At 50.3% G+C, this 57,671-nt stretch carries 57 protein-coding genes, 1 rRNA gene and 1 riboswitch (1 of these 59 running past the window's edge); of the genes, 2 read left to right on the forward strand and 56 right to left on the reverse strand.

What is annotated here, in order from left to right; translation table 11 throughout:
• The 38 genes from PAEVO_RS33060 to pth form a co-directional block, all read right to left on the reverse strand.
• Nucleotides 1-104: ribosomal RNA gene (locus PAEVO_RS33060) — 16S ribosomal RNA — on the reverse strand; the annotation flags it as partial.
• Nucleotides 105-480: 376 nt separating this feature from the next.
• Nucleotides 481-1,017 (reverse strand): hypothetical protein, encoded by a 537-nt coding sequence (locus tag PAEVO_RS33065; RefSeq protein ID WP_100541626.1) that lies wholly within the window; start codon nucleotides 1,015-1,017, stop codon nucleotides 481-483.
• Nucleotides 1,018-1,169: 152 nt separating this feature from the next.
• Nucleotides 1,170-2,681 carry a lysine--tRNA ligase gene (lysS, locus tag PAEVO_RS33070; RefSeq protein ID WP_100541627.1) on the reverse strand — a complete coding sequence of 504 codons (1,512 nt, stop codon included), beginning with the start codon at nucleotides 2,679-2,681 and terminating at the stop codon, nucleotides 1,170-1,172.
• A gap of 226 nt (nucleotides 2,682-2,907) precedes the next feature.
• Nucleotides 2,908-3,384: a transcription elongation factor GreA gene (gene greA, locus PAEVO_RS33075; RefSeq protein WP_009591919.1), complete on the reverse strand. Its 477-nt coding sequence runs from the start codon at nucleotides 3,382-3,384 to the stop codon at nucleotides 2,908-2,910.
• 210 nt (nucleotides 3,385-3,594) lie between these two features.
• Nucleotides 3,595-4,626 (reverse strand): tRNA dihydrouridine synthase DusB, encoded by a 1,032-nt coding sequence (dusB, locus tag PAEVO_RS33080; protein ID WP_100541628.1) that lies wholly within the window; start codon nucleotides 4,624-4,626, stop codon nucleotides 3,595-3,597.
• Nucleotides 4,627-4,838: 212 nt separating this feature from the next.
• Entirely contained in the window at nucleotides 4,839-5,045 is a 207-nt protein-coding gene (locus PAEVO_RS33085) for a helix-turn-helix domain-containing protein (protein ID WP_076326682.1), read from the reverse strand.
• The gene (folK, locus tag PAEVO_RS33090) at nucleotides 4,997-5,545 is read right to left on the reverse strand and encodes a 2-amino-4-hydroxy-6-hydroxymethyldihydropteridine diphosphokinase (RefSeq protein WP_100541629.1); all 549 of its coding nucleotides are present in this window, start codon (nucleotides 5,543-5,545) and stop codon (nucleotides 4,997-4,999) included. The genes PAEVO_RS33085 and folK overlap by 49 nt, the downstream gene beginning before the upstream one ends.
• 7 nt (nucleotides 5,546-5,552) lie before the next feature.
• On the reverse strand, nucleotides 5,553-5,915 hold the full coding sequence (gene folB, locus PAEVO_RS33095) for a dihydroneopterin aldolase (protein ID WP_006207454.1): 363 nt from the start codon (nucleotides 5,913-5,915) through the stop codon (nucleotides 5,553-5,555).
• Between the two features lie 37 nt (nucleotides 5,916-5,952).
• Nucleotides 5,953-6,813: a dihydropteroate synthase gene (gene folP, locus PAEVO_RS33100; RefSeq protein ID WP_100541630.1), complete on the reverse strand. Its 861-nt coding sequence runs from the start codon at nucleotides 6,811-6,813 to the stop codon at nucleotides 5,953-5,955.
• Entirely contained in the window at nucleotides 6,810-7,697 is an 888-nt protein-coding gene (locus PAEVO_RS33105) for an aminotransferase class IV (protein WP_100541631.1), read from the reverse strand. Before PAEVO_RS33105 ends, folP begins: the two co-directional genes overlap by 4 nt.
• A complete protein-coding gene (pabA, locus tag PAEVO_RS33110) occupies nucleotides 7,694-8,275 on the reverse strand; it encodes an aminodeoxychorismate/anthranilate synthase component II (RefSeq protein WP_100541632.1) in 582 nt (193 codons plus the stop codon). The genes PAEVO_RS33105 and pabA overlap by 4 nt, the downstream gene beginning before the upstream one ends.
• A gap of 1 nt (nucleotide 8,276) precedes the next feature.
• On the reverse strand, nucleotides 8,277-9,941 hold the full coding sequence (locus PAEVO_RS33115) for an anthranilate synthase component I family protein (protein WP_100541633.1): 1,665 nt from the start codon (nucleotides 9,939-9,941) through the stop codon (nucleotides 8,277-8,279).
• A 262-nt stretch (nucleotides 9,942-10,203) separates the two neighbouring features.
• Nucleotides 10,204-11,139 carry a cysteine synthase A gene (cysK, locus tag PAEVO_RS33120; RefSeq protein WP_071221062.1) on the reverse strand — a complete coding sequence of 312 codons (936 nt, stop codon included), beginning with the start codon at nucleotides 11,137-11,139 and terminating at the stop codon, nucleotides 10,204-10,206.
• 421 nt (nucleotides 11,140-11,560) lie between these two features.
• A complete protein-coding gene (locus PAEVO_RS33125) occupies nucleotides 11,561-12,496 on the reverse strand; it encodes a peptidylprolyl isomerase (RefSeq protein WP_100541634.1) in 936 nt (311 codons plus the stop codon).
• A 20-nt stretch (nucleotides 12,497-12,516) separates the two neighbouring features.
• Nucleotides 12,517-13,401: an Hsp33 family molecular chaperone HslO gene (gene hslO, locus PAEVO_RS33130; protein ID WP_100541635.1), complete on the reverse strand. Its 885-nt coding sequence runs from the start codon at nucleotides 13,399-13,401 to the stop codon at nucleotides 12,517-12,519.
• 57 nt (nucleotides 13,402-13,458) lie between these two features.
• Nucleotides 13,459-14,223: a type III pantothenate kinase gene (locus tag PAEVO_RS33135; RefSeq protein WP_009591942.1), complete on the reverse strand. Its 765-nt coding sequence runs from the start codon at nucleotides 14,221-14,223 to the stop codon at nucleotides 13,459-13,461.
• Nucleotides 14,220-15,095 (reverse strand): carboxylating nicotinate-nucleotide diphosphorylase, encoded by an 876-nt coding sequence (gene nadC, locus PAEVO_RS33140; RefSeq protein WP_098741234.1) that lies wholly within the window; start codon nucleotides 15,093-15,095, stop codon nucleotides 14,220-14,222. The genes PAEVO_RS33135 and nadC overlap by 4 nt, the downstream gene beginning before the upstream one ends.
• Entirely contained in the window at nucleotides 15,085-16,701 is a 1,617-nt protein-coding gene (nadB, locus tag PAEVO_RS33145; protein ID WP_100541636.1) for an L-aspartate oxidase, read from the reverse strand. Before nadB ends, nadC begins: the two co-directional genes overlap by 11 nt.
• Nucleotides 16,702-16,739: 38 nt before the next feature.
• Nucleotides 16,740-17,678, reverse strand: coding sequence for a quinolinate synthase NadA (nadA, locus tag PAEVO_RS33150; RefSeq protein ID WP_100541637.1), 939 nt, complete (start codon nucleotides 17,676-17,678; stop codon nucleotides 16,740-16,742).
• A 229-nt stretch (nucleotides 17,679-17,907) separates the two neighbouring features.
• Nucleotides 17,908-19,983, reverse strand: a complete 2,076-nt coding sequence (ftsH, locus tag PAEVO_RS33155; protein WP_100541638.1) for an ATP-dependent zinc metalloprotease FtsH — start codon at nucleotides 19,981-19,983, stop codon at nucleotides 17,908-17,910.
• A 99-nt stretch (nucleotides 19,984-20,082) separates the two neighbouring features.
• Nucleotides 20,083-20,622 (reverse strand): hypoxanthine phosphoribosyltransferase, encoded by a 540-nt coding sequence (gene hpt / locus PAEVO_RS33160; RefSeq protein ID WP_071221070.1) that lies wholly within the window; start codon nucleotides 20,620-20,622, stop codon nucleotides 20,083-20,085.
• Between the two features lie 68 nt (nucleotides 20,623-20,690).
• Entirely contained in the window at nucleotides 20,691-22,121 is a 1,431-nt protein-coding gene (gene tilS / locus PAEVO_RS33165) for a tRNA lysidine(34) synthetase TilS (protein WP_100541639.1), read from the reverse strand.
• A 445-nt stretch (nucleotides 22,122-22,566) separates the two neighbouring features.
• Nucleotides 22,567-23,487 carry a protein kinase domain-containing protein gene (locus PAEVO_RS33170; RefSeq protein ID WP_100541640.1) on the reverse strand — a complete coding sequence of 307 codons (921 nt, stop codon included), beginning with the start codon at nucleotides 23,485-23,487 and terminating at the stop codon, nucleotides 22,567-22,569.
• A complete protein-coding gene (locus PAEVO_RS33175; RefSeq protein ID WP_100541641.1) occupies nucleotides 23,471-24,211 on the reverse strand; it encodes a vWA domain-containing protein in 741 nt (246 codons plus the stop codon). Before PAEVO_RS33175 ends, PAEVO_RS33170 begins: the two co-directional genes overlap by 17 nt.
• A 166-nt stretch (nucleotides 24,212-24,377) precedes the next feature.
• Nucleotides 24,378-26,888: a stage II sporulation protein E gene (gene spoIIE / locus PAEVO_RS33180; protein WP_100541642.1), complete on the reverse strand. Its 2,511-nt coding sequence runs from the start codon at nucleotides 26,886-26,888 to the stop codon at nucleotides 24,378-24,380.
• 344 nt (nucleotides 26,889-27,232) lie between these two features.
• The gene (locus tag PAEVO_RS33185; protein ID WP_006207435.1) at nucleotides 27,233-27,724 is read right to left on the reverse strand and encodes a S1 domain-containing RNA-binding protein; all 492 of its coding nucleotides are present in this window, start codon (nucleotides 27,722-27,724) and stop codon (nucleotides 27,233-27,235) included.
• Nucleotides 27,725-27,838: 114 nt separating this feature from the next.
• Nucleotides 27,839-28,189, reverse strand: coding sequence for an FtsB family cell division protein (locus tag PAEVO_RS33190; protein WP_098741227.1), 351 nt, complete (start codon nucleotides 28,187-28,189; stop codon nucleotides 27,839-27,841).
• Nucleotides 28,190-28,200: 11 nt separating this feature from the next.
• Nucleotides 28,201-28,770 carry a spore cortex biosynthesis protein YabQ gene (gene yabQ / locus PAEVO_RS33195; protein WP_100541643.1) on the reverse strand — a complete coding sequence of 190 codons (570 nt, stop codon included), beginning with the start codon at nucleotides 28,768-28,770 and terminating at the stop codon, nucleotides 28,201-28,203.
• Nucleotides 28,767-29,048 (reverse strand): sporulation protein YabP, encoded by a 282-nt coding sequence (yabP, locus tag PAEVO_RS33200; RefSeq protein WP_009591926.1) that lies wholly within the window; start codon nucleotides 29,046-29,048, stop codon nucleotides 28,767-28,769. Before yabP ends, yabQ begins: the two co-directional genes overlap by 4 nt.
• Nucleotides 29,049-29,265: 217 nt before the next feature.
• Complete coding sequence (locus PAEVO_RS33205) at nucleotides 29,266-29,544, reverse strand: RNA-binding S4 domain-containing protein (RefSeq protein WP_076326537.1); 279 nt, start codon at nucleotides 29,542-29,544, stop codon at nucleotides 29,266-29,268.
• Nucleotides 29,544-29,816: an HU family DNA-binding protein gene (locus PAEVO_RS33210; RefSeq protein WP_009591918.1), complete on the reverse strand. Its 273-nt coding sequence runs from the start codon at nucleotides 29,814-29,816 to the stop codon at nucleotides 29,544-29,546. Before PAEVO_RS33210 ends, PAEVO_RS33205 begins: the two co-directional genes overlap by 1 nt.
• A gap of 166 nt (nucleotides 29,817-29,982) precedes the next feature.
• Complete coding sequence (yabN, locus tag PAEVO_RS33215; protein ID WP_100541644.1) at nucleotides 29,983-31,497, reverse strand: bifunctional methyltransferase/pyrophosphohydrolase YabN; 1,515 nt, start codon at nucleotides 31,495-31,497, stop codon at nucleotides 29,983-29,985.
• Between the two features lie 94 nt (nucleotides 31,498-31,591).
• A complete protein-coding gene (locus PAEVO_RS33220; RefSeq protein ID WP_100541645.1) occupies nucleotides 31,592-33,271 on the reverse strand; it encodes a putative polysaccharide biosynthesis protein in 1,680 nt (559 codons plus the stop codon).
• A gap of 198 nt (nucleotides 33,272-33,469) precedes the next feature.
• Nucleotides 33,470-34,012 (reverse strand): stage V sporulation protein T, encoded by a 543-nt coding sequence (gene spoVT / locus PAEVO_RS33225; RefSeq protein WP_100541646.1) that lies wholly within the window; start codon nucleotides 34,010-34,012, stop codon nucleotides 33,470-33,472.
• A 328-nt stretch (nucleotides 34,013-34,340) separates the two neighbouring features.
• The gene (locus tag PAEVO_RS33230) at nucleotides 34,341-35,426 is read right to left on the reverse strand and encodes a peptidylprolyl isomerase (RefSeq protein WP_100541647.1); all 1,086 of its coding nucleotides are present in this window, start codon (nucleotides 35,424-35,426) and stop codon (nucleotides 34,341-34,343) included.
• Nucleotides 35,410-38,937, reverse strand: a complete 3,528-nt coding sequence (gene mfd, locus PAEVO_RS33235; RefSeq protein WP_100541648.1) for a transcription-repair coupling factor — start codon at nucleotides 38,935-38,937, stop codon at nucleotides 35,410-35,412. Before mfd ends, PAEVO_RS33230 begins: the two co-directional genes overlap by 17 nt.
• Before the next feature lie 186 nt (nucleotides 38,938-39,123).
• Nucleotides 39,124-39,354 carry an anti-sigma-F factor Fin family protein gene (locus PAEVO_RS33240; RefSeq protein WP_100541649.1) on the reverse strand — a complete coding sequence of 77 codons (231 nt, stop codon included), beginning with the start codon at nucleotides 39,352-39,354 and terminating at the stop codon, nucleotides 39,124-39,126.
• 125 nt (nucleotides 39,355-39,479) lie between these two features.
• Entirely contained in the window at nucleotides 39,480-40,043 is a 564-nt protein-coding gene (pth, locus tag PAEVO_RS33245) for an aminoacyl-tRNA hydrolase (RefSeq protein WP_100541650.1), read from the reverse strand.
• 107 nt (nucleotides 40,044-40,150) lie between these two features.
• Between pth and PAEVO_RS33250 the strand changes: the two genes are divergently transcribed.
• Nucleotides 40,151-40,351: a hypothetical protein gene (locus tag PAEVO_RS33250; protein WP_071221084.1), complete on the forward strand. Its 201-nt coding sequence runs from the start codon at nucleotides 40,151-40,153 to the stop codon at nucleotides 40,349-40,351.
• A gap of 157 nt (nucleotides 40,352-40,508) precedes the next feature.
• On the opposite strand, the gene PAEVO_RS33255 is transcribed toward PAEVO_RS33250, so the two are convergent.
• From PAEVO_RS33255 to PAEVO_RS33315, 13 genes are all read right to left on the reverse strand, one after another.
• Nucleotides 40,509-41,462: a ribose-phosphate diphosphokinase gene (locus tag PAEVO_RS33255; protein WP_006207421.1), complete on the reverse strand. Its 954-nt coding sequence runs from the start codon at nucleotides 41,460-41,462 to the stop codon at nucleotides 40,509-40,511.
• An 81-nt stretch (nucleotides 41,463-41,543) separates the two neighbouring features.
• Nucleotides 41,544-42,938 (reverse strand): bifunctional UDP-N-acetylglucosamine diphosphorylase/glucosamine-1-phosphate N-acetyltransferase GlmU, encoded by a 1,395-nt coding sequence (gene glmU / locus PAEVO_RS33260; RefSeq protein WP_100541651.1) that lies wholly within the window; start codon nucleotides 42,936-42,938, stop codon nucleotides 41,544-41,546.
• 110 nt (nucleotides 42,939-43,048) lie between these two features.
• Nucleotides 43,049-43,333, reverse strand: a complete 285-nt coding sequence (gene spoVG, locus PAEVO_RS33265; protein ID WP_006207419.1) for a septation regulator SpoVG — start codon at nucleotides 43,331-43,333, stop codon at nucleotides 43,049-43,051.
• Between the two features lie 186 nt (nucleotides 43,334-43,519).
• Complete coding sequence (gene purR / locus PAEVO_RS33270; protein WP_100541652.1) at nucleotides 43,520-44,344, reverse strand: pur operon repressor; 825 nt, start codon at nucleotides 44,342-44,344, stop codon at nucleotides 43,520-43,522.
• Nucleotides 44,345-44,453: 109 nt separating this feature from the next.
• Nucleotides 44,454-45,308: a 4-(cytidine 5'-diphospho)-2-C-methyl-D-erythritol kinase gene (gene ispE, locus PAEVO_RS33275; protein WP_100541653.1), complete on the reverse strand. Its 855-nt coding sequence runs from the start codon at nucleotides 45,306-45,308 to the stop codon at nucleotides 44,454-44,456.
• A 179-nt stretch (nucleotides 45,309-45,487) separates the two neighbouring features.
• A complete protein-coding gene (locus PAEVO_RS33280; RefSeq protein WP_009591920.1) occupies nucleotides 45,488-45,670 on the reverse strand; it encodes a small, acid-soluble spore protein, alpha/beta type in 183 nt (60 codons plus the stop codon).
• Between the two features lie 229 nt (nucleotides 45,671-45,899).
• Nucleotides 45,900-46,175 (reverse strand): biofilm formation stimulator Veg, encoded by a 276-nt coding sequence (gene veg, locus PAEVO_RS33285; protein ID WP_006207415.1) that lies wholly within the window; start codon nucleotides 46,173-46,175, stop codon nucleotides 45,900-45,902.
• A 289-nt stretch (nucleotides 46,176-46,464) separates the two neighbouring features.
• Complete coding sequence (gene yabG, locus PAEVO_RS33290) at nucleotides 46,465-47,367, reverse strand: sporulation peptidase YabG (RefSeq protein WP_100541654.1); 903 nt, start codon at nucleotides 47,365-47,367, stop codon at nucleotides 46,465-46,467.
• A 113-nt stretch (nucleotides 47,368-47,480) separates the two neighbouring features.
• Entirely contained in the window at nucleotides 47,481-48,365 is an 885-nt protein-coding gene (gene rsmA / locus PAEVO_RS33295; RefSeq protein WP_100541655.1) for a 16S rRNA (adenine(1518)-N(6)/adenine(1519)-N(6))-dimethyltransferase RsmA, read from the reverse strand.
• On the reverse strand, nucleotides 48,362-48,913 hold the full coding sequence (gene rnmV / locus PAEVO_RS33300; RefSeq protein WP_100541656.1) for a ribonuclease M5: 552 nt from the start codon (nucleotides 48,911-48,913) through the stop codon (nucleotides 48,362-48,364). Before rnmV ends, rsmA begins: the two co-directional genes overlap by 4 nt.
• Nucleotides 48,914-49,099: 186 nt before the next feature.
• Nucleotides 49,100-50,287, reverse strand: coding sequence for a 3D domain-containing protein (locus PAEVO_RS33305; RefSeq protein WP_100541657.1), 1,188 nt, complete (start codon nucleotides 50,285-50,287; stop codon nucleotides 49,100-49,102).
• Nucleotides 50,288-50,557: 270 nt separating this feature from the next.
• Nucleotides 50,558-50,772: riboswitch (cyclic di-AMP (ydaO/yuaA leader) on the reverse strand.
• 205 nt (nucleotides 50,773-50,977) lie between these two features.
• The gene (locus PAEVO_RS33310; protein ID WP_207797563.1) at nucleotides 50,978-51,745 is read right to left on the reverse strand and encodes a TatD family hydrolase; all 768 of its coding nucleotides are present in this window, start codon (nucleotides 51,743-51,745) and stop codon (nucleotides 50,978-50,980) included.
• Between the two features lie 93 nt (nucleotides 51,746-51,838).
• The gene (locus PAEVO_RS33315; RefSeq protein ID WP_100541659.1) at nucleotides 51,839-53,128 is read right to left on the reverse strand and encodes an HD domain-containing protein; all 1,290 of its coding nucleotides are present in this window, start codon (nucleotides 53,126-53,128) and stop codon (nucleotides 51,839-51,841) included.
• 323 nt (nucleotides 53,129-53,451) lie between these two features.
• Between PAEVO_RS33315 and PAEVO_RS33320 the strand changes: the two genes are divergently transcribed.
• Nucleotides 53,452-53,706 (forward strand): AbrB/MazE/SpoVT family DNA-binding domain-containing protein, encoded by a 255-nt coding sequence (locus tag PAEVO_RS33320; RefSeq protein ID WP_006207408.1) that lies wholly within the window; start codon nucleotides 53,452-53,454, stop codon nucleotides 53,704-53,706.
• A 264-nt stretch (nucleotides 53,707-53,970) separates the two neighbouring features.
• Here the strand turns inward: PAEVO_RS33320 and rsmI are convergent, their stop codons facing one another.
• The 5 genes from rsmI to holB all read right to left on the reverse strand — a co-directional run.
• Nucleotides 53,971-54,864 carry a 16S rRNA (cytidine(1402)-2'-O)-methyltransferase gene (gene rsmI / locus PAEVO_RS33325; protein WP_100541660.1) on the reverse strand — a complete coding sequence of 298 codons (894 nt, stop codon included), beginning with the start codon at nucleotides 54,862-54,864 and terminating at the stop codon, nucleotides 53,971-53,973.
• Entirely contained in the window at nucleotides 54,861-55,628 is a 768-nt protein-coding gene (locus PAEVO_RS33330) for a tRNA1(Val) (adenine(37)-N6)-methyltransferase (protein WP_100541661.1), read from the reverse strand. Before PAEVO_RS33330 ends, rsmI begins: the two co-directional genes overlap by 4 nt.
• Before the next feature lie 204 nt (nucleotides 55,629-55,832).
• Complete coding sequence (yabA, locus tag PAEVO_RS33335) at nucleotides 55,833-56,201, reverse strand: DNA replication initiation control protein YabA (RefSeq protein ID WP_009591928.1); 369 nt, start codon at nucleotides 56,199-56,201, stop codon at nucleotides 55,833-55,835.
• Nucleotides 56,202-56,233: 32 nt separating this feature from the next.
• Nucleotides 56,234-57,034, reverse strand: coding sequence for a PSP1 domain-containing protein (locus PAEVO_RS33340; protein ID WP_071221096.1), 801 nt, complete (start codon nucleotides 57,032-57,034; stop codon nucleotides 56,234-56,236).
• A 56-nt stretch (nucleotides 57,035-57,090) separates the two neighbouring features.
• On the reverse strand, nucleotides 57,091-57,671 hold the 3' portion of the coding sequence (gene holB, locus PAEVO_RS33345) for a DNA polymerase III subunit delta' (RefSeq protein ID WP_100541662.1). The gene runs 406 nt beyond the window's last position; only the last 581 of its 987 coding nucleotides appear in the window; the start codon falls outside the window, past its right edge; its stop codon occupies nucleotides 57,091-57,093.

Here is a 57,671-nt window from a genome sequence, read left to right on the forward strand (position 1 = left end):
CGCTAACCTTCAGGAGTGCAAGCACTCCATCAAGTCCGCTCGACTTGCATGTATTAGGCACGCCGCCAGCGTTCGTCCTGAGCCAGGATCAAACTCTCCAATAAAGTTTGACTTGCTCATTTCTTAAACTGACGAGAATTTGTTCAATTCTCTATTTCAACGTCCCACCAAAGTGGTTCGTTTTACTCACTCGTTGTTCAGTTTTCAAAGATCAACTTCTTCGTTTGTTGCCAACAGTTTATCTCGTTAGCAACTCTTATATCTTATCACATCGGCTCGATCATTGCAAGCTTTTTTTGAATTTATTTTTCAAATTCATTTCGGCTTGTTATCTCAAGCGTTTGTTTCGACCGTATTTCTTGGCCGGAAATATAATATACCATGGCATTCGCCAATATGCAACCCTTTTGAGTTAATTAGTAATAAGGTAAAATAATACATTCACTTGCTTACTATATACTAGATATTCATTGCCTCCATTTATCCCGCCTGCTTCTTAGGCCAGAAGGTATAGCTGAAGCTATATATGAAATCAATTCCCAGGATCACTGCCCATTGTAAAGCCATTGCCTTTAGCTGCTCCGTTCGTGCCGGTTCCCCAACCACAAGAATCATAACGCCAAGTAATATAGCTCCTATCACCCACGCCAACACATGGCGATACCATCCCTGGCGCTCACGCTTGGCGCGAGCTGCTCCATATTTCGGCGCCGATCCCGGTTTTTCGCCACCTGCAAATCGGTGAGCAAACCGTGCGTCCGCCCATTGGATCATCTGATGCCCAAAAGCAATCGTCACCCCGATATATACAGCCGCCAGCCCATGCATGAATCCGGCTTCCGCCCCGCCACGGAGATCTATAATGGTTACGGCTATCAATAATAAGTCGATGATCGGCGTACACAGCAGCAGTATTCCGCCCGTTCTTTTCATGCCGAGCAGATACCTTACGCTTAACCCAGCTAGAACAAATACCCAGAATAAAATTTCACATCCAATAATAAAAGCTCCAATCATTACGCCAGCCCCTTTTTAATACAAGTGTACCAAATAAATTTATCATAGCTTTCTTCTCTAAACAAGAGGCAATCGAGAAGCCCATGCAAAAAAGGCAGCCGACTATAGAGATCTATAGTCAACTGCCTCTTCAACCATCAATGGAGCAAATTCTATTCCTTATTACGCATATGTGGGAACAGCAAGACATCGCGAATGGACGGGGAATTCGTAAGAAGCATGATCAAACGATCGATCCCGATACCAAGTCCGCCTGTTGGCGGCATACCGTACTCCAGCGCACGCAAGAAATCCTCATCCATCTCGTGCGCTTCGTCATTGCCCTGTTCCTTTTCCTTCATCTGCGCTTCAAAACGCTGACGCTGGTCGATCGGATCATTGAGCTCCGAGAACGCGTTCGCGTGCTCACGCGCCACGATAAACAGCTCAAAGCGATCCGTGAACCGCGGATCCACGTCGTTCTTCTTCGCAAGCGGCGAAATTTCAACCGGATGACCGGTTATGAACGTTGGCTGAATCAGCGTCTCTTCAACAAACTGCTCAAAGAACGCGTTCAAGATGTGGCCGAATGTCATATGCGGCTCTACCGGAACTTTATGTTCTTTTGCAAGGCGATGCGCTTCCTCGTTGGACATTTCCACACTAAAGTCAACGCCGACCACTTCTTTTACGGCATCAACCATGGATACACGACGCCATTGTGGCGTCAGGTCAACCTCGTGCCCTTGATACGAAATCACTTGTGTACCCAGCACCTCTTGGGCAATATGGGCGATCATATTCTCGGTCAGTGCCATAATATCTTTATAGTCTGCATAGGCTTCATAAAGCTCAATCATCGTGAACTCCGGATTATGACGGGTAGAGATTCCTTCATTCCGGTATACGCGGCCAATCTCGTACACTTTTTCCAGGCCGCCCACGATCAGGCGCTTCAGGTGAAGCTCAATCGCGATCCGCATATACAGCTCCATATCCAGCGCATTATGATGCGTAATGAACGGACGTGCCGCCGCACCACCAGCGATCGAATGCAAAGTCGGGGTTTCCACTTCAAGATAGCCTTGGGAATCCAGGTAACGGCGCATCGATTGGATAATACGGGAACGGGCAATGAAGGTCTTCTGCACATCGGGATTGATAATCAGGTCGACATAACGCTGACGGTAACGGAGTTCCACATCCTTCAAACCATGGAATTTCTCAGGGAGCGGATACAACGACTTCGAAAGAACCTCCAGCTCCTTCACCTTAATGGTGGTTTCACCGGTTTTGGTCTTGAACAAGACCCCTTTCACTCCGATGATGTCACCAAGATCAAGGATGCTGAATGCTTCATATTGCGCTTCTGCAATCGAATCCTGGCGAACATAGATCTGAATCCGGCCGCTCAAATCCTGAATATGAGCAAAAGAAGCCTTGCCCATGCCGCGTTTAGCCATAATCCGGCCGGCCAGGTTCACTTCCACCTGCTTCTCTTCCAGTTCTTCCTTGGAGAGCTCGTCGTACTGTTTCAGAATATCACCTGCGTGATGTTCTCTTTCGTATTTTCCGCCAAACGGATCGATGCCCAGCTTGCGAAGCTCGTCCAATTTATTGCGGCGAATTTGCAAAAGCTCACTTAACTCCTGTTCTTGTTCCTGGTTATTCATTTCTTCCGTCATCGTCATCCATCTCCTTCATTTCACTTCCATCATAAATCCCCAACAGCACAAGCGCCGCCACCCATTACATGATCCGGACAGCCCTTGAACAACTTGTACACATTCGGTTAGGACTTAACGGTAGGGCAGCCATTAAAAGACATACCATTCACCCATTAAGCCCTCAACACAGCCTTGCCTATTTAAAAAAGCCCCCCGAAGGAAGCTTTCTACACCACATTCCGACTTACTTCTTAATGTCTACAATTTTATATTGAATAACGCCCGCAGGAACGTTAACATCTACAACCGATCCTTTTTGCTTGCCAATAATCGCTTTGCCGACAGGACTCTCGTTAGAGATCTTGTTGTTCAGCGGATCCGACTCAGCCGTACCTACAATGGTATATTCCATCGTGTCGCCGAATTCCAAATCCTCTACGATCACCGTGTTGCCCACACCGACGACATCGGTATTGATATCATCATTGTTGATGATGCGCGCATTGCGGAGCATTTTCTCCAGCGTGATAATCCGGCCTTCGATAAAGGCTTGCTCGTTCTTGGCGTCTTCATATTCGGAGTTTTCACTAATATCACCATAACCGATGGCAACTTTAATCCGCTCAGCCACTTCACGGCGTTTTACAGACTTTAGATTTTCAAGTTCGTCCTCCAGTTTCTTCAGACCGTCCTGGGTAAGAATGACTTCTTTATCGCTCATTAACCGATTCTCCTGTCATGTAAATAATTTAAACCACGGTATCAACATACTATATGCGAATTCTTGGGGATCAGAACTTCCCTCTGATGCCTGCTCAATTTCTTGAATTTATACTGAAAGATTATATGGGAACCATTTCAAAAAGTCAATGCGCGCAAAGGCTGTCACGAATGACGCATACACGCACCCGTTAACAGCCTGTACCCCAAATTATCCCATTGCCGCAGCGGCTTGAGGATATACACTTTTTGTCGATTCTTCTTGGGCCTCTTGATTGTTCACAAAGTTGTTCAGAAGGCTCACCATTTCGTCGCGCTTCGTTTCTTCCATAATAATATCTTTAATGCGGGCGGAGCCTTTCAGCCCTTTCAAATACCAGGAAAGATGCTTGCGCATTTCCCGTACCGCAACCGCTTCGCCGCGCAGAGCGATCAGCCGGTCCATATGCAAAATGGCAATCCGGATTTTCTCCTGCGGAGCCGGGTCCGGCAGCAGCTGGCCTGTCTTCAGATATTCCACGGTACGATACAGCATCCATGGGTTCCCCAGCGCTCCGCGGCCGATCATGACACCATCGCAGCCTGTTGTATCCAGCATCCGGCGAGCATCCTCCGGCGTCACCACATCGCCGTTACCGATAACCGGAATGGAGACGGCTTCTTTCACTTGGCGAATGATGTCCCAATCCGCGTGCCCGGTGTAGAGCTGCTCGCGCGTACGTCCGTGAACGCTGACCGCTTGACCGCCCGCGCGTTCGACAGCCTGTGCATTTTCGACAGCATAGATGTGATCGCTGTCCCAGCCTGTACGCATCTTCACCGTCACCGGTTTGTTCACGGCATCGACAACCGCCGCTACCATTTCATAGATTTTGTTCGAATCCAGAAGCCAGCGTGCACCTGCATCCACCTTCGTTACCTTCGGCGCAGGGCAGCCCATGTTAATGTCGATGATGTCGGCATTGGTCTGCTGATCGACAACTTTGGCCGCTTCCACCAGGGAGTCGCGGTCACCTCCAAAAATTTGCAGGCTCAACGGCTTCTCCCGCTCGTCAACGAACAGCATTTCCCGGGTGCGCTTGTTGCCGTGAACAATGGCCTTGCCGCTAACCATTTCAGCGCAAACCAATCCGGTACCGAATTCCTTAGCAATCAATCGGAAAGCGGGGTTGCACACGCCTGCCATAGGCGCCAGAACCACTTGGTTCTTCATCTCGATGTTTCCGATTTTCAATGCATCCATTTTATGTGTCACTCCTTTCTATTCTGATATTTATAGTCAAAAGATCCCGGTTCTCGTGCAAGGGATCCCTGAGTTTCAAACCAAACCATCATACTCATTCATCGTATTATCGTCCAGTCCGCAAAAATTACTTTCGCATCCAGATCATCTTCCTATATTAATGGCTAGGTTTGATAAAAAATAAACCTGCACCAGCTTCCTATTCAGAAGATCTAGCTCCGTTCCTTAAGCTCCTGCAATGTAATCTCCAGCACGTCTGCAATCTGAGCCAGCATCTGCTCCTCGGCACGGCGGTTCCCCCGCTCAATCGCACCAAGCACAGCCAAGGAAATACCGGTTCGCTCGGCGAGCTCTTGCTGGGTCAAACCCTTTAGTTTTCGGAAAGCGCGGATACGCTGCGCCAGCTGCTTGTTTTCCAAAGCTGTATTCCTTCCTTTCCTTCCAGGTTCTCAAGTGCTGTCTTGACCACATGGTACAGACCCGAAGGTTCAAACTCAAATACGATATCGGCCAGCGGTCTAAGAACGAAAGCCCGCTCCTGCATACGGGGATGCGGTAGAACCAGGTCCGGCGTATCCAGACGGCGTCCATCCATCCACAACAGGTCAAGGTCAACTGTCCGAGGTCCCCAGTGGATATGACGAACCCGTCCAAGCTGTTTCTCAATGCGCTGCATTTCGGCAAGCAGTTCATGAGGACTGAGCGATGTCGACACGGCTGCAGCCATATTAAGAAACATCGGTTGGTCCACATATCCGACCGGCTCGGTCTCATACAAGTTGGATACGCGCTCTACCGTAATCCCGGGTACTTCATCCAACCGTTCCAAAGCCTCCATCAGGTTACCTTCACGATCTCCCAAATTGGCCCCTAAAGCAATATAAGCCTCTGAACACTCAGAGGTGGCGTGTGAATTCATGATCGTCTCACTTCCTGGTCCGGTGCAGCTCAATGGTCACACCTTCAAAATGAATGTCAAAAGGCGGGTGCGGCTTCGTCAATCGGACCGTTAAAGCATCGATAATAGTATAAGTGTCCAATACCTTAGATGCAATATGCTCCGCTAAAGCTTCAATCAGGCGGAACGACTCCGTCCGCATAATATCCAGCAAGAGATCATGAATCTCGGCATAATTTACCGTTAACGTCAGGTCGTCCGTCTTCGCGGCTTTGCTCAAATCCATCTCCAGCTCAAGATCCACATAGAATCGTTGTCCCAGCTTGCGCTCTTCCTCAAACACACCATGATAGCCGTAGTATTCCATGCGGCTCAGTATCATTTTATCCATCTCTACTCCGCCCTTCCATCCTTTGTCCCGAAAAAAATTATATGCGTGTAAGCTCCATCGAAGCGTAAGTCATGGCATCACACATCTTCGCTGTCCGTTTCATATGCAACACGTCATGCACACGAACGATCTGGCAGCCTTGCGCAATCCCGTAAGCCACCGTGGCGGCCGTTCCCTCCAGCACATCTTGTGCCGGGGCGCCAAGTGCGGTCTGGATGAACCTTTTGCGGGAGGTGGCCAGCAGTACCGGAAACCCAAGCCCCACGAGCTGATCGAGGGATGCCATCACTTTCATGTTCTCGTCATAGTCCTTGGCAAACCCGATGCCCGGATCAAGCAAAATATGGCGATCCTGCACACCTGCAGCTCGAGCAATCTCGACACTTTCCAGCAAATCGCGCTTTACGTCCTCGATGAGATTGGTGTAATTCCGATCACGGCGATTGTGCATCAAAATCACGGGGCATCCAAGCTCTGCCGCTGTCTTGGGCATATCCGCGTCGTCTTTAAACCCCCAAATATCATTAATGATATGAGCTCCCGCTCCAATCGCCTGACGCGCAACTTCCGCTTTATACGTGTCAATCGACAACGGAATATGCGGCGCATGCCGGTGAATAGCTTCAATAACCGGGATAACGCGGGCGAGCTCCTCTGCGGCTCCAACCGGCTCGTGGCCTGGACGCGTCGATTCTCCGCCGATATCGATGATGTCGGCTCCCTCTTCTACCAGCTGAAGCGCGTGCTCAACCGCCCGGTCCGTGTCGTTATAACGACCTCCGTCCGAGAACGAATCCGGCGTCACATTCAATATACCCATAATGAGCGTGGATTGACCGAGCTTTAACACAGCATCCTTGCTCAGACGATATTCACGTTCGTAAATCGTTGTTTTCATGCCTTTTGCCCTGCTTTCCTTCTATATGCGCTCAGTAATGTACGGGTTATCGGACCGGCCAAACCTTGTCCAATAACAAGAGTCTCGCCTTCAGCTCCAATCAACGTCGTGACCGGAAGAATCTCCTGAACAGAGCCTGTCGTAAATATTTCATCCGCTCCGGTAAAGAACTCCCAGCTGTAACGGCCTTCTTCGGCTTCAATACCAAGATCGGCAGCCAATTCCAGCACCACGGCCCGGGTAATCCCCGGCAAAATGCCCGTGCCAATGTCAGGCGTATATAACCGATCCGCTTTGACAAAAAAAACATTGCTGACAATACCCTCTGCCACTTCCCCGGTCGCCGTTAGCATCAGCCCCTCTGTCGAACCATCCGAGTGGCTGGGATATCCTGCCAATTCCCGTTTTGCGAGTATATTGTTCATATAATGCAGAGATTTCAGCCGAACCGCTGATTCCGGAGTGTTCCGCGGAAGGGACAGCCGCCGCATGGCTCTGCCTTTCTCGTAAAGCATTTCATTTGCGGCCGGCAGCTCTTTGGCGAATAAAATCTCGGAAGGCTTCAGATAGTCCCCAGCAGGCAGACCGAGCAATCCCTCTCCTGCCGTTACGGTATACCGGATATAAGCATCCTGTAGGCCATTGGCCTCCATCAGTTCCGATATCCAGCGACTTATCCTATTGGCATCCGCCCTGTGGGCGATTCCGAGCTCCCGGCAGCTGTCCATGAGCCGGTTCAAGTGTCGCTCTATTAAAAAAGGCTTCCCCTCATAAGTACGGAAGGTCTCGAATAACCCCATCCCGTACAGAAGGCCGTGATCCATTACAGGTAAAACAGCCTCGGCAGCTTCAACGATGCCGCCGTTCATGCCAATATATTTCATGCTTCGGCGCCAGCTGTACGCTTCAGGAAATTGCGCAGCATCTGATGGCCATGATCCGTAATGATGGATTCCGGGTGGAACTGCACCCCTTCTACGGGATATTGTTTATGCCGAAGTCCCATGATTTCGCCCTCTTCTGTCCAGGCGGTAATCTCCAACTCATCCGGCAAGGTTTCCTTCTCAACGATCAGCGAGTGATAGCGCGTTGCGGTGAACGGAACCGGCAAGCCTTCGAAGACCGAGCCGCCCGTATGCTGGATCTCTGATGTTTTCCCGTGCATGAGGCGCTCCGCACGAATCACGTTGCCGCCAAAGGCTTGCCCGATCGCCTGATGGCCGAGGCAGACGCCGAAGATCGGAATCACACCCTTGAAATGCGAAATCACATCCAGGCTGATGCCGGCTTCATTCGGCGTGCACGGTCCCGGCGATATCAGGATGTGGTCCGGGGCCAACGCCTCGATGCCGGCGATGTCGATCTCATCATTCCGGTAAACCTTCACTTCCTCGCCGAGCTCACCCAAATATTGAACCAGGTTATACGTAAACGAATCATAATTGTCGATGACAAGTATCATGTTATTTCCCCCCTATATTCGCAGCCACCGCTGCCGCTTCTTCTTCACTGCACTTCAGTGCCGCTATCAAAGCTTTTGCCTTGTTATGGCACTCCCTGTATTCCCGGTAAGGATCGGAATCAATGACAATCCCCGCGCCCGTCTGAATATAGCCAACGCCATCCTTCACGGCGAGGGTCCGAATAATAATGTTAAGCTCCATATCACCATTATAATCGATCCAGCCCATGGAGCCGGTATAAGGCCCCCGTGTCACGGGCTCCAGCTCTTCGATGATCTCCATGGTCCGGATTTTGGGTGCGCCTGTAATGGTGCCGCCAGGGAACGCTGCCGCAATGACATCATACGCATGGTTCCCTTCTGCAATCCGTCCTTCCACTTGTGACACCAAATGCATCACGTGAGAGTATCTCTCGACGGTCATCAGCTCCGGAACATGAACCGTCCCGTATGCGGCAATGCGGCCAATATCATTACGCTCCAGATCGACCAGCATAATATGTTCCGCCCGTTCCTTCTCGCTGCCAAGCAGCTCCGTTTCCATTGCCGCGTCCTCTTCCGGATTGCTTCCCCGACGCCGGGTTCCCGCAATCGGCCGAGCAGACACGACATCGCCATCCAGCTTCACCAGCAATTCCGGCGAGCCGCTGGCCAAGCTGAAGCCCGGTGAAGATATATACCCCATATATGGCGACGGATTCAGGATACGCAGCCACTCATAAATATCGGCAGGTTCCGCATGCAGCTGCATATGCCGGCGCAGAGACAAATTGACCTGAAATACGTCGCCCTGTCGAATATATTCTTGGATCGAGAGAACCGCCTGCTCGAACGCTTCCTGCGAAAAATCAATCTCCAGCCGATCCCAGATCTCGACATTCGGCCCTGACAGCTCCTGCGCTTTCTTCCATCGTTCCTGCCGTACGCGCTCATCTTCGGGACTCGAGCCGTTCCCTGAGCCTGTTTCGAACATTTGATTCCATTGGGACCACATCGATTCAGCCTTTAGGACAGCCCCATCATATAACTCTTGCAATAACTTCTCTTGGTCGGTTGAACGTTCCGAGCCTTTGGATGCATCCATTGAATCCTCGAACGCCGTCACTTCTTCCGAATTTCCTCCGGTCCCGAATGCCCAAGGCAGAGGGACATGCACCGAGCAGTAGATGCTGTCATCTGTATGATCATAAATCCAGATTTCTTCCATGCGCATCCACATATAATCCGGGAACCCCGGTTCATCCTTGGCTATCGTGGGGAGCTGCTCAATCGATCGGATCACATCGTAGCTTAGGAAACCGACGCAGCCTCCGCGAAAGTCCGGCCACTCCGGTACACGGGGAGACCGCCATTCTTTCATCCACTGCTCTAACAGATGCAGCGGCTCTCCTGTCACCTGCGTTCGTAAATCGCCGGACAGCTCGATGATCTCGCCATGGCTCCCCTTCCCCTGCAGAATGGACACCGGCCGCAATCCAAGATACGTATAGCGTCCGCCCTTACCGCTCTCCAGCACAAAGGCATATGGCGATGCCGCATTCCATGCATGCCTCCATGACAGAGGTAAACCTCTTGTTGCTCCTTTATATTGAACCAGATAGGGAACGACGGACCAGCCCTCTTTAGCCCATGCCTGCCACTGGGCCAGCTCCACTCTTCTCTCCATGCCGATCCTCCCTTAATCATCAAAAGCCTTACTGTTGCCTGTCAGTATACTGTATCCCGCTTCTCTTGAAAACCCTAAATAGAAGCTCGTCCAACAATATTTTTTGGAGCGGTCATTCCGTGGATTCCCATAAAGCGTTATCTTAGAGAGTAGTATACACAAAAAGCCCTCAATGCTATAAAAACACATTGAGGGCTCCTTCCTTGTCACGTATTACCTCAACCAAATAGGTGAGAAAATGCGCGCATATTACGAAATCATCTTACTCGAAGTTATAAAGCGGCGTGCTCAGATAACGTTCTCCGTTACTTGGAATCACGGCTACCACCCGCTTGCCTTTACCAAGCTCTTTGGCAACCTTCAAAGCTGCATATACAGCCGCACCGGAGGAAATGCCGCCAAGAACGCCTTCTTCCTTCGCCACGCGGCGGGAAGTTTCAAAAGCATCGTCATTCTCAACATGAACGATTTCATCGTAGACTTCTTGATTCAAAATTTCGGGAATGAAGTTTGCGCCGATGCCCTGGATTTTGTGAGGGCCCGGTTTGCCTCCGGCAAGGATTGGCGATGCAGCAGGTTCAACCGCAATAACCTTAATGTTAGGGAATTGCTCTTTCAACACTTCGCCCGCACCTGTAATCGTTCCGCCTGTTCCGATACCAGCAACGAATGCATCCAGGGAACCACCGATGGATTCGATCGCTTCAACGATTTCCGGACCTGTCGTTTCACGGTGGATCTTCACGTTGGCTTGGTTCTTGAATTGCTCGGCCATAAAGAATCCGGCATTTTCCTGCAGAATTTCTTCTGCCTTCTTAACCGCGCCGTTCATTCCTTCCGATCCCGGTGTCAGTACCAGTTCCGCGCCATAGGCACGCAGCAGGTTGCGGCGCTCCAAGCTCATGGTTTCAGGCATAACGATAACCGCTTTGTAGCCTTTGGCAGCTGCCACCATAGCTAAACCAATGCCGGTATTACCGCTTGTTGCTTCAATAATAGTATCGCCCGGCTTCAAACGTCCGTCCTTCTCCGCTTCTTCCACAATGCTGATCGCGATCCGGTCTTTAACGCTTGCGCCCGGGTTCTGGTATTCCAGCTTCAGATAGATTTCTGCGCTATCCTCCGGTACGATCCGGTTCAAACGGACGAGTGGAGTTCCACCGATTAATTCTGTCACATTATTTACGACTTTTGCCATGAATGAAGCCCTCCTCTAAATATGAATCTGGATTAACTAGTCATAATGGTGTTATACATTCTAATGTCGAATCATTAAATTTGTAGTGTCTGGATGTTGAAAAAATGTGGAGCCATTATATAGACCCAAATTGTTGATTATTGAGGCTCCTAATATCCGAGTAAAAAGGTAGGTTTTTATACCTTCATCTTAACAACGTTACGAGTCATTGTCAATATCCCGCACCTCGAAAATCAACATTTCTAGGTGGTTTTTCCTGCGCCTCCCGAACGAGGAAAGACGAATTCGCCTCTAAGACTGCATACTCAGGTAATCATCATTCCCGGAAAATGGGATCCCTTGAATACTTTGGCACAAAAAAAGCTCCTGCAGCCGAGTCTTACACCGCCACAGCGAGCTTTCCCCTATGTTCTTCCTCTACTTACAGCGTGACCGTGCCCGCACTAATCCGTGCCTCATATTTCTCGCGAAGCTGACGCTCCAGTTCCGATAAGGACACCGACTGCTCCAGGGCCAGCTGCTTGCGAACGGCCTTGCGGACACTTTCCTCGCTAGGGGCCTGAGGTTCGATAATTTCCTTCACATATACAATGGCATAGGTGTCTGTGAGTGTGATCGGCCCCGCAATATCCCCGGGCTCAAGTGTTGAAGCTGCATCCAGCACTGCCGGGGGCAAAAAGGGATCATCCTCCTCGACCAAGCCGATCTGCCCGCCGTCTTCGCGAGTATACTCATCGAGAGATACCTGGGCTGCGAGATCCGCAAAAGCCTCTCCATTCTCCAGCCGATCCATGACCCGTTCCGCCTCATCTTTCGAAGCGACTTCGATTATGGATAAATTGAACTGCTTCTTGGGGCGAAATTGGTCTGGGTACTGTTCCAGATACGAATCGATCTGCTGCTCTTCGATGTGTACGTCGGAAGTCGCAATTTTTTCAAGCAGCAGCCGATACGTTGTCTCTGTCTTTAATTCACTCTCCGTAATGCCAAGCTGATTTTCCATTTCCGATAAGAAACGTTCCTTGGAACCGTAGCTGCGGCTCATGACTTCGATTTCCGCATCAACTTCCGCCGGCGTAACATCAATATCCTTCGCTTTGGCCTCCAGCGCTACGGCGTGCCGATTCAGCATAGTCATCAGCATTTCCCGGCCATAACGCTTCTTTAGCTCGTCAACCCACTCGTCTTCGGTAATCGCCCTGTCCTGGATGGATGCAACTGGTTGGGAGCCTTCTTTCCACGGTGGTGAAGCCTCTTGCGACAAATTCCCGGAAAACAGCATCCAGCCGCCCATACCCAATACGCATGCTGTCAAGACAATGACGGTCGCCCACAATCCCTTCTCTTGTCTCGTCATCACGGTCGCTCATCCCAACGTTAAGATTTGGCCCGCTCTAGCACGGATTTTAGCTGTTCCTTATCGAACCTATATTTTTCGTTGCAAAAATGACAGGAAACTTCAGCCTTGCCATCCTCTTCGATCATCTGCTCAAGCTCTTCCTGCCCCAAACTGATCAACGCGCGCTCCACCCGCTCATGCGAGCAGTCACAGCTGAAGTACACTTCCGTTTCCTCCAAAATGGTCACATCCGGAACGACTCGTTTCAGGATGTCTTCCAGTTCCAGTCCTTCTTCCAGCATCTCGGTGATCGGAGGAATCTTGCTTAGCGCAAGCTCGAGCTCCTTGATCTCATCCTCGGTAACGCCGGGGAGAAGCTGGATGATGAAGCCGCCGGCATTCGCCACGGAATAATCGGGTGAAACCAGCACACCAAGGCTAACCGCCGAGTTGGTCTGTTCGGAGACGGCAAAATAGTATGTGAAGTCTTCAGCCAGCTCGCCCGAAATAATCGGTACGCTGCCACGGTAAGGCTCCTTCAACCCGAAATCCTTGATCACATCAATATGACCTGTGGTCCCTACAGCGGCGGCTACATCGATCTTGCCCGGACGGATATTCGTCAGCTCCACATGCGGATTTTTGACATATCCGCGTACCTCGCCGTTGGCATTACTCTCCGCCGCAATCAAACCGATCGGTCCGTCGCCGCGCACTTGAATGCTAAGACGCTCGTCTCCTTTCAGCATAGCTCCCATCATCGCTGCTGCTGACACGGTTCGGCCCAAAGCGGCTGTGACGACAGGAAACGTATCATGTCTTTGGCGAAGCTCTTCGACCAAATCGGTTGTCCGAACGGCAAATGCCCGCACTTTCCCGTTTAATGCCGTTCCCCGCAGCAAACGGTCTTTTTGATTACCCATCTTGAGGCCTCCTTGTCTTTCTAGTTGTTTGTAATATCTAACGGTTTTATATCGGTTCTAGTTACGCTCATAAATAATACGCAAGCCTTCCAAAGTCAGAAGGGGAGAAATCTCTTCAATGGACTCCGTTTCGCCGGCAATCAGCTCGGCCATTCCCCCCGTAGCGATAACCTTAACATTGTCCGTACCCATCTCGGCTTTTATACGCTTGACCAGGCCATCGACCTGTCCGGCATAGCCAAAAACGATACCGGCCTGCATGGCATGCACGGTATTGCGCCCAATCACCTTTTTCGGCTTTTCAAGCTCTACGCGAGGAAGCTTGGAAGCACGCTGTACAAGAGCCTCCGTGGCAATGCCAATACCAGGCACAATCACTCCGCCAAGATAATTGCCTGCCTCATCGATGCAATCAAACGTCGTCGCCGTACCGAAATCCACCACAATCAGCGGCCCCCCGTACTGCTCGACGGCTGCAACTGCATTCACGATCCGGTCAGCGCCAACCTCGCGCGGATTCTCATACCGCAGATTAAGTCCCGTTTTGATCCCCGGTCCTACGATCAGGGGCGCTTTGCCAATATATTTATTGCACATCTCCTCGACCACACGTACAAGAGGAGGAACTACGGAAGAAACAATAACACCTTCTATTTGGCTTACCAATATATTGGACATTTGAAACAAATTGTGAATCAATACACCGTATTCATCCACGGTAGACTGACGCGATGTACTGATTCGAAAATCATGCAGCAGCTTCTTTCCCTGATACACACCCAATACAATGTTGGTATTCCCTACATCCACAACCAGAATCAACCTTCTGTCCCTCCTTTCTTCGCATTCAGATCCAGACTGATATCGAGACTATGGAAAGAATAAGTCAGCCGTCCAACGGATATCACATCGACCCCGGTCTCGGCAATCCCGCGTACGGTCTCCAGCGTCACGTTCCCCGAGGCTTCGACGCGAACATGAGGAGCCTTGGCCTTGATTCTTCGAACAGACTCCGCCATCATGTCATGACTCATGTTATCCAGCATAATAATATCTGCGCCTGCAGCCAGTGCTTCCTCCACCTGCGCCAAGCTCTCAGTTTCAACTTCTATAGTCATGGTATGTGGAATATGGGCTCTTGCCCGGCTGACCGCTTGCGCGATGCCGCCTGCGCCCTTAATGTGATTATCCTTGATCATAACGGCATCGTACAGACCGAACCGATGGTTCGCCCCGCCGCCAACCCGAACGGCATACTTCTCCAGCATTCGGTGGCCTGGTGTCGTTTTGCGGGTATCCACCAATCTTGTCGGCAATCCCTCAAGTACATCAACAAAAGAACGTGTTCTTGTTGCAATACCCGACAGACGCTGAAGCAAATTCAAAGCGAGACGCTCGCCTGTCAAAATACGGTGGGTGCTGCCTTCCACTTCGGCTAGAACCGTCCCCTTTTCAACCTCGTCCCCATCACGAACCAATGCCGTAAACGTCAGCGACGGATCAACCGTTTCGAATACCAGCTCTGCTACCGGCATCCCTGCCACGATTCCCGCCTCCTTGGCATGAATAACGCCCTTGGATTCATGACCCGGCTCAATGGTGGTGAGGGTGGTGATATCCCCCGACCCAATATCCTCCTGCAGCCAAGTCCGTATACTCTGGAGTAGGCCATCGTTGTATCCGTTAAACATCATCGCTTAATTCCTCCGTCATTTCTTGATCCCGTGTATGGACAATATGTTTCTGCCATACGCTGTCATTCCGCTCCGGGAAATCCTCACGGTAGTGGGCTCCCCGGCTTTCTTCACGACCCAGCGCACCTTGAACCACGAGCAGGGATGCTGTGAGCATGTTGGCAAACTCGTATTCCTCACGCTTGGAGAGAACCGAATGGAACAATGGCAGCTGACGGCCGAGCTCTTCCGCTGCTCTTAATAGAGTATCCCGATTTCTCCGAAGTCCTGCATAACGTACCATCACCTTCTGAAGCTTCAAGCGTTTTTCCACCATCGCCTGGGACGGAGCGTCCTTGCGACCGAGATGGAATGATACATGAAGTGGATCTCCTGAGGGTTCCGGCAGGCTCTTAATACGTTCAACAATACGGCTGCCGTACACAATCGCCTCCGACAGCGAATTGCTGGCCAAACGGTTCGCCCCGTGGACACCGGTAGACGATACCTCTCCGCAAGCAAATAAACGCTTCACGCTGCTCTCGCCGTGCAGACTGGTTTTAATGCCCCCCATCATATAATGCGCTGCCGGGGAGACCGGAATCCAATCTGAGGATAAATCGAGTCCATACTGCATGCAGGTTTCATAAATCGTTGGGAATCGATGTTTGACCATCTCCGGCGACTCATGGGTAATATCCAGATAAACAAAGGTAGACCCCGTTGCTTCCATCTCACTGACAATGGCCCGTGCAACAATATCCCGCGGCGCCAGCTCCAGCAAATCATGGTATTTGGGCATGAACCGTTCTCCTCGTATATTCCGAAGAACAGCACCTTCACCGCGAACCGCCTCTGATATAAGGAATCGGGGCGCACCCGGATAGCTAAGCGCCGTCGGGTGGAACTGAATAAACTCCATATCCCGAATTTCTGCGCCTGCCCGGTAAGCCATGGCAACGCCATCCGCTGTAGCAACCTCCGGATTGGTTGTATACCGGTACAATTGGCCGGCGCCGCCGGCACACATAACCGTCGCCCGTCCACGTACGAATACCCGTTTTCCGTCCGGCATTTGTACCAAAGCGCCATGACACTCTCCCTGCTCGGTAATCAGGTCAATGACAAAATGATCGTCCCACACCTCTATATTGTGAAGCATTTCAACCTGAATGGAAAGGGCACGCACAATTTCATACCCGGTAGCATCCCCGTTGGCATGAAGGATCCGGCGGTGACTGTGGGCGCCTTCTTGGGTCAGTGCGAGCTCGCCATTCTCCACATCAAACATCGTACCGAGTCGAATCAGCTCTTGAACGCCGACCGGACCCTCGTTTACAAGCACATCCACCGCGGCAGATGAACATAGACCCGCCCCTGCCAGGAGGGTGTCCTGACGGTGGTAGGCCGGAGAGTCATCCTCAGCTGTTACGGCTGCAATCCCTCCCTGCGCATAACGCGTGTTGCTTTCGAGCAGCGATTTTTTCGTAATCAGCAGTACATTCTGAGTCGCACTTGCCATGATCGCCGTATATAAACCCGCAATGCCTGAACCGATCACGATGACATCCGTCTGGACAACCGGAAGATCGTTCAGCTCAAAATCAATTAAATACTGCGGTATCACGATACCTCACCTGTCTTTTCACGAAAGAGTAGCGCATGCTACTTAACTTGTAACATGCGCTCTAATGAAGTTCTGGCTTTCTCTGCAACGATCGGCGGCACATAAATTTGCGGCTTCATCGTTTCCAACGCTTTAACCAGTTTTTTGAGGTTATTCACTTTCATATTCGGACACACCAGGAATTTCGTAGCGAAGTGGAACGATTTATCCGGGCTATCCAATCGAAGCTGATAACCGGTTCCGTCCTCCGTGCCCACGATAAACTCCTTGGCAGATGAATTTTTGCAATACTCTAGAATGGCGGTGGTACTCCCTACAAAATCCCCCATCGCAACAACCTCTGGACGGCATTCCGGATGCACCACAAATTCAGCATGAGGATATTTAGCCTTCATCTCGACGACATCCTTCACCGTCAGCATGTCATGCGTGTTACAGTACCCTTCCCAGATAATGAGCTTCTTGTCGGTATGCTGCTGAACATAATGTCCCAGGTTTTTATCAGGTACCCATATAATTTCATCCGAATCCACCGACTGAATCACTTTCACGGCATTGGATGAAGTACAGCAGATATCCGTTTCGGCTTTGATCTCAGCCGATGAATTGATGTACGTGACCACTTTTGCATTCGGATGCTGCGCTTTCAACTTTCGCAGTCCGTCAACGTTCACCATATCCGCCATTGGGCAACCGGCCCGCTCATCCGGTATAAGAACCGTCTTGCCCGGAGCCAGGATTTTGGCGCTCTCGCCCATAAAATGCACACCGCAAAATACGATAACCTCGGCATCCGTTTGTGCTGCCTTCTGCGCGAGCAGGAAGGAATCCCCCCGGAAATCAGCGACCTCTTGTATTTCATCCCGTTGATAATAATGTGCCAAAATGATTGCGTTACGTTCCTTCTTCAATTGCATTAATCGCTCACGCAGTTCACGGTTCTGTTCTGCCTTACGCTCCAGTGCCAAAGCTTCCATGATCGACCCTCTCCCTTTGTATAGTCCGGCGGTTCGCCGCTGATGACCATGTGACTTTCAGGATGGTTTCCACCTTTGTGAAAGGATGCGCATCCTTATTTAACAACTAATGTACACGTTCATTCTGCCCCCTGTCAATGTGATAGAAAGCACAAAAAGAACCGGAAAACGAATTATCGTTCTCCGGTTCTTCAATTTTATTCGGTATTCGAGCTTTTATCAGCGAATATTACGTTAAGCTGCTATTACCGTTGTCCGATCCGCCTGGAGGATCCTTGCGCTCGGAATCTTTGCGCTCTGGCCCTGGATCATTCGAATCCATCGGGTTATTCGGAATTTCTTCCGTGGAAGTCGGCTGCTCGCCGTCTTCTTTCCCTTGGATGCGAACTTTCACGTCGCCAATGTTGTCGATGATCGGTTCACCATTCTCGGAAGAACCTTCTCCTTCACCGTCGCCACTGCCGTTGCCTTCAGCTGATCCGGTCTCAATGAGATTCTTGATTTGCTCAAGCTCCAGCGTTTCCATCTCGAGGAGCGTGTTCGCAATCAGGTGAACCTCTTTGGCATGCTTATTCAGGATCTCTTTACATTTCTCATAGCAATCATTAATGAATCGCTGCATTTCCTGATCGATCTCATAAGCGATTTGATCACTATAGTTCTGCTCATGTCCGATATCACGTCCCAGGAACACTTGTCCTTGGGATGTACCGAACTGCATCGGTCCGAGCTTCTCACTCATACCGTATTCCACAACCATGCTGCGGATAATGCCTGTCGCTTGTTGGAAGTCACTGTAAGCGCCGGTCCCGATTTCACCGATGAACAGCTCCTCAGCAACACGCCCGCCAAGCAAACCGGTTACGCGATCCAGCAACTCCTGCTTCGTCACGAGCATCCGATCTTCCTTCGGCATCATAATGACATATCCACCGGCACGGCCACGAGGAATAATCGTTACCTTATGCACCGTATCCGCATGCTCGAGGAAATAACCCACAATCGTGTGGCCTGCTTCATGGTAAGCTACGATGCGTTTCTCGCGGTCACTGATCACGCGGCTGCGTTTCTCCGTACCGACGATAACACGGTCAATCGCCTCATCCACTTCTCGCATGGAGATATCTTTACGGTTGCGGCGAGCCGCAAGCAAGGCAGCCTCGTTCAGGAGATTCTCCAGATCAGCGCCTGTAAAACCGGTTGTACGTTTGGCGATGATGTCAAGTTTAACATCCTTCGTCAATGGTTTGTTGCGTGCATGAACCTTCAGTACGGCTTCACGGCCCTTCACATCCGGGCGATCTACGGTAATCTGACGGTCAAAACGTCCCGGACGAAGCAGCGCCGGGTCCAAAATGTCCGGGCGGTTGGTGGCAGCAACGATGATAATGCCTTCGTTCGCTCCGAAACCGTCCATCTCAACCAGCAACTGGTTGAGTGTCTGCTCACGCTCGTCATGACCGCCGCCAAGTCCGGCGCCACGCTGACGACCTACAGCATCAATTTCATCGATGAAAATGATACATGGTGCATTCTTCTTCGCGTTCTCGAACAAGTCACGTACACGAGAAGCACCGACACCGACAAACATCTCAACGAAGTCGGAACCGGAAATACTGAAGAACGGCACGCCTGCTTCACCGGCAACGGCACGAGCCAGGAGCGTCTTACCTGTTCCCGGAGGGCCGACAAGCAGAACGCCCTTCGGAATGCGAGCGCCAACCGTGTTGAACTTGCGCGGATCCTTCAAGAAGTCAACAACCTCAACAAGTTCCTGCTTCTCTTCATCTGCTCCGGCTACATCTTCAAATGTAATCCGTTTCTTCTCTTCATTATATAAGCGGGCTTTGCTCTTACCAAAGTTCATCACTTTGCCGCCGCCGCCTTGGGCCTGATTAAACAGGAAGAAGAACAGAACAAACATAATGATGAGCGGAATAAAGGATGAAAGCAATGTCAGCCAAATGCTTTGGCCTTCCATTGGCACCACGGACAGTTTGACATTGTTGCTCTCACTGGCTGCAGTCAGCTCTTGCATCGCTGCATCCGTGGCAGGAATATAGGTTGAGAAATTCTCCGATTTTTTCTCTTCGGAAATCTCCCTATACTTACCGGTCACCAGATAAGCGTAACCGTCAAATTGTACCGTCATTTCCTCTATGTTGTTAGCTTTGACTTCCTGCCGCAGTTGATTATAACTAGGGGCATCGGCTTGCTCGCCGCCATTAGTGACGAATTGTACTATGCCCACCACGACTAAAAATAGAATCAAATAAAAACCAGAATTCCGGATGAACCGACTCATCCCCTACCTCCTCTCAAGACACATAAGATATTTTACCACAGCCTGTCTGGCCATCTCAACAAAGGGCCCTCAACTGTGATAGCAGCCCATTGGCGCGGTTTAACTGCTGTAGATTTCCGGCTTCAAAATCCCGATGTAGGGGAGGTTCCGGTAATGCTCGGCATAATCGAGTCCGTATCCGACAACAAAAGCATCCGGCAGCACGAATCCGGTATAATCGGCCTGCAAATCCACCGTACGGCGTGCCGGCTTGTCAAACAGCGTGACGACGCACACCGAGTTTGCCTTGCGGCTCTTCAGAAGCTCAATCAAATGACTCAGCGTAAGACCACTGTCGATAATATCCTCCACAATCAACACATCCCTGCCTTCAACGGATGCGTCCAGATCTTTAATGATCTTCACCACGCCAGAAGATTTGGTTGATGCCCCATAGCTGGATACAGCCATGAAATCCAACTCAAGAGGGACTGTTATGGATTTAACCAAGTCAGCCATAAAAATAAACGCACCTTTAAGAACGCAAATAACGAGTGGATTGCGTCCCACATATTCGGCGCTGAGTTTGGAACCAAGTTCCTTAATCTTTGCGTGAATCTCTTCTTCACTGATGAGTATTTCCTGAATGTCATTCTGCAACTTAAGTGGACCTCCTACGTTTATACTATGAAAGCGTGAAACGGGCCATTCTTCGTTTTACACTTGCCTTAAGCATCCGATAGCTCCATCCGGAGAACTCGTGATGTGTGCCGCCCGCAAGCGGCGTGAACGGAACGTCGTACACCTGGAATCCACACGATGCTGCCGGAACCGTCACAAAGAATAGGAATCCGGGCACGGACAGACGGTGGGATTTTCTCATCAATGAGAATATCTTTCACCTTTTTGCTTCCGTTTAATCCCATGATCTTCATCTTGTCCCCCGGCTGTCTGTTGCGCACGGTTAAAGGAAACCTCAGCTCATCCGCATCAAAATCCGCCACAAAGGCCGATGGTTTGGAGCCGCTCCGGCTTTCGCTTCCTGTCATTAACGACAATTTCAGCATTTTTCCGATTTCCTTAACATACTGCTGCACAACATCAGGAGAATCAAGAATGTATATGTACTGTCCCTGTTCTTCCGGAGGCTTAGGCCAAAACTGGATCACTCCGTACTCACGAACACAGGTAATGCCGTCACCCAGATCCAGACGCCAGTTACTGCGCTGATCGTTAAGAATGCCATGGCGCACCGTTTCAATCTTGACAAAATGGGTGTTTTCCTGGTCTGAGGGCAGGTAATTTAATATTAGTTTAATCAAACGCCGTTGTAAAGCGACATGTAAGCCCAAAAAGGAAGGCGCGTCGAAAGCGAGCCTCCCATCGTTCTCCTGTACCATACTCCGAAATTGCTTCGCAGCTTCAAGCTCCACAAAATCATCCTCCTGCTGGACAATTTCGGCCAACTGATTGAGTGAGGAGGAGAACTGCCCATTGTATCGTTCCAGAAAAGGCAATACTTCCAGGCGAATCGCATTGCGGCGGTACTTCGTCTGCAGATTGCTGTTATCCACGACATACTGAAATCCGCATGCGCGGCACAGCTCCACGATATCCGCCTTGTACATACGAAGGAACGGGCGGATAAGTTCCACTTTTTTTTCCGTGCGCTTAAATTTTATTCCGGCAAGTCCGGACAAGCCGCTCCCGCGCAGAAGCCTCATGAGCACCGTCTCGGCTTGATCGTCAGCATGATGAGCCAGGGCCACGGCGCGCGCATTGTATTTATGGGCCGTTTGCAGCAGAAATTCATAACGCTTCTCTCTTGCAGCCTCCTGCCCACCCTTGCCGCTCTCTTCCATATAAGCGGGAATATCGATGAACGCCGTTTCTAATGGAAGTCCGAGCCGTTCCGCCAGTTCGCGCACCATCTCCGCCTCTTGGTCCGATTCTTTCCGGAACCCATGATGTACATGGGCACAGATCAATCGGAGCGGCGTCCGGTACAAAGAAATTTCATGAAGCACGTGCAGGAGCGCAACGGAATCAGGCCCGCCGGAAATGGCGACCACGATGCTATCACCTTCTGACCACAGATCAAACTCTGCGGCTGTACGCTCGACATGGTTGACGAATGTTCGTAAATAATCCTGTTTCACTTCCAGGTCCCCTTTAGAGGTTGTTCAAAAAGCCCGCTTTTGATAAGAAAACCTCTATCGAGGCCACTTCAAGGATGAGCGACCGCGATGCATAGGTAGGTTTTCTTGCGATATAGAATTCCATCAGTTCCACTGATAACTCATAAATTCTATATCTAACACGAAGTGAATCAGGAAGCCACTCGGCATCGAATCCTGAATTCAGCCGGGCCTAAGCGGATGCTTACGAAGTCATGTTTCCTGCGGAAACATCTTAGGTGCTCACGTACCCAAAACAGCAGGTGCTTTCGACGGTGTTTTCTGCGAAAACGTGTAGCTCCTCTCCTGACGTCCCTAGCTTCATCCGCGTTTGAAAAAACGCACATCGGAAGCATAAGCTTCGGTGCTGAAAACCGACCTTTTTGAACTCGCACCTTTATGAACTCCCAGTAACAAGGTAACAACTTCATGAGCGGAAGAAAAAATAAACAGTAAGGGCCATGATGACTAACGACAAACCGAACGCGTTCTTCAGCCACCGCGGAGTTCGTCCCGGATGAGGACGCACGTTCCGGCCCGAACCTTCATATATTCGTTTTCTCCACTCGTTCAACGCTTCCCGTGAATCCGCGAAATCTCCCGATAAAGCCTTGTTCAGCCAAACAGCGTATGGCTTGAAGATGAGGTTTCTTCGCAGTACCAGCTGCAGATCTGCAACACTGCGGGTCTGGGGAAGCTGACAAGACGCCTCCCGTAATGATTTCTCATCCAGCAGGCCGATACACATCACGGCAAACGAGAACAAATCATAGGCTACGTCGCCAGTCCGGCTCCCGGCATTCCAGTATCCCCGATCATACCATTCCGTAAACTGCTTTACGCTGCGTCCGAAAGGACTGACGCCTCCATAATCGATCAGTTCCACTCTTCCGTATGCCGAGACCATCACATTATCGGGCTTCAAATCACCGAATGCATAACCGGATGCATGCAGAACGGTCAGCTTCTCGAGCAGCTTCAGTCCGAGCAATCCGATCCAGTCGGCACCGCGTTTGCGAATAAAATGATGCAGCGGACTCCCTTCAATGTAACGCATGACATAAAAGGATACTTCGCCGCTGCCGTCATGATGATCGTCCGCCTCCACGAGATAAGGGTCCGGCATCTGTTCTTTCAACGCATTCAGCACATTAATTTCGGATTGAAGATCCAGAGCGTCATACCCAACTTTTAAAGCATAACGCTCGCGTACTCCTGCCCGGTGGACCAGATACACCTTGCCGTTAGCCCCTTTGCCGAGCATACGTTCCACGATGTACCGGCTGTTCCGCCACTTGCCTTTAATTACGGTTCCTGGCGGATAACCCGGGTTAGACAACGTAGTCACCGAGCATCCCTTCCTCTTGGCTGGAATGACCCTGCCATGATTGATTACCCTCTAGTGTACCATATCGGTAAAATTCAATCACCTTTAACAAAGCAGGTCCAGTCGGCGTTGCCCCTCTCATCTGCAGGCGGCTGAACATTCCCCGGGCGCCGTCAAGATCTGAGGTCCAATTCACGTCCATCACGATGTCCTCGCCGCTGTGTTTGCCAGGAAAATGGAATACCGACAGTTCGCTTGAGCCTGCGCGCGCTTTCAAACTCAGCATCAAATCGCGTATCGCTTCCTCAACCGCAGCCAGCTTGGGTTTCATGCTTGCACTTGCATCGATTAACAGGGCGACCTGCAGGGATGACGTCTCAGCGAGCTCATCCACAACTTCAACGACCTGCGAACGCTTGTCCGGCGGAAGCTCCTCCAGCGACCCGCCCCCCAAAATATGCTGTATCTCCTTATTTACCGCTTGTTGGATCGTCTGAACCACCGTTTTCCGAGTCATCATCTGTATCGTCTGCGCAAGCTGCGGTGTGCCTACGATCCGGTGTATGCCTCCTCCCGCTTTGGCTATCTCCTGAATTTCCAATCCCCCAAGTTCACCGATCGTCCCGTAATCAAGGACCCCCACCACATTCACAACAATACCATCCTGGAGCGCATGGGCTGCGGCCATAACCGGACTGGCCCCAACATTCGAGCAGCCGTCCGTTATCAGTAGAATTTGCTTCATAATAAATGATCGCCTCCGTCTCATCCATTTCTATCGATTTGACTTCTATCTCTATCATTTCCACATTCAAGAGAGTTCAAACGATAAATAGGAAGAATTGACGGAAAAGATTTACCATTTCCGGGGTCCTCCATTTCCCGGGTAATCGCTTGGTTTATCTAACGCATCAACTAACCGTTCGCGGCCGCTCCATTCGGGCGAAGCCTGGTACATGCACATTCGACCATTCCGGATGGAAGTGATCCACTCGCCCGACCACCACCGTCATATCATCATGAATTTGATTCTGTTGATAGCGAATCACCTTTTCCAGCAAACAGTCGGCAATTTCCTGCGGATCCTCACTGTTCACTTCCTGAATCATTCGTTTCATCCATAGCTCCTTGTTTACCGCATAACCCGGCGCATCATATATGCCATCCGTCATCATGATGAGAACATCACCGGCCTGCAGCTGTAATGACACCAGGTCCACTTCGATATCCTGAATAATCCCAATCGGAAGATTGCTGGCCGAGACCGGTATGACATCATTGCCCCGTTTGATAAAGCTCGGCGTCGAACCGATCTTCATAAAGGTGGTCTGAGCCGTATATTGATCAATTAGGGCCATATCGACCGTGGCGTAGATTTCATCCGGCGAGCGCAGCATCAGAATCGAGTTGACCGATTTAATCGCCAGCTTCTCATCCATCCCGGATTGAAGCAGCTGTTCTAATATATTCAGAGCCGAGCTGCTCTCAAGCCGAGCCCTTTCCCCATTGCCCATGCCATCACTAAGCGCTACCGCAAACGTCCCGTTGCCCAGCTCAACCGTACTGAAGCTGTCGCCTGATAAAATATCCCCTCCCTTAGCCGCTGCGGCTACACCCGTCATAATTTCATATGTTTTCGCTGAACCGAAACGTACGGTGGCCAATCCATCCCTCGGATGGGTCAGGGTCTCTTCCATGACCGCGATATGCTCCCCGAGAATGTCGGACAGCAGTGGTCCAATAATCTTCCTGCATTCGTCATAACCCCGGGTATACGCATGAACAATCTCAATCTCGACCTGCCCGGAGTCCAGGCTGATGATATCGATGCCTTGAATCGATAAGCCGAGCTGCTGAAGCGCTTCCCGAATCTGTTCTTCTTGAATGTGCATCGTCTGGCTTTCCCGCTTAATCTCTCGGGCCAAGTCTTCCATAACCTGCGAAACCCCGGATAATTGTTCCGCTACCAGATGGCGGCTATCGTATATTTGGCGTTTCCACTGCATATCATGTTGGTAGAGATGATACTGCTGCTTCAGGATGCCGAGCACCTCCTCCTTCTTGGCACAGATCCGGCTCCATTCCGGCGGCAGATCGTCTGCATCCATCTCAGGATTCTCCTCGATGGAGGTCATCATATCGGTCATATATTTATAAGTCTGGTAAAACTTCATGTCCCAGCACTGATTCCGTTTATAGCATGTGGCACAGCTTCCTTCGGCCACGGCATTCATGAAATGATTCATCTCCTCCGCCTGTTTGCCTGGAGGCTGTATGACCCCTGACGTTTGTCCGAAACTTTGCGAGAGCTGACGGAATACCTTGGAGAATTGGGTAACACGATCCGCTGTAAGATCCCGAACCCGCTTAGCGTATTCATGCTGGGAACGGGTATGATCCTGCGTGCCCGGCACATATTTGCCTATAGCCTGCATTACGCTCTTGGGTGTGATGAGGAACAGCACAATAGCCGCGCAGGTTTCCCAAGTGGAGATCATCACTTCTCCAGGATTGCTGAAATAGATGGAGAGAATGGTTGCCCCCAGCAGCATGCCCAGTGAAACACCGCCTTTCTTCCCTTCTTTCAGCATACCGGCGAGCATCCCGGAAAAGGCGAGTAGACTCATCTGGGAGAAGGCCGAAATGTTGGCAAGACTGAGGATGAGGCCTGTCACCACGCCAACCGAGGCGCCTAGCGGAGCTCCCCCGACCAGAGCAAACAGCAGAATTAAGTAACGGGATAAGACATGCTCTACCGACAGGGATTGGATCGTCCAGCCAACGGCACCTGTCATGACCGACGCCAGCAAAATGATGATACATAGAATTTCTTCATTTCGAAGAACATGCGTTTTTTTACGAAGCGTCAGCACCGGAATCGCCTGGATAAAGACCAAGGTCAGGACAAAGCTGAGCACCGCGTTCAGGGTGAGCATCATCATGGAATACCAGGTAATGCTCGGTCCGATGAGAACACTGAACAGATTCACGAAGAAGGTGGAGACAAATACCATCAGCGGCGCATATGACAATTCTGCCCGATCATACGTCTCCAATCCCCGCATCATAAAGTAAAAGATCAAGATTTCTGCCGGTACCATCCATGCTACCGGAAAGGACGCAAATAAACTTCCTGCAACGATCGCTGCGCCTACCGGCAGCAAATAATCGCGACGCATAAAGGCAATGACTGCAAAATAAGCTACGGCAAATGGAGACAGCTCTCCCAGGATCATAGCTCGTCCGAGCAGAAAACCCATGAAGGTTAGCAAGATCATCCACTTCTTAGCGGCCAGGAAGTGGATGGGACGCTGAAGAAAAGGCAGCTGCCCTAATCGTTCTGTTACACGGGCACGAATGGAACCCGCTCCCCCTTTAACTGCCTCAGTACCCGGAAACATCACCAGATTTCTTTTATCCATTACGCTGGCACCCCATTCTCACGAATTTGTTGGTCCCATTATAAAACCCCTGTTCAGGAAAGTTTGTCAGAACACCGGACAAGCCCCAAAGAAATTTCCGACAAAATCAACGTGCCTTGCGAACGTTCGGGAAAAGAGCGCTCATCCCCCGCGCCCAGCGGTATTTACACGAGTCAAGCCTATAGTATTCTTGTGGATCATTTCCCGAATTGAGGCGGACATCCTGCGCTCATTCCACACGGTATCGCCGTAAATTGCGTAGGAACCTGTCGTACCCTTGGATGCAACGACAAAAAAACCGCAGAAGGCGATTTCCCTCTGCGGTCAGTTTATATTTTATCGAATTACATACGTTTGGCTCCGCGTCCACCGCGTTTGCCTTCCGTATTCTTCTTAAGCGAAGAGATTCGTTCTTCACTGTCTTTCAGGAAGCGTGACATTTTATCCTCAAATGAAGGCTTGTTGGCCGCAGGCTTAAACGGGCGTCCGCCGCGTTCACGGTTGAATCCTCCACCACCGCCACCTCCGAATCGTTCTCCGCCGCCGCCTCCACTGCGTTCCGGTCTCGGTGCGCGGGGTGGACGACTTTCGGAAGCCGGCTTGTCGACAGCCTGCTTGATCGAAAGACCGATCTTGCCGTCCTTGTCGACATTAATCACCTTCACGGTAACGACATCGTTGATCTTCAAATGATCGTTGACATCCTTAACGTAATTGTCGGCGATCTCCGAGATGTGAACGAGACCCGTGACACCTCCTGACAGATCCACAAATGCTCCAAAATGCGTTATGCCTGTCACCTTGCCCTCTAACTTGGTGCCCACTTCAATTGCCATAGAATAAAATGATCCTCCCTTAAAAATATACAGTCCGATTTAGAAATCGCGCTGCGGTGATTTGATTATACGATAATGACCTAAACAAGGTCAACAGACGTGTGTCCTGCCTAATTACGGCTCTTCGCCCGAATTTTGGGGCTGAATGATCGGCGTCTCATTTGGCAGATACAGTCCAAACTTCTTGCGGGCAATCTGCCCGATATATTCAGGGTCCTTCAATCGCTCCACTTCATGAGTAATCTGGATTAGCGACTGTTCAACGGACTTATAATCCTCTTGCTTTTGAGCTAGCGCTTCGTTTTGATTACGGATGCGGTCATTCTGGGACCAGAGCGTTGAACCTGCCCAGATCAAAAACAGCGCCATCATCGCCACAAACATTCTTTTACGTCGGCGTGCGCCTTTGTTCTTTGTCTTGGTTTGTTGGGGAGCCTGCTTCGATGGATCAGCAAATCTTCCCATGACCATACCTCCTAAAACCAGCGCTTCCACGCCTTAATAACCTTGTCCGCGAATTGCTTGCACCATGCCGGCAGCCTGACTCTGGATGTGATCGGTCTCAGCATCCATTTCAAAAGTCGCCAAAAAGGCATGAGGCATTTAAGGACTAAACGCAACAGCGACAGGAGAAACTTCCATAGAAACCTTAACAATCCCAAGATGAGCATCAGGATCCCTTTGATCGGATTCCACAATAACATACGGAACAGCTTGTACAAAAAGGACAGTAAGCCTTTTGTCACTTGAATTAACATTACCACAAAACGTTGGGTTATGACACTCCATAATAAAAAATAGATCCAAACCCCTATAAACAGGCCCACAAACACATAAAAACGCAGTTGACCGTCATTGGTCACATACAACATGCGAAAAATGAAGAAGGCTGCCGCAATCCAGTAAAGGAAGTCCAGGGTATGCTTGGACCATTGCGGGAAGCGGAGCTGCCCTGCCAGCACCCGGTAGCTGTCGAAGGCGACTCCCATCGCTGCTCCGGAGAAGAGCATCCAGAGCAGCGTGATCCATTGTACGCTGGGGTTCATTTAAACAGCTTACCCAGCAGACTCTTGTTCTTGGTCTGCGAACCGGGATTCAAGTAAATCAGTGAATGCACCTGACCTTCAATCGACAAAAGCCCCTCTTCCAGGCTGAGATTTTTAATATGTAAATTTTGCCCCCGAATGGTGAGATGCCCAAGCTCGGTTTGAAGCAGAAATTCTTCACTGTCAAAGCTCTCCACATTTTGGACACCCGTAATGTCCAGCAGCTTCCGGTTCTGCATCCGCAGGTCATGAAACTTACCCTTCCCTTGGTCGATCATGGCATGTACCCCTCCTTTTAACAATAGCTTATGGGAAGGTGCCTGTCTTTAGAACCGGAAGAAGACAACCGCTTCAGGAATGATCGTGACGCTGCGAGGATTGCCAGGTGAATGAAAGAGAGCAGGAACTCCACTTGTTTATACATCCAAGATAAACATAAAAACGCCCCCCGCACCATAGGGTGAGAGGGACGTTTGATGGAACGGCTCGGGCTGCTTACCAGTCCAATCCGCGATCTTTAACGATCGGTTCTTCCTTGACCAAGGTATAGAGGCTGGTTGCCTCATCTTTACGGGTTGTCTCGGTAAGACGCTCGACCCGGACGGTCACCAGCTTCTGGCCAAATTGGACGGTGATCTCATCGCCCAATTTAACCGTGCTGCTCGGCTTGGCCTCGCGGCCATTGATCAGCACCCGGCCTTGATCCGATACATCTTTCGCTACGGTACGCCGCTTGATTAACCTCGATACTTTCAGGAATTTATCGACGCGCATTATTTTACGGCTTCTTTAAGCTTGTTGCCTGCCTTGAACGCAGGAACGTTGGATTCTGGAATTTCGATCGTGTTGCCTGTTTGCGGGTTGCGGCCTGTACGTCCAGCGCGCTTACGAGTTTCGAAAGTACCAAAGCCGATCAATTGAACTTTATCGCCATTAGCCAAAGCTTCAGTAATTTCACCAAGGAAGCCGTTCAAGACGTTCTCTACGTCTTTTTTTGTCAATCCACTTTTACCGGAAATGTTGTTGATCAGATCTGTTTTGTTCATGAATTAAATCCTCCCAATTATCAGAAAAATATAAGATTTTACGGTTATTCGGTTAAACCGCCTTGCAATCTGCAAGATTTCACCATTAATGATTATTCTGGATGCCTTGCGGAATTCCTGCCGCAAATCCCTATTTTTTTATTTTTTACGTGAAAAAATGCCTTTTTCACTCATCGATACTGCCGTATTGTGCCGATCCCGATTTAGCTGCTTGCCATAGGGCTTCCATCTCGTCCAGGGTACTTTCCTGCAAGGTTTTCCCCTGGGCGGCAAGCTGCTCCTCTATGTAGCTGAAGCGACTGACAAACTTCCGGTTCGTTCTCGAAAGGGCCTCTTCCGGGTCCGCTCCGATAAATCTTGCCGCATTGGAGACCGCGAACAACAGATCACCGAGCTCGAGTGCCGTATCCTCATCAGACTGACCCTCGGTCACCGCCTGCCTCAGTTCACCGAGTTCCTCTTCAATCTTCTGGAACACGCCTTCGATGTTATCCCAATCGAAACCAACCTTGGATGCCTTCTTCTGGAGCTTGTACGCCTTCATCAATGCGGGAAGATCCCGCGGGATGCCATCCAGTGCCGAGGCCTTCTCTGGTGAGAGCCCCTTGCGGCGCTTCTCTTCCGCTTTCATCTGCTCCCAGTTCTGCAGGGCAGATTCTGCGTCTTTGGCGCTGCCCTCACCAAAGACATGCGGGTGACGGAAGATCAGCTTGTCATTCAGCGCTTGAATGACATCATACACCGTAAAGGTACCGAGCTCCTCTTCCATCTGAGAATGCAGCATAATCTGCAGCAGCAGATCCCCAAGTTCCTCCTGCATATGCTCAGGATCATCCTCATCAATCGTCTCTAATACCTCGTAGGTTTCTTCGATCAAATTTTTGCGGATGGATTCATGGGTCTGCTCACGGTCCCACGGACAGCCCTCAGGGCTGCGCAGAATGCCAACGATCTCATGGAGTCTGGCAAACGTTCGCTGCCGAAGCATGCTGTCTTCGCTTCGAGGTACGTAGACCAGCGACAGATTCCCATATCCGTCGATGCGATCGAGCTCGTAGAGCGGCACGCGCTGGATCACTTCCTCGCCCTCAACGCCCAGCGCATGGCCGACGATGACCGGATAATCGTCCGGATACAGTTCCATCAGCGCCAGTTTAACTTCCGAAGCGGTAAACATGTCATACACCTGGCCGATCAGGGTATGCAGCTGCGGCTGGATGGCGCTTGCCCGAAGCTCAGCCGCATCGAGAAGCTGGAAGCCCTCAATGGGATCGAAACCAAGGCGAACGAAGGCCTCATCCAGAAAGCTCTCACCGCCGAGCACCGTAAGCGTCACATTCTCTCCCGGGCAGCGCTCCCGTAATAACCGAACGGTTGCCTCCGCTACCATCGGATGCCCAGGCACCGCATAAACGAGCTCGCCATCCTCCTCGGCAGCTTTGGCCAAGTTGATTAGCGCGGATGCAATGGATTCGTACACCTCGGGAAAGGTGTCATGCGCCTCATACACATGGTCAAACGATTCCGGGTGAATCTGGAACTCATTCAACGCAGTGATGACGGGATGAGATAATGTACGCACATACACCTTCGATGCCCGCTGCATGGTTTTTATGATACCTATCGTCAATCGATCCGGATTGCCAGAACCCAAGCCGACCACCGTAATGGATGCACTCATACGCTACTTCCTTTCGTCTTCGTCCGCCTTGTCGACGTCATTATCGTACACTACTATATCACAGAAGATCAAACATCTCACAATTCGGCCCGGTTCAGCGCAGCACACGCAGGGCCCGCAAGAAGGCCGCCAGCGGTCTTCCGACCTTCGGCAGCATCCGAAGCTCCTCTTCGGTGAGGAGCTTCATGAGGGCGGCGCCGATAAGGAAGGCGCCGCAGCCGGCCGCGACGCCGCTCAGGCTCGCAGCCGCGTGGGTGAGGCGGCCTGAGGCGAAGCCGGCCGCCGTCAGGATGCCGCCGGAGGCCTCACCTGCGCCCCAGGCGGCCAGCGACACCGCTGCGAGGACCGGCAGCGTCCTCGCAAGCATGCCGCCGGCGTCAAGGCGGGCGCCGGCGCTTCGCGAGAGCAGCGCGAGGTTGAGCGCGGCGGCGGTCAGATGCGCAGCCACGCCGGCGATGGCTGCGCCGGTAATGCCAAACTGCGGCACCAGCAGCAGGTTGAGCAGCAGCTTGAGCCCAGCCGCAGCCAGCAGATGAACCGCCGGGGCTTTGACAATGCCTATCCCCTGAAGCAGTGCAGCCGTTATCGTGCTCAGTGTACCCCCGGCAGCTGTAAAAGCAATCACCTGCATCGTCGCCGTCCCTGCGGCGTCTTCGTACAGCATGATGTTAATCGGCTCAGCCAGCACCGCCAAGCCTACGGAGGCCGTCATTCCGATCAGCCAGAACCAGCGGAGGGCCATACGGGTTTGGCCTGCAACCCGGCTGGATTTCCCCTTGAACTTGGCCTCCGCCAGTGCAGGGATGAACAGAACCGACAACGAGGTGGCCAGCATCGTAACCAACTGGACGAGCGGCAGTCCGCGGTTATAGACCCCAAACTCCGCCATCGCCATTGCTTCGCCCAGTCCGCCGGATGTCAATAAACGGGGCACCGTGAAGGTATCCACCAGTCCAATCAGCGGAACAGCGAGCAGACTAAGACAGACCGGAATTCCATAAGCAAGCAGGCGGCCTAGCACAACACCCGCTCCCTCTCTAGTTACATCGGCACGCAGCCCCGTTTCGTTCATACCCGCTGCTTCGAATCCGTGATCAGCTTCTCCTTGAATTTTACTCCGAGTTGCCCGGATATGCTTGCGCCAGTATAGTCCCATCACCAACAGACCGGCGGCACCACCGGCAGCAGATCCCAGCAGCGCCCCGGCGGCAATCACGTCGGGATCGGAACCGGCACGGATCATGTAGAGCAGCAGCACAATCATGACCCCGACACGGACAATCTGCTCCGTAATCTGGGAGATGGCCGTCGGCACCATATTGTGAAGCCCTTGAAAATAACCGCGCAGCACCGACATCCAAGGCACGAATGCCAGCGCCAACGCACCTGCGCGGAGGGCCGGTACAACCTGACTGCTTCCAATCCACATCCCGATTCTCGGAGCGCAGACGTACATCAGGAAGCCGAGAATCAGACCAAACAGCACCAATGCGGCGGAAGACAGGCGGAGCAGGCGATGACCGTCCTCGGTGCGCCCTTCGGCCTCGTATTCAGCCACATATTTGGAGACCGCCGCGGGAAAGCCAACCGCCGCTATCGTAATAATCATCATATAGAACGGATATACCGTATTGTAGATGCCAAAGGCGGCATCCCCACCCATATTTTGCAGCGGTATTTTTTGCAGTGTGCCAATCAGCTTGGACAGAAGCGCGGCCGCACTAAGGATAAAAGCTCCCTGCAGCAGCCTCGCCCCTGTTTGATCTGGTTTCATATCCTCTTCCAATCCCCTAGTTCCGTATCACAGACTAACCATCATGCAGATGCTGATGCTGCCATGTGTACCTCCATTATAACCAAGGGCGGGAGAGTGGTACAAAAAAGGAACCGGATAACAAAAACTCCCAGCTGCCGATTGACCCTGTGATCAACGTTCAGCGGGAGTCTCCATCCAAGGATTCATGTCCTCGTCTTACTGTTCCATTTGCTTGCCGAGGAAGCCTGCGGCGGTTTCAGACATCTTCACTTCCATCTCACCCATGTTCACGGATTCGTCCTTGTTCAGCAGTACGACACTGCCAATCGGGTCTCCTCCAGCAATGATAGGCGCAGCGACAAAAGCGGACAAAGCCTCCGGATTGTCTTTGCTGATCTCATACGTACCACTGTTGCTTTCCAGCACCGTCTTGCGGTTTTCCATGCAGTTTTCCAGAAGGTTGCCGATCGGCTTGTCCAAATATTCCTTCTTGGAGCCGCCTGCTACGGCGATAAATGTATCACGGTCCGATATGATCGTGATGTGACCTGTGCTCTCATAAAGGGACTCTGCATATTCCTTCGCAAAATCACCTAATTCACCGATCGGTGAATATTTCTTCAGAATGACTTCTCCATCCCGGTCAACGAAAATTTCCAGCGGGTCGCCTTCGCGAATCCGCAGTGTGCGTCTAATTTCTTTTGGAATGACCACGCGCCCGAGGTCATCAATACGGCGGACGATACCAGTAGCTTTCATGTCACTTGTTGCCCCACTTTCATAAGAAGATTTTTCAACTACTGTTCCATTCGGGAAGAGGATGTCCCCAGGTATATAAGAGTTAATGTCTGACCATAGTATTCATCCATTCCCAATTCCTTATACATCATCTACCCTCTGTTGGTTGCGAAATCCAAAAATAAATATCATCCGAAAGGGACTGATGTCTGGGGAGAAAAAATCCATAACGCGCGATTTCGCACGTTATGGATTCGAAGATCCCACCATTTCATCCATGCGCTGGCCATCATATCCGGCATTACCCGCAGCGCATCACAAATATCATGCCCGATCGCTTGTCCACGGCTTATTTACCCGTGTCTTCCTTGCCTGCATCCGGTGTTTGATCACCTTCCGCCGGTTTGTCGGTGGTGCCGTCTGTCTTCTGGTCACCCGTGCCTTCGGCAGGCTTGTCCGCATTCTCGCTCTTCGGAAGATTCATGCTCTCAATCAGGTCGTTGAGCTCATTCTGCATAAAGTTGTCGATCTTCGCCGAAGCAAGCTCATTTCGAATGCCTTCCTTTTGATCGGCTGGAAGCTTGTCATAAGCCACTTCCTCGCGCTTCTCCACTTTCATGACATGGTAGCCGTAATCGGTTTCTACCGGATCGCTGATCTTGTTAAGCTCAAGCGTCAGAGCTTTTTCCTTGAATTGCGGTACCCAACTGCCTGCCGGTTTGTTCTCATACAGGCCTCCACTGCCCTTGGTGCCCGGATCCTGGGAGTATTCCTTCGCAACTGCGGCAAAATCCTCGCCTTTGTTCAGCTTGGACTGTACTTCCTTGGCAATTTTGAGCGCCTCGCCTTCCGGTCTTTCCTTGCCTTCCGTATCTTGAAAAGCAATCAGGACATGACGAACACTGATGTTGGTGTAATCCTTCTTATTCGCCTCGAATTCCTTCTTGATATCCTCTTCGGTTACCTGATTCTTCTCATGTTCCATAACGGTCATGACGCGAAGCATATAATTTTTGAGGTCATCCTCCGTCAATTTCTGCGATTCAAGAGCAGCCTTAAACTGCTCCTCGCCCATCCCGCTCTTCTGCTGCTTTAACAAATCACCCGCTTGCTTCTCGGCAGCTTCCTTCGCTTTATCGTCAGCTTTGGCGTACAGGTATTCATAGGCTACCCCCTGTTTCGCCAAATACTCTTTAAATTCATCCATTTGTAAAAATTGGGCGTATTCCGGGGACATGAACTGAATCATACGCTGTTCCAGGTCAAATTCCTTCTCGGTAATTTCTCCACCCTTATATTTGACGATCACTTTGCTATTATCATCTTCGGTTCCCTTAGTCTTGTCGTTTCCGCACGCAGCGATCATCGACATGGATAGAACAGCTGTGATGGATACAATAAACGTCTTCCATGCCTTGTTATTTCTTGACGGCATTTTGTAGTTCTCCCTTCAGGTTGAATGGCCCTTTTGCGGCCTCCAGGAATTGCTCCAGCAATTCTAACAGTTGTTGATCGGAAAGTCCCTTGCCTTTGATTCGAATGGCCATAGCAGGCCCTTGTTCAAATTGTACACGTCTTTCGAACTTATTTCCAATTTGCGCAAGTCCAGCTGTATCAACCGCCTTATCCTGCCCTTCATAAAACTGCAGCAGCACATCATCGCCGCGCTGGATAATGGAGTCGATCCCGTACGTACGACCATATACCTTCAAGCGGGAGACGGCAAGCAGGTTACTAACCGCAAGCGGCAGCTCGCCAAAGCGGTCAAGCAGCTCATCCTCAAGCTCAGCCGATTCGTCGATAGTCGATACGACAGCCACCTTTTTATAAATTTCGATCTTCTGGATGCTGTCATAAATGTAATCAGACGGCAAGTAAGCGTCAATCCCCAGGTCGATGGAGGTGTTCCAGTCCTTCGATGGCAATGGCGGCTCACCCAGCATGCTGACTTTGCGTTTCTGTATCTCCTCGGCCAGCATCTGTGAATACAGGTCGAACCCGACGGAAGCAATAAAGCCATGCTGCTCCGCTCCGAGCAAGTTGCCCGCTCCTCGAATCGACAGGTCTCGCATCGCAATCTTGAATCCGGAGCCCAGCTCTGTAAATTCTTTAATGGACTGCAGCCGCTTCTCGGCCACCTCCGTCAGCACCTTATCGCGCTGGTACGTGAAATAAGCATATGCGATCCGGTTGGAACGTCCGACGCGTCCGCGCAGCTGATACAGCTGGGAGAGACCCATTTTGTCCGCATCATGCACGATGAGCGTATTTACATTCGGAATATCCACACCCGTCTCAATAATGCTCGTGCTAACCAATACGTCATATTCGCCGTCCAGGAAGTCGAGAATGGTCTTCTCCAGTTCCGTTTCCGACATTTGACCGTGTCCCACGCCCACTCGGGCCTCCGGTACCAGCATGGATATTTGGGCTGCCATCTCCTGAATGCCCTGAACCCGATTGTAGAGGTAGTAAACTTGACCGCCCCGGGCCAGTTCTCGCTCGATCGCCTCCCGCACCAGGGTCTGGCTATGCTCTACGACATAGGTCTGCACTGGAAAGCGATTCTCCGGCGGTGTCTCGATCACGGACAAATCCCGAACGCCGAGCATCGACATATGCAGCGTGCGCGGAATCGGCGTTGCCGTCAGCGTCAGCACGTCGACATTGGTCTTCAGCTTCTTCAATTTCTCCTTGTGCGTAACGCCAAACCGCTGCTCCTCATCCACGATCAGCAATCCCAGATCTTTGAACACAATATCCTGCGACAGCAGTCGATGTGTTCCGATCAGAATATCGACGGAGCCCTGCTTTACTTTCTTGATCGTCTCATTCTGCTCCTTACGGCTCCGGAAACGGCTCAGCACCTGAATGTTGATCGGATAATTGGCAAAACGCTCCCGGAACGTCTCGTAATGCTGCTGGGCCAAAATCGTCGTCGGAACCAGTACCGCAACCTGCTTTCCTTCGATCGCTGCTTTAAAGGCAGCGCGAACCGCCACTTCCGTTTTCCCATAACCGACATCACCGCACAGCAGCCGGTCCATCGGCCGGTTCTGCTCCATGTCTTTTTTGATTTCGGTAATGGCTCGAAGCTGATCGGGTGTTTCATCATATGGGAACATGTCCTCGAATTCCTGCTGCTCCGACGTATCTTTCTCAAACCCGTACCCCGGCGCAGACTGACGCTCGGCATACAGCTTGATCAGATCGTCGGCGATATCCTGAACGGAAGAACGGACCTTGTTCTTAACCCGCGTCCATTCGTTTCCGCCCAGCTTGTAAACCTTCGGCTCCTTATCTTCGGAACCGACATATTTCTGGATGAGATCGATCTGCTCAATCGGAACGGACAGCTTATCGCCCCCGGCATACAAAATATGCATGTAGTCCTTATGGATTCCGTTGATTTCGAGCGTCCCGATCCCCATATATTTCCCGATACCGTGGTTTTGATGCACCACATAGTCGCCGACCTTGAGCTCTGTATAACTCTTGATGCGCTCAGCGTTGTCCATATTCTTCGTGGTTTTGCGTGTTTTTCGCTGCTTCGAGGAGAACATCTCGCTCTCTGTAATAATGGCAGCATGAACCGAAGGCATCTCGAAGCCATTCTGCAGATGCCCCTCGAACATAACCGGCTCTTCGATACCATAGTCCATCAGTACCCGCCGCATGCGATCCATCCGCTCTGCATCGCCTGCCAGCATCATGACCTGAACGCCCGACTTCTTCCAGCGCTCCATCTCTGCCTTGAGCACGTTCATCTGACCGTGGAAGTCCTGCATGCCGCGCGTAATCACATTGACGATATTCTGCGGCTGCATTCTTGGCACCTGACGCAGGAAGATGGAGATCAACAGACTCTGATAGGGATGCTGATAGATCAGTTCTTCCGTATCCAACGACAACGGCAGATCCGGCAGCGATTTGCCATTCTGCATCAGATGCAAATTCCATTCCGCTTCATCCCGCTCCAACTGCTTGGCTGTTTCCAGCAGACGTGCAGGCTCATCCATAATCAGAATCGTATCCTTTGGCATGTAATCATACAGATTGGTCTTCTCCGGATACAACAGGGAGATATATTTATAGATTTCAGGGAAATATATCCGCTCGCGCAGCATCTCAACTTCCCGGTGTATTTCATCCCGCAGACGGAGCTTGGCCTGACGATCACTCATGCGTTCTAGCTGGGTCTCCAGCAGACGGACCACGGTATCTGCTGTACGGCTGAGCCGCTCCGAATCTGCGATAATTTCCTTGCATGGTGTAATGGTGACTTCCCGAACCTTGTCAATCGAGCGCTGATCCGCCGGATCGAAGGTACGAATGGAGTCGATATCCTCATCAAACAGTTCTACACGGTACGCCATGGTCGTTGTCATCGGATAAAAATCGATAATACCGCCGCGGACACTCATCTCGCCGCGGCTCTCGACGCGCTCCACCCGTTCATATCCCATCTCGATCATCTGGTTCAGGAAGGAATCCAGCACGAGTGTCCCGCCGTCTTGGAGCACAATTCGGGCATCGGACATCACTTCGGGAGCGGGAAGCAGGCGACGCACGCCGGAAAATGGTGCAACGACAATACCCCGGAAGCCTCTGGCACAACGGACGAGTACATCAATCCGCTGCGCCAGAGTCTCGGGGCTTGAAACGGCCGATTCGGCCGCTACCAGTTCATTCGCCGGGTATAACAATACTTGATCCGATGAGAGCGCTTCCTGTAAATCATCCGCAATTTTCTGAGCTGAAAACATATTATGAGTGACAACGAGCAGCGGGCGCTGCTGGTCTTGGTGCAATGCAGCCATTAAGATCTGCCTGGACGACCCGGAAAGACCGGAGATCAATTGCTCCCTCATGCCGGCATGGACGCCAGCCGTTATGGATTTGAAGTCCGAATCTTTCGAAAATACATCAATAAGTGCTTGTAACAAAAGGGGGCACCTCTCTTATGCAAAAGAAATGAATTTCCTAGACTCTATTTCTCATGGAATTTTAGACGATTGCCAAAAAATTATAACCGAAAAGAAGCCTTGAGCAAAACTGCCAAGGCTAGAGCAGCGGCAGAGCCTGCCGCTGTATGTCTTCTACCAAAAAACGTCGTGTACCCCATTATACTCTCATTGCAGGGGATTTGCCAAAAGGCTAAGTTCCGGATGGGCTTCAAGAGCTTCTCTGCAATGATCGCAGGTTACCCGGACCATCACTTCTCCGTCAAAATCATAGGCTATTATATCCTTGCGTTCCTCAGGGGTCAAGGAATCAAATCCAAGACGGGCTTCGGATACGTGATTGGAGTCGATGCGGCCCTGAAACGCCCGACAGTGTCTACAAACATAGGTTATCGCCATCATATGCCTCCTGAAGGTCGTATATACCTTCAGTATGCCCGGATTTCCCTCGTTTAAGACTTCGATCTTCCGGTTCTTATGCCTTTGGAATCATCTCTCGAATACTTCCATCCTATGATGCTTTTCTAGGATTTGTTAAACTTCGCCATCGTCTGTTCAAAGGTGTGGTCCAGACTGAATTCCAGCGCGTCACAGGTCTCCTCCACCATGCTCTGCAGCTGTTCGCGTTCCTTCTTCGGAAAAGTGCCGAGCACATAATCCACAATGGCATAACCCGGCTCTGGCCTCGATATGCCCATACGGACGCGGTTGAAGCTCTGAGTCCCGGTATGCTGAATAATGGATTTAATGCCATTATGTCCTCCGGCACTGCCCTGATATCGCAGGCGGATCTTACCGACGACGGTATCCAAATCATCATAGACCACAATCATGTCCTCAAGACTCACTTTATAATAATCCATATAAGCACGTACGGCCTCGCCCGAAAGATTCATGAACGTCATCGGTTTGATCAGGACGGTTTTGGTGCCGCCAATCACTCCCTCGGCGATGACCGATTTGCATTTATTCTGATTGAACTTCATGCCGTGTCGCTCTGCCAGAGCATCCAGCGCCATGAACCCAACATTATGGCGTGTCTTCTCATAATTTGAACCGGGGTTGCCCAGTCCGACAATCCATTTCATCACAGGTTGATTCCTTTCACGATTTATACTTTCTTCTTTGCGCATTTCTGAGTACAATATGAACAAAACCTATCGGCGTTATGCCCTCATAAGAAGGTGAATCGGCATTGAAAGCTTTCGAACAGAAGTTAACGCACCACAGCCATTTTCAATACCATATGAAGCATGGCATCCCTGTTCAAGTCTATGAACTGGGTTGTCACATAGACGTGGGTCTGATCACTGCAGTCGACGCCTATTTTGTCGAGCTTGAGGGGACGCTGTACAACCGGAATACCTTCACTTTCATCTCCAGGCCCGGATATTGACACATGCCTGTGCCGCATTAACAGGCTGAAATTATGAAAACGTTTTCTTTGTGGCTGTTCACCTGCTCTTGCTAAACCCCTAAGCAGCAAAGTCGCCATAGCCGACAAGGGTTACATCTCCTCATGAGGAGATGTAACCCTGCCTTTACACGGTTTATTATTCTATTTCAAACAATTTACTAATCGACAATTCCTCATGAACCCGGATGATGGCTTCACCCATTAACGGAGCAACCGACAACACTGTCAGCTTGCTGCTAGGGTTCGGATTGGTGATCGGAATGGTGTCTGTTACAACAACTTCCTTCAGCGGGGAGTTTTCCAGTCGCTCATGGGCAGGGCCCGAGAGAACCGGATGTGTACAGCACGCGTAGACTTCCTTTACGCCGCCTTCCATCAACGCATTGGCACCCAGCACAATCGTACCGGCGGTATCGATAATGTCATCGATTAGAATGGCGGTCTTGCCTTCGATATTCCCGATAATGTTCATGACTTCACTGACATTCGGCTCCGGGCGGCGTTTATCAATAATCGCCAGCGGCGCATTCAGGAAATCAGCAAGCTTTCTCGCGCGAACCACACCGCCGTGATCCGGAGATACAACGACCGGGTTCTCGATCTGCTTTGAACGGAAATATTGGGCAAGAATCGGCACGCCGAGCAGATGATCCACCGGAATATCGAAAAATCCCTGAATCTGCATCGCATGCAGGTCCATCGTAATGACGCGATGAGCTCCTGCTTTTTCGATCAGGTTCGCAACCAGCTTAGCGGTGATCGGATCCCGCGAACGCGCTTTGCGGTCTTGACGAGCATATCCGTAATACGGAATAACCACGTTGATGCTCTTCGCAGATGCCCGCTTGAGCGCATCCACCATAACCAGCAGTTCCATCAGGTTATCATTCACCGGCAAACAAGTAGACTGCACAATATAAACGTGGCAGCCCCGCACGCTCTCGGAGAGCTTTACTTGAATCTCGCCGTCGCTAAAGCTGGTTGTATGCGATTCCCCCATCGGAATGCCGATATAATCGGCAATTTGATGGGCAAGTTTAGGATTGGAATTACACGTGAATATTTTTAATTTAGAATCAAGATAAGTCATAGAATAAAAACCCTCCGTGCTGGTTCGTTGAATTAGGTATCCGATCACCGCTTCATATCTTGGTTAAAGGAAGCAGGGATATTACGATTTCTTGTTCTTCTTGGCGATGGCGCGTGCCCGGATCTTCTCTGCATACCCTGGCTTGTTCTCCTGACGCTGTCTGGCGATGGCCAGATCATTGTCCGAAACGGAATGCGTAATGGTAGAGCCTGCAACAATAAATGCGCCCTTGCCCACTTTCACCGGTGCAATCAAATTCACATTACTGCCGATAAATGCATCATCTTCAATTTCGGTAATGGACTTATTATAACCATCATAGTTGACTGTAATCGCACCACAGCCGATATTAACGTTTTTGCCGACTTTGGCATCACCAACATAACTGAGATGGGATACTTTAGAGCCGTTATCAATCGTGGCGTTCTTCACTTCGACGAAGTCGCCCACCTTTACATCATCCCCCAGCTTGGCGCCTGGACGAAGATAAGCAAACGGTCCTACCGAGGTCCGAGAGCCGACTTCAGCGCTGCTGAGCACCGAATGTTTGACGCTAGCACCATCCGCGATAACGGAGTCCTCGATATCGGTATCCGGTCCGATCACGCAATCTTCACCGATCACCGTGGTCCCTTTCAGGACGGTACCGGGATAGAGCACCGTATCTGAACCAATCTTAACATCGGCTCCGATATAGGTTGAAGCCGGGTCAATGATCGTAACACCGTTCAACATGTGCGTGCGGTTGATACGCTCTCTCATGAAGCCTTCAGCTTCGGACAGCGCCAGGCGGTCATTGACGCCAATCGATTCCGCGTAATCATCCGTCTGATAAGCAAGCACGGTCTCGCCGGCTTGTTTCAGAATACCGATGCAATCGGTCAGGTAATATTCCTGCTGCGCATTCTGGTTGGTTACATTGTCCAGTGCAGCGAATAGCTTTTTATTGTCAAAACAATAGGTACCGGTATTAATTTCAGTGACTGCGTCCTCTTCCGGACTGCAATCTTTCTGCTCAACAATCCGAAGTGCGCTGCCATCCTCGCCTCGAATGACCCGGCCGTAGCCTTTCGGGTTATCCATATGCGCGGTAAGCACCGTAGCGGCAGCATTGTTGCTTTCATGAAGCTTCAAAAGATTCTCCAGTGTCTCGGACGTCACCAGCGGAGTATCCCCGCAAATGACAATCGTGGATCCCTCTTCGCCGCCAAGTAATTCCTTGGCTTGCTTCACAGCGTGACCCGTTCCGAGCTGCTGCTCCTGCAGTACATACTCGGCTGCGTCTTGCAGATAGGTGCGAACCGCTTCCGCGCCGTGACCTACGACCACAACACTCCGTTCACAGTTTACCTGCTGTACGGTTTGTAATACATGTCCGACCATCGGCTTGCCACAAACAGGATGCAGCACTTTATATAGTTTGGATTTCATACGTTTGCCCTGCCCAGCGGCGAGCACAATAGCAAATCTTTTCAAGGGCCATGCCTCCTCCTCTTGAACTCACTACTGAATATATATCATTCTACAAAAAAAGAAAAGAGAGCCACAGGTATGGCTCTCTTTTCCTTGAACCCCAATTGTAAATCTTAAGCGCCTTCTTCAATCACTTCTTCTTCAGTAGCCGCTCGCTCATACTCGGCCAAGACAGCCGATTGAATTTTCTCGCGAGTACCGGAAGAAATGGGATGGGCAATGTCGCGGAATTCTCCATCAGGAGTGCGTTTGCTCGGCATTGCAACAAACATTCCATTGTTTCCGTCGATGACGCGAATGTCGTGAACGACAAATTCATTATCGATGGTAATGGATGCGATTGCCTTCATTCTCCCCTCAGAGTTAACACGGCGGAGTCTGACATCCGTAATTTGCATATGTGTTCACCACCTTTTTCCATCAGAGACTTGGTGTATAATTCCACACAGCAAACCAGAAATCCTTCTTTTTTCTAATACAAAATGTCCTAAAAACAGGAATTTTTTTTAGAATGTGATATTTTCGACAGACTTCGGGCTAATTCGAATGAAAACGCTATTATATCGACAAATATCGCGACTCTATTATTCGAAATAATTACCAGGGTTGACGGTAATTCTCTTCGTTTTGGAGTCGACATCGCTTAAGATGGCCAGTGAAATATAGTCCTCCAGAAGTCTTTCCTCGGTTTCCACCGCTCCCGACTCCACCAGCACACCGACACCTGCGACTTCGGCATTAAATTCACCCAGCAGATCGACCATTCCTTGAATGGTACCGCCTGCCTTCATGAAATCATCCACAATCAGCACGCGGGAGCGCTCCTTGAGCGCCCGGCGGGATAATGACATGGTATGAATGCTCTTGTGTGAGCCCGATACATAATTGATGCTTACGGCCGATCCTTCCGTCACTTGATGGTCCCGGCGAACTAGTACGACCGGCAGGTTCAATTGCGCCGCTGTCGCATAGGCCAGTGGAATCCCTTTGGTTTCCACGGTCATGACCACATCGATATCCCGGTCAGAGAACGCCGTGGCAATGATCTTGCCCGCCTCGTTCATCAGCGAAGGTTGTCCGAGCAGATCAGACATGTATAAATAACCGCCCGGCAGAATCCGATCCGATTGCTGAAGCTGCTGGCACAGCTCCTCCGCAAACCGCAAGGCATGATCTTTGCGCAGCTTCGGAATGTATCTGACTCCTCCCGCTGCGCCGGCCAGCGTCTGAAGCTCTCCGAGTCCCTCGCTCTCGAACACGTCCTTAATGATCGCCAAATCCTCACTGATGGATGACTTGGCTGCTCCATATCGCTCGGCGAACGTTGTCAGCGGAATCAGCGTATGCGGTTTAGATAGTAAATATTGGGTCATATCGACCAATCGTTCGCTTCGTTTTAATTTTTTCACCTAGGGTTCCTCGCTAAATCCGAATATTATATGTTAAATATAACACCTTTGTACGTATTTATACAACTTTGTTTGAAATTCGACCCCGAATTGTCAAACATAACCGTTTCTAAGTCAGCAGGCGAACGGCATATACTTCCTTGCAGAATCCCCGCAGGCCGTTATAAATCCGGGCTACTTTGGATTCCTTGGAGACCAGGCCGAAGACGGTAGGGCCGCTTCCGGACATGAGCGCACCGTCAGCTCCCAATTTCAGCATTCCTTCCTTCAGCTGCTGAACTTCCGGGTGCATCTTCAACGTAACCTCCTCCAGCACGTTTCCCAGCGATTGGCACATCTGCTGGAAGCTTCCTTGCGTGAGTGCCTCTACCATTCGCTCTGCCGATGGATGGCGCTGAATTTGCTCGCTGCGCAAACGGCCGTACACTTCCGCCGTCGACACATTGATCGGCGGCTTCGCCACGATCACCCAGCACTGCGGCGGGTTCGGGATCGGCGTGAGTATCTCGCCGCGCCCCGTAGCCAGTGCGGTGCCGCCCGTTACGCAGAACGGCACATCCGAGCCAAGCTCTGCGCCGAGTGCGAGCAGCTCCTGCTGGGGAATGCCCAGTCCCCAGAGGCGGTTCAAGCCTCGCAGTGTTGCCGCTGCATCACTGCTGCCTCCTGCGAGTCCCGCGGCAACGGGGATTTTTTTGTCCAGGTGAATATGCACACCCTTTTTCACGTCGTAGCGCTCTTTGATTAGTCTTGCTGCCTGAAAGGCCAAATTCTTCTCGTCCAGCGGTATGTACCCTGCCTGTGAGGTGATGATGATGGTGTCCCGCTTCTGTTCGGACATTTCGAGCCGATCGGCGAGGTCGATCATCGTCATGACCATCTCTACTTCATGGAAGCCGTCAGGACGTTTATGAAGTACATCCAGCATCAAATTGATTTTGGCCGGTGCTTTTTCGTATATTTTCAAGAACGTTCACCTATCCTTAGCTTTTCCCATATGCTTGAACTTAACATATTCGAGGAAAAACATCTAATGCCTCTATATTAACAAACTCAGGCTTTGAAGTCATGGGACCGTTTGATTGGGGGTAAACAAACAGGGGCTTCCGCTTAACCGGAAGCCCCTGCCGCGTTATGGTCTTTCTGTTACAGATCGGATTTGCGGGCTGCCCGCTCGGCGAGCTCAATCGCCCGTTTTACCATGTTGCCGGCATCCTTGGCCTTAATGCCTCCCCAGCCTTCTTTTTCCACGGTATCGTAGAATCCCAATTCCTTAGCCAATTCGGTCTTCAATTGATCGGACATGATGCTTCGTCTTCTCCTGCTCATCAATCCCGCCTCCTTGGAAAATGTATTGAGTATGGCATGAACAGCATCCGGCGCGATGCAGTAGCTTTGAACCCTGCAAGCTTAACCTCCATAGCCGCATATGGAACGGATGAAGAAGCCTTCGCGCAGCCTTAGTATGTGTTCAACCCCCTCTTGTCATTCCCCCCGGATTGATGGCAACAAAAAACAGCCTCCCTGTAAGTGGAGACTGCTCTCTCATGACATATCGTTATGACTTGATATAGGTGATTCGCATCTCGTTGTCATCACCGGTTACCATGATTTCCACGGTTTCGGTCAGAATATCGGCATAACTGTAGGACACACGTTTAAAAGTTTGCTGGTCTTGATCCAGCTTCACAATGAAAACAGAAGGGTACGTTTCTTCCAAAACACCAGTACGCTCGACGGTCTTCCGACGGCCACCGTTAGCCCGAAGCGTAATTTTTTGCCCTAAATGGGCATCGAGACTGCGTTTGATTTCCAACAGCGCGTTTTTAGCCATTGTCGACGACCACCTCTTTCCTTGTCCATTATACAAAAGATTCAGTCATTTGTCAATTCAAAAACATTAATTATATCAGCATCAAAAATATATTGTCAACGTATTTTTTTTGACCCTGTATTTCTCGTGTGCATTTGCTTTAATATGCGCTAAATTGACAAGCTTTATGTATTTTTTTTGACAACTTTCTTAAAGAATTGAAACAAAAAATAAAAAACCCCAGCTTGTGGGGTTCTTCTCGGGTCTTTCTCCAATGGCCGATACGCCACCTTCAGAACACAGTACGGACTTAACTAACCGAAGGCGTAACCTTCAACGTGGACAAATCCTGAAGCTTGGGCAGACCGATCCGGTAGCTGCCTCTCGTCTCGATTCCGCCCACGCCCTGGCTGCCGCTGATCGTATGATGAACGACATCATGGATGTTCACGGTATCCCTGACCGACGTATAGGCTGCCTTGGCGGCAACGTAGACGGGATCCAGCGCATGGATGAGGATTCGCCCTGGTGAGCTGGCAAAATTGGCTCCAGCCTGCAGCAGCGCTTCAAAATGCGATTGGCACGCCCCGGCTACAATGACCAGGGAATCCAGATTGCGCTCATATTGACGCGCTACCTGAATGGCCGTAACAAAGTTGTGTGAATTCTTATAGCTGTCCAGGCTATATAAATCGTATGGCTGTCGTCTCTTCAGAACTCCATCATGACCTGTAATTACAACGATATCAGGTCTTACCCGCGGAAGAAGACGATATAATGAATCGGCCATCCCCGACTCATTGATATAATGGCCTTCCGCTGGGACCCGAAGTTGATTGTACAAGGTCAAACTCTTTTTCAGGTATTGGGGATCTCCATCCAAATGCAGTACCTTGCCCGGCACGTCAAAATATCCTTTATCCGCAAGCTGTCCGCCTTCAATATTGCGCAGGCTCGCCAGTTGACGCTCGCCCTGCTCCTGTCTGTGCTTCTGCAGGCGGTCCAGCGACTCATTGGCTTTGATCTGTGCCTGCTTTGTTCGTTCGCTTAAGGTGGGATGCGGGACCGTGACCAGATCATCAGCGGGAGCATCGGCCAGTAACCGGAATTCCGTCCCTTTGATGACAATATTATTATTTTGCCGCATGCCTTCTACCCGGAACGTTACATCGCCGCCGTAGGATTTACGAACGACCAAGTCTCCCAAGTTCATCACAACATCACCCCTACCCTATGGTATGGGCCACTGTGACTATTGGTTCTTACGAAACATCAATTTATCGCGTTGAGACCTTCACGGGTCTTATGGGCTCTCTAATGGCTGTATTAACGTATATCCGCATTGTACAATATGTTGCTAAGCCGGGCATACTCTTCAATACTCAGGGTCTCACCGCGCCGTGAGGGCTCGATGCCCGCTTCCTGGAGCAATTGTTCCAGCCGTTCACGACCTTCTCCTGGAAAAAACCGGCTCTTCAGATTGTTGGCAATCGTCTTCCTCCGCTGTGCGAAAGAAGCCTGGACCACCTCGAAGAAGAACCCTTCGTCTTCTACGCTGACAGGAGGCTGTTCCCGGACCGCCAGGCGGATAACCGCCGAAGCGACATTCGGCTGCGGGATAAACACCGTGTGCGGCACAATACAGACCAGCTTAGGTTCACTGTAATATTGAACGGCAATACTAAGGCTGCCGTAATCCTTGCTTCCCGGTGCCGCTGCCATCCGCTCTGCCACTTCTTTCTGAATCATCACCACGATATTCTCCAGCGGCAGCTTTTCCTCCAGCAGCTTCATGAGAATCGGCGTCGTTACATAATACGGCAGATTGGCAACCACACTTACCTTCGATACGTCCGCGAAATCCTGACGGAACAGCTCATGAAGATCCACCTTCAGTACATCCCCATGATGCACCTTCACATTCTCATAGGGCTCCAGGACCTCCCTCAGGATGGGAATCAGGCGCTGATCAATTTCGACCGCGGTGACGGTTCCTGCCGTCTGTGCCAGCTTCTCGGTTAATGCACCGATACCAGGACCGATCTCAAGAGCTCCCTTATCTTCATCCAGTCCTGCAGCTTCCACAATTTTATACAGAATATTCTGATCAATGAGAAAGTTTTGACCCAGACTCTTCTTGAAGGAGAATCCATGCCGTGAGATGATCTCCTTCGTCCGTCTTGGTGTTGATATATCCTCGATCCGATTCATTGGCTTACGCCCCCTTCTTCCAGTTGTGCAAGTGCGGCCAGAAATTCTTCACGCGATATTTGAAACATGGCCAATCGTTTATGGAATTGCTTGCTGTTGCAATATCCGATCCCCAGCAGATTCCCCATCGCCATACGTCTTGCCGCCGCCTCCGGGTGAGCTGATAATCCAGCCTCCAGCATGTCCTCCAAGCTGATCAGGCTCTCTCCACCCTCAAAGGAGGTATGAACCCGCTCGAGCGCACGCCGTATCGCCTCTGGCGAGGCATTCTCCACGCCGATATCCCCTTTGCGGGTAGCATCTGCTTCCGGAATAAAGGCATGCTTGCAGCCAGGCACCCCCTGATCCACGATTTTGCGGATCCGCTCCCCTGCATGATCAGGATCCGTCAATATAATAACGCCTCTGCGCTCCTGGGCAAGCGCTATGCGTTTCAGGATTTGCTTGTTGATCGCTGAACCGCCCGTTTCGATCGTATCGGCGTCTACGGCCCGTTTAATGGCAACGGTATCGTCTCTGCCTTCCACAACAATCACTTCTTTAATCATGCGTTCGTTCTCTTCCTTCCCAAGCAAAGCAGGCCTGTACAACTTTAAGGTTCAACCAACTTAGCCTTAAATACTCCGTTCTTAACAAAACAAAAGAAGAGGAAATATTCCCTCTTCTTGATCATCATATATTATAAGCTAAATAGTATAGCATTAGAATGGCAATGTAAATTGGAATTCATGCGTCTAGTTCAATTCAGGTTTAACCGGACCGATCACGTAAACGGTGCGGCCGCTCTTCCGGCCGAAATTCATGGCCGATTTCAACGAATCGTAATAAACATCGATTTTGTTGCCTTTGATGGCACCGCCCGTATCTTCAGCACGCCGGAAGCCAATGCCTTCGATATAGACCCACCATCCGATTGGGATGATGTTAGGGTCAACGGCGATGGTGCGCCCTTCAGTAACGCGTGTGCCGGATGCAGTGCGCGTACCGATTCCTTGCTGCTCGGCGGAATACGCCGTCATCGACACGTTGTTCAATACCTTCTTGTATTTAAAATCAACGCCTGCGCGGGAGACTACATTGTTCTCCACAGCCTTGGCGGTCGTTACTTTTTTCGTGCCCGACAATTTAGCCGGTGTAGCTTTTACATCGGTGGCTGCCGCCTGAACGATAACAGGTTTCTCCACTTTTTTCGTGCCTATGGCAATGATTTTATCCTTCGTTCTGCGCTCAATCTCTTGGGAGACCTTCGTCTTGGAAACCAGCTTGCCATTGTGGTAGACCTTCTCGTAATGGTTCACCATGAGACCAGGCTCGCCCCGCTGAATGACGCGGTTATCGCCCTTTTCAAGCGATGGGTCGGCTGTCTTGATCACGCGGAATTCGCGGTCTTCCGTCTCCTTGACTTTTTGTTTCGTGACGCGAACGACATGGATATTCATATTGCTGGTCAGCTTCGTGTCTTGCGACGGTTGTACTATATCTTCACCCTGGATCGTAACGCCAGCCTCTTTGAGTACATGATCAACCGTATCCTGGGATGTAAATATGGTTTTGGTTGTGCTGCCTACCGTAACTTTGACTGGAATTGCCCGTTCAATGATAATTCGGTCTCCGTCCTGGATCGCGCCGTTCAGAGGCATCGAAATCTGATCCTGGGGACTCAACGTGATCGCTTGCTCATCCAGCAATTCCTGCAGCAACGATCCACGTGTTTCCACCGTAGTGACCCGGCCGTCGACGACAAGCTGAACCTCCTTGCCTGCCTGATCATGTACAACCAACGATATGAGAAGTGATACCGTAACGGCACCCATGGCGCCGAGCAACATCAGTTGACGCAAATTGTCATGCTTCCATCTCAATGCGTAAGACATGCTGGATGATTGTGATTCATGGGTTTCTTCAGGTTGAAAAATGCCCACTATTCCATCCTCCTTCATAGTCCCGCCGTCTAGGTAAACGCATGAATGCATTTGACGTGACTATAGCAATTTTTCTCACAGGGCATCCTGCTATCTATCTACACCCTGCGTCAATTCCCGTCTTCCGTCCATCTGCCATCACCTCCTGTTTACCAAGAGTATGATGATCCCTTCTCCATTATTCAAAAATAAAAGAAAGCCATTGAAAGAGTACTAGAGGCTCTAACGTGGCTTCCTGATGAATGAAATCATGGAAATGGTATGCACGAGATTTCCCCTCTTATTTCGCTTACGGAGTTAGCTGTCGGGTTCGGACGTAAGAGAGACGCCCTATATCCGGATACCCGCTCATGGCGAGATCCTTCAAATTCACCCCAAAGACCCGAAAAAGAAATCAAATACAGCTTCGTGCATTCAGACCAGTATGCACTGCAGTATCGGTTCCCCCGTTCTCCAGAATTTCGGAGATTAAGCGAGACGGTTCATGAAATATTCGGCTGCGATCTGCACATCACAGCTTCTTATCACTGAAAAGATGATATCCTGTTTACATGCAGGTTGTAAAGCAACATTCAACCACATTTTCTCATGTAAAAGGTTAAAATATTGTAATATCAACGCCTTTTCTGATTAAAAAACTTTAATTAATCGCGATTGCTCTCTTTTTCATCGCTTTTGCTCTCGTTTTCGTTAAATGCCAAATCGTTCCAGCGCATTTTTGGTGGTAATTTGGGCCAATTCCTCATAGGACAACCCTCGAATTTCGGCTGCGGCCTCCGCCACCAATTTTACATATGCGGTCTCATTTCGTTTTCCGCGGAAGGGATGGGGGGTCAGGTAAGGCGCGTCCGTTTCGATCAATAATCGATCAAGCGGAACCTGTGCCAAAACCTCTTTGGGCTGCTTCGCATTCTTGAACGTAATCGGCCCGCCAAATGAGATATGGAATCCCATATCCAAGCACATTTTGGCCGTTTCCCAGCTTCCGGAGAAGGAATGCATGACACCGCCGACTTCGGAGGCTTTTTCCTCCCGCAAAATGTTAACGATATCTTCATGCGCATCCCGATTATGAATGACAATGGGCATGTTCAACTCCCGGGCAAGTCCGATCTGACGTCGAAGCACACGGTGCTGGACTTCTTTCGGGGATGTATCCCAATAATAATCCAAACCGATCTCACCGATTGCCACCACTTTCTCATGACTGCATAAAGCAGCGATCCAATCGAGATCCTGATCCTCCATGGTAATCGCATCTACAGGATGCCAGCCCACCGCCGCGTAAATAAAATCATAAGTCTCTGCCAGCTTCATCGTGGTCGGGATCGTCTCCCGGTTAAATCCGATATTGATCATCCTGGTGACGCCGGCTTCAAGCGCCCGCTGGATAGCCGCTTCCCGGTCTTCGTCGAATTGGGGAGCGTCCATATGAGTGTGCGTGTCGAACAGCATTATATTCACACTCTCCTTCCTGTCGTTTCTGTGTCGTATATCTTCCATTAGTTGGGTAAATTACAAATGCACCAAGCGTTGTTTATTCCCACTAGGTTAATGTTGTTGTTTGAAAACACCGGCTATCTTCTCCGGCATTTGAGCCAACAGCGGACCCACCTTCTCCTCCGGATAATAAAGATGGTACCGTCCTTTATGAATGCCGCTGATCGAGCGTACAATATCGGATACCTCCGAGATTTCCTTCAGCTCATCATGCCGATCCAGAAGCAGAATCTGTTTTTCGTTAAGCGGCATATCGGAATGAACTTTATCATAAGGAAGATCGGTTGGAAAATCAATCTCCAGGTCATATTCCGGATGTAATCCCACGGTACGGAACGCTTGGCGTATCCCGTCGATCGTTTCCAGATCGATATTGTCGATTTCTACATATTTGTAGAGCTTTCGGTGCATGAAACGGCCGCATAATTCGCTAAGAAGCTTGTCTTCTTCCTCCGTCCATTGCAGAAAGGAGGTTTGAATCAGAGCTTCATCAAGACGCAGGTATTGATTCACGTCAATATGGCCTGCAAACAACGCAGGAAGCGGCTCTACCATGAACCGGAAAGCATACCCGCTGTCATGCAGTTCCTTTGCCCGGCGGAAGATTTGGCGCAGGATGATCTCGGAGCTTCGCGTGACGGGATGAAAATATACCTGCCAGTACATCTGATACCGTGACATCAGGTAATCCTCCACGGCGTGCATGCCTGATTCCTTTACAACGACCCGATCCCGGTATGGCCGCAGCATCCGCAAGATCCGGTCAATATCAATCGTTCCATAATTAACCCCCGTATAATACGCATCCCTTAGCAAATAATCCATCCGGTCTGCGTCCAGCGGACTAGTGACCAGGTTTATCACGATCGGTTTATCGTAGGTTTTGTTAATAACCGAAGCCACTTTCTCGGGGAAATCCGCTCCGAGCTCCCGCAGTACCTGATTGACGCAAGTATCCCCAAGCAGAATTCGACATGTCCAATCCTCGTGATTCATATGAAAGGCTTCTTCTATAGAATGGGAAAAAGGTCCATGCCCCACATCATGCAGCAGGGCCGCGCAGAGCGCAACCTGCCTTTCCTCGACTGGCCAATCGGAGTATCCCCTTCGTTCAAATTGAGAGATGATTCTTCTCGTAATTTCATAGACTCCCAGTGAATGGGAGAATCGGCTGTGTTCAGCCCCGTGAAAGGTCAGAAATGAGGTCCCAAGCTGCCTCACCCGGCGGAGCCGCTGGAATTCCGGGGTATCAATTAATCGCCATATGATATCGTCTTGCACATGAATATAATTGTGGACGGGATCCTTAAACACTTTTTCTTCCGAAATTGGTGAATGCATTCCATCTCAACTCCTTATCGTTTCGATTTGGGTATTAACCGATAAACACTTCTTTTGACATCTAATGTCGAACCATGTCGAATAAGGTAAAATTACGCTTTCCAAATCGACAAATCGAAAATCACAGTAAAAATTGGATCGATTATGGTAATTACGTTGCTATACAAGGGTTCTGTTCACTATACTTTCGTAAATAGGTTCCGATTTTTCAAAAATATAGGTTGACTGTTTTGGGAATCGTTGGTACTATAAATAACATAAAAACTAGAACTATGTCGAATTATGACTTTTTTAAATTATGGCGAGAGGGGCATTTATAAGTTATGATGAAATCAACAGGAATTGTAAGGAAAGTCGATGAGCTTGGACGGGTCGTCATTCCGATCGAGTTACGCCGTACGCTTGGAATTGGTGAGAAAGATGCATTGGAGATTTATGTAGACGGCGAACGCATCATGCTTAAGAAATATGAGCCTGCCTGCATCTTCTGTGGTAACGCTGAGAATGTCACTTACTTCAAAGGTAAAATTGTTTGCCATGAATGTATCTCGGAAATCCCTACACCTGTGACAAATTAAGATTTTTAGTATATAATAGCATTATTACATTTTGTTAATTCTAACCTTTTTCATATCTCCTTGGTGCCTTCCTCGGCTATGAACCCGGCCGCAGGAGGGTCTTTTTTTTGAGATTAAAGTGTATAAGTTTACAGCGAAGCGTAAGCAATTCTTTAATCGCATTTATATGTTTTGGGGTCCCCGCAAAGTAATTGGAATACGCATCGAAGCATAGGCCCCACTTTGTGGGGCTATTTTGTTATCCCCCTGCGCCAAGTTATTTTATTACGACTCCGTCAGGAGCGCGTTATATATATCCCGCTTCGATACACCGCGATCACCCGCGGTTTTTTTCATGGCATCCTTGCGGCTTAGTCCTTCCCGCTCATAATGTTCCACATGCTCCTCCAGCGAAAGCTCCTGCCACCAGGCATTTTTCTCTCTGAGCTCCTCTTCTGCACTGCCGGCTTCAACCACCAAACAATATTCTCCCAATGGCGGATGCTCCGCGAGCCAGTCCAGACATTCGGAGATGCTTCCACGCAAGAATTCCTCATAGCGCTTGGTCAGTTCACGAGCCAAGGTCACCTTCCGATTTCCCAGTACCTCCTGAAGGATCTCCAGGGTCTTTTTCACGCGATGCGGAGATTCATAAAATAATAACGTTCCCTGCGCCGATTGCAATGCTTGCAGCTGCTGGATAATATCTTTACGCTCCCGCGGCAAAAAGCCGATAAACGTAAACCGTTCGGTCGGCAAACCCGACACGATTAAGGCGGAAAGGGCGGCATTGGCCCCCGGGATCGGAATAACCGAAATTCCTGCTTCAATCGCAAGTGAAACCAGATCACTGCCAGGGTCCGAAATCGCCGGCAGACCGGCGTCGCTGACGAGTGCCACATTTTTTCCTTCTATTATATAACGTATGATTTCGGGTCCGCTGGCCGCCTTATTATGCTCGTGATAACTAAACAGCGGTTTAGCCGGAATTTCGAAATGGGTCAGCAGCTTTCGTGACTGCCGTGTATCCTCTGCCGCGATAATATCGCATTCCTGTAGGATGCGCACGGCGCGATAGGTCATATCCTCCAAATTACCGATCGGCGTTGCCACCAAATACAGGGAACCCGGGCTTCCCTCTCCCTGATCGGCATAACTTTGCTGCACAAGATTTCTCATTCTTTCGTCTCATCCTTATGTGTTCCGTAGTAAATTTCCATAAAATCCGGTCCGTAGTTTCCTTGCTCATCATACACGATTAGCGGGGGCTTCAGCCGAACCTCAGGCTTCCCGTCCCGAATCCCCTCGATAAGCACCATGTTCGCTTCCATATTCACGCGCGGATGGACAAAGCGGATGACTTTGGGCTCAATCCGGTATTTGCTCATCAGCGTAATGATTTCCGCCAGCCGCAGGGGCTTGTGGACCATGCTCATCTTCCCGCCTTGGCGAAGCAGTCTTGCACAGGATTCAATTACTTCCTCAAGCGTACAGTGAATTTCATGCCTGGCAATCGCCTGGTGCTCATTCAGCTTCAAATCGCTGCCATTCATCGGCATATAAGGCGGGTTGACCGTAATCAGGTCGTACGCTCCATACCCTTTTTCCTTGTACAGTTCCCGCAGATCTCCTTCATGAATCGTGATCTGATCCTGCAGATCATTCATCTCGACGCTCCGTCTGGCCATGTCTGCAAGTCTGGGCTGAATCTCAATCCCCTCGATCGGCGCTCCTGTACGTGTTGACAGCAGGATCGGAACAACTCCGTTTCCCGTGCACATATCCAAAATACGGCCCCTGCGCGGAATGCTGGCAAACCTGGCGAGCAGGACGGCGTCCATGGAAAAGCTGAATACCTCCTCACTCTGGATGATGCCAAGCTCATGGGTAAGCAGATCATCAATCCGCTCGGATGGTTGCAATAACACTTCTTTCAAGTTCATAGTTTCAACCCTTTATCTCCATAATTCCAAACACGCTCTTCTGGTGTATCGGCTCTCTACATAGTACCTGATAAAATGAAATACATAAAAGGCTGCTCTTCACATTGCATGACAAGCAGCCGTATGGTATTTTTCAATCGCGATCCTTACAGTATAACCTTTCCATTCTAGAAAAAAACCGTAGGCAGTTTCTCCTACGGCTTCTTATTTATTCAAAAATGACAAGCAGAACAGGCAATCCCCTTCCGTCCGCAGATGTCCATAATAGACATTGCAGATGTGGAAGCCTTCATGATACAGTCGAGCCAGGTTGTCATACCCCTCGCCGACCACATCTTCATGTTCCTCATCCTTCACATGAGGCTGAGGTTGTAAAGCCACTGGGTTTTCCAATTCTGCCGGATTGACTTCCCGCTTTAAAATTTTCCGGAGCTGTTCATTTTCAAGACTGAGGCGATGGTTCTCTTCCAGCAGTTCCTTGATGACCAGCTTAAGTCCACCCAGTTCACTGTGTATATGTCCCATCTGTGTTTCCAACTCTTGAATGAGCACAAAAATGTTTTTCTTCTCCAAGTCTACACCCCGAAAATAAACATTCTATTGGACTATTTGATGACAACGTCATCCATTGGAAGTTCTTTCACCTTTCCAATTTCAAACAGCTGAACATGAACCGTCCGCTTATCCGCATTCAGTCCGACTACTTTGCCTTCTCCAAGCGAAGTGACGACCATTTTCCCAGCGGATGGAAGCTCTTCTTTCACGCTTTCATAATTATCATGCTCAAACTTCAGGCAGCACATCAATCTTCCGCATAGCCCGGAAATTTTGGTCGGATTGAGCGATAGGCTTTGATCCTTTGCCATCTTGATCGATACCGGCTCAAAATCACCAAGCCATGAGGAACAGCACAGTACGCGTCCGCAAGGTCCAAGACCGCCGAGCATTTTCGCTTCATCGCGAACTCCAATCTGGCGAAGTTCGATTCTTGTACGGAATATACTGGCCAGATCCTTGACCAGCTCACGGAAATCCACACGGCCTTCCGCCGTGAAGTAGAAAATGATTTTGTTGCGGTCAAAGGTAAATTCCACATCAACCAGCTTCATTTTCAGTTCGTGATCCCGAATTTTATTTAAACAGGTGGTGAATGCATCCTTTGCCGCTTGTTTATTCTCTTCAACCACACGGGCATCAGAATCACCAGCGATCCGAATGACCTTCTTAAGCGGAAGGACAACGTCTGATTCACCGACCTCCTTCTTTCCTATCACAACTTGACCATACTCAATGCCTCTCGCGGTTTCCACAATGACGGATTGTTCCTTCTCCACGGGCAGGTCGAGCGGATCAAAGTAATATATTTTGCCCGCTTTCTTAAAGCGGACACCTACTACACTGTACAAAAATAAACCCCCTTGTGCCTGTACATAATGGCCATTCTGCGGGCCTGGGGGTGTGCTCACGCCGGAGTGTTACCGCCCAAACCCATCAATAACTGCTCTAAACTGAGCTGTCCATTGACATTATAGCGTAACTTCTTCTGACACTCTGCGGCCAAATCCATGTATGACACCCACTGTGCTGTGCTGCGGGTTGATGCATGACCAGAGATATACTCTGCCTGATCTATGAAAACGAGAGACTCTTTCCTTCCATACTGGACATGGATCATGTCCTTAAACCATAAATGAAACATACTGAACAATAGGTCCAGATGATCTGAGAGCTCGGTTTTGAACACTTTTTGACTCGCTGTGATGATCGCAGAGCCACTGCGGTTCAAAGACTCCTTCCCTAATTGTAACACTACGTTTCTAATTTCTGCAAACCAATTCTCACTCAATATTTTCCTGCACTCATCAAGTCCTGACGAAAGATGAACTGCGCAGCGTACAAGTGCGGCAGGATAACCCTCCCCTACAAGAACCTTCTCCATCATTTGCGGATCTAAAGCCCGAAATGGAACCTGCTGGGATCTCGATTGAATGGTGGGCAGAAGGGCTTGTCCGTTCTCGGCAATCAGAATAGCTACAGCCGGTG

The sequence above is a fragment of the Paenibacillus sp. GM2FR genome, assembly GCF_002803325.1.
Lineage (GTDB): Bacteria > Bacillota > Bacilli > Paenibacillales > Paenibacillaceae > Paenibacillus_AQ > Paenibacillus_AQ lautus.

Excerpts from the sequence above, each read along its gene's own strand:
- PAEVO_RS33065 (WP_100541626.1), bottom strand. The coding sequence starts at position 1,017 with ATGATTGGAGCTTTTATTATTGGATGTGAAATTTTATTCTGGGTATTT.
- lysS (WP_100541627.1), bottom strand. The coding sequence starts at position 2,681 with ATGACGGAAGAAATGAATAACCAGGAACAAGAACAGGAGTTAAGTGAG.
- greA (WP_009591919.1), bottom strand. The coding sequence starts at position 3,384 with ATGAGCGATAAAGAAGTCATTCTTACCCAGGACGGTCTGAAGAAACTG.
- dusB (WP_100541628.1), bottom strand. The coding sequence starts at position 4,626 with ATGGATGCATTGAAAATCGGAAACATCGAGATGAAGAACCAAGTGGTT.
- folK (WP_100541629.1), bottom strand. The coding sequence starts at position 5,545 with ATGAATTCACACGCCACCTCTGAGTGTTCAGAGGCTTATATTGCTTTA.
- folB (WP_006207454.1), bottom strand. The coding sequence starts at position 5,915 with ATGGATAAAATGATACTGAGCCGCATGGAATACTACGGCTATCATGGT.
- folP (WP_100541630.1), bottom strand. The coding sequence starts at position 6,813 with ATGAAAACAACGATTTACGAACGTGAATATCGTCTGAGCAAGGATGCT.
- PAEVO_RS33105 (WP_100541631.1), bottom strand. The coding sequence starts at position 7,697 with ATGAAATATATTGGCATGAACGGCGGCATCGTTGAAGCTGCCGAGGCT.
- pabA (WP_100541632.1), bottom strand. The coding sequence starts at position 8,275 with ATGATACTTGTCATCGACAATTATGATTCGTTTACGTATAACCTGGTT.
- PAEVO_RS33115 (WP_100541633.1), bottom strand. The coding sequence starts at position 9,941 with ATGGAGAGAAGAGTGGAGCTGGCCCAGTGGCAGGCATGGGCTAAAGAG.
- cysK (WP_071221062.1), bottom strand. The coding sequence starts at position 11,139 with ATGGCAAAAGTCGTAAATAATGTGACAGAATTAATCGGTGGAACTCCA.
- PAEVO_RS33125 (WP_100541634.1), bottom strand. The coding sequence starts at position 12,496 with ATGACGAGACAAGAGAAGGGATTGTGGGCGACCGTCATTGTCTTGACA.
- hslO (WP_100541635.1), bottom strand. The coding sequence starts at position 13,401 with ATGGGTAATCAAAAAGACCGTTTGCTGCGGGGAACGGCATTAAACGGG.
- nadC (WP_098741234.1), bottom strand. The coding sequence starts at position 15,095 with ATGATGTTTAACGGATACAACGATGGCCTACTCCAGAGTATACGGACT.
- nadA (WP_100541637.1), bottom strand. The coding sequence starts at position 17,678 with ATGGAAGCTTTGGCACTGGAGCGTAAGGCAGAACAGAACCGTGAACTG.
- ftsH (WP_100541638.1), bottom strand. The coding sequence starts at position 19,983 with ATGAGTCGGTTCATCCGGAATTCTGGTTTTTATTTGATTCTATTTTTA.
- PAEVO_RS33175 (WP_100541641.1), bottom strand. The coding sequence starts at position 24,211 with ATGAAGCAAATTCTACTGATAACGGACGGCTGCTCGAATGTTGGGGCC.
- spoIIE (WP_100541642.1), bottom strand. The coding sequence starts at position 26,888 with ATGGATAAAAGAAATCTGGTGATGTTTCCGGGTACTGAGGCAGTTAAA.
- PAEVO_RS33185 (WP_006207435.1), bottom strand. The coding sequence starts at position 27,724 with ATGGCAATTGAAGTGGGCACCAAGTTAGAGGGCAAGGTGACAGGCATA.
- PAEVO_RS33190 (WP_098741227.1), bottom strand. The coding sequence starts at position 28,189 with ATGGGAAGATTTGCTGATCCATCGAAGCAGGCTCCCCAACAAACCAAG.
- yabQ (WP_100541643.1), bottom strand. The coding sequence starts at position 28,770 with ATGAACCCCAGCGTACAATGGATCACGCTGCTCTGGATGCTCTTCTCC.
- yabP (WP_009591926.1), bottom strand. The coding sequence starts at position 29,048 with ATGATCGACCAAGGGAAGGGTAAGTTTCATGACCTGCGGATGCAGAAC.
- PAEVO_RS33205 (WP_076326537.1), bottom strand. The coding sequence starts at position 29,544 with ATGCGCGTCGATAAATTCCTGAAAGTATCGAGGTTAATCAAGCGGCGT.
- PAEVO_RS33210 (WP_009591918.1), bottom strand. The coding sequence starts at position 29,816 with ATGAACAAAACAGATCTGATCAACAACATTTCCGGTAAAAGTGGATTG.
- yabN (WP_100541644.1), bottom strand. The coding sequence starts at position 31,497 with ATGAGTGCATCCATTACGGTGGTCGGCTTGGGTTCTGGCAATCCGGAT.
- PAEVO_RS33220 (WP_100541645.1), bottom strand. The coding sequence starts at position 33,271 with ATGAAACCAGATCAAACAGGGGCGAGGCTGCTGCAGGGAGCTTTTATC.
- spoVT (WP_100541646.1), bottom strand. The coding sequence starts at position 34,012 with ATGAAAGCTACTGGTATCGTCCGCCGTATTGATGACCTCGGGCGCGTG.
- PAEVO_RS33230 (WP_100541647.1), bottom strand. The coding sequence starts at position 35,426 with ATGCCGTCAAGAAATAACAAGGCATGGAAGACGTTTATTGTATCCATC.
- PAEVO_RS33240 (WP_100541649.1), bottom strand. The coding sequence starts at position 39,354 with ATGGCGATAACCTATGTTTGTAGACACTGTCGGGCGTTTCAGGGCCGC.
- pth (WP_100541650.1), bottom strand. The coding sequence starts at position 40,043 with ATGAAATGGATTGTCGGACTGGGCAACCCCGGTTCAAATTATGAGAAG.
- PAEVO_RS33255 (WP_006207421.1), bottom strand. The coding sequence starts at position 41,462 with ATGACTTATCTTGATTCTAAATTAAAAATATTCACGTGTAATTCCAAT.
- spoVG (WP_006207419.1), bottom strand. The coding sequence starts at position 43,333 with ATGCAAATTACGGATGTCAGACTCCGCCGTGTTAACTCTGAGGGGAGA.
- PAEVO_RS33280 (WP_009591920.1), bottom strand. The coding sequence starts at position 45,670 with ATGAGCAGGAGAAGACGAAGCATCATGTCCGATCAATTGAAGACCGAA.
- veg (WP_006207415.1), bottom strand. The coding sequence starts at position 46,175 with ATGGCTAAAAACGCGCTGTTGGAAATCAAACGCAGTCTCGATGCCCAT.
- yabG (WP_100541654.1), bottom strand. The coding sequence starts at position 47,367 with ATGAACTTGGGAGACTTGGTCGTTCGTAAATCCTACGGCGGCGATGTA.
- rsmA (WP_100541655.1), bottom strand. The coding sequence starts at position 48,365 with ATGAATCGGATCGAGGATATATCAACACCAAGACGGACGAAGGAGATC.
- rnmV (WP_100541656.1), bottom strand. The coding sequence starts at position 48,913 with ATGATTAAAGAAGTGATTGTTGTGGAAGGCAGAGACGATACCGTTGCC.
- PAEVO_RS33315 (WP_100541659.1), bottom strand. The coding sequence starts at position 53,128 with ATGCATTCACCAATTTCGGAAGAAAAAGTGTTTAAGGATCCCGTCCAC.
- PAEVO_RS33320 (WP_006207408.1), top strand. The coding sequence starts at position 53,452 with ATGATGAAATCAACAGGAATTGTAAGGAAAGTCGATGAGCTTGGACGG.
- rsmI (WP_100541660.1), bottom strand. The coding sequence starts at position 54,864 with ATGAGAAATCTTGTGCAGCAAAGTTATGCCGATCAGGGAGAGGGAAGC.
- PAEVO_RS33330 (WP_100541661.1), bottom strand. The coding sequence starts at position 55,628 with ATGAACTTGAAAGAAGTGTTATTGCAACCATCCGAGCGGATTGATGAT.